Here is a 57,460-nt window from a genome sequence, read left to right on the forward strand (position 1 = left end):
GTATTCGTCCTCGAGGGCGATCTTCTCGAGCTCGAGTGCGATCTCGAGCAGCGGGTTGGTCCCGGTGACCTCGAAGACGTCCTCGGCGGACTTCTTGATGATCTTGGCGCGCGGGTCGTAGTTCTTGTAGACCCGGTGGCCGAAGCCCATCAGGCGCTCGTTGCCGTCCTTCACGCCGTCGATGAAGGCGGGGATGTTCTCCTTCGAGCCGATCCGCCGCAGCATCCGCAGCACGGCCTCGTTGGCCCCACCGTGCAGCGGGCCGAAGAGGGCGCCGACGCCGGCCGAGACGGCCGAGTAGGGGTCGACCTGGGTCGAGCCCACCGAGCGCACCGCGTTGGTCGAGGCGTTCTGCTCGTGGTCGGCGTGCAGGATGAACAGGACGTCGAGGGCCTTGACCAGGCGCTCGTCGGCCTCGAACTTCTTCTCGCTCATCTTGAAGAGCATCGAGAGGAAGTTGGCGGTGTAGCCCAGGTCGTTGTCGGGATAGACGAACGGCTTGCCCTGCGCGTGACGGAACGACCATGCGCCGAGGGTGGGCATCTTGGCGATCATCCGGACGATCTGCATGTGCCGGTTGGCCGGGTCATCGATGTTGCGCGCGTCGGGATAGAACGTCGAGAGCGCGCCCACCGAAGCCATCAGCATGCCCATCGGGTGTGCGTCGTAGCGGAAGCCGTGCATGAACGACTTCACGTTCTCGTGCACGAACGTGTGGTAGGTGATCTCGTGCTCCCAGGCGTCGTATTCCGCCTTGGTGGGCAGGGCGCCGTGGATCAGCAGGTAGGCGACCTCGAGGAAGTTCGACTTCTCGGCGAGCTGCTCGATCGGGTAGCCGCGGTATTCGAGGATTCCCTTGTCACCGTCGATGTAGGTGACTGAGCTGCGGCAGGACGCGGTGTTGACGAATCCGGGGTCGTAGACGGCGAGGCCGGGGGTCTCGTCGTCGGTGCGGATCTTGCCGAGGTCGGCGGCCTTGATGGTGCCGTCGACGATCGGTACGTCGTACTCACTGCCCGTGCGGTTGTCCCTGATCGTGAGGGACTGGTTGTCAGCTGTGACGGCCGGTACGTCGGTCACGTCGGCTCCTGTCGTGAAAGAGTGTCGTGGACTCTCGTATATGTGTCGGTCCCCAACCTATTCGGTTGTGTCTCGGGACACCACGTGGGGTCGTCCATCCCCGCGTTACTGACCAGTACCCGAGACGGACGCGTCGAACACCGCTGCTGGTGGGGCGCACGGCTCGTTTTGACCTCGTCGACGGCCGAACCCTATTCTTGACAGTCGCGTCTCCTGCCGCGCCCGCAAGGGTGCAGACCCGGACGAAGTGGAACCGGGCAGTGTTCGTCAGAAGACGTCAGCACCACCACCCGCCCAGGCATCCCTGGTCGGGCCCAACGAACTGAAGTGGAGCAACTCAAGTTGCGTACTTACAGCCCCAAGCCCGCTGACATCCAGCGCGAATGGCTCGTCATCGATGCCCAGGACGTCGTCCTGGGTCGACTCGCCGTCCAGACCGCGAACCTCCTGCGTGGCAAGCACAAGCCTACCTTTGCTCCGCACATGGACATGGGTGACTTCGTGATCATCGTCAACGCCGAGAAGGTCGCCCTCTCCGGCAACAAGAAGACCACCAAGCTGGCCTACCGCCACTCGGGCTACCCGGGTGGTCTCTCCTCGACCCCCATCGGTGAGCTCCTCGAGAAGGACGCCCGCAAGGCCATCGAGAAGGCCGTCTGGGGCATGCTCCCCAAGAACCGCCTGGGCCGCCAGATGCTGAAGAAGCTCAAGGTCTACTCCGGCCCTGAGCACCCGCACGCGGCCCAGCAGGCCACCCCGTTCGAGATCACGCAGATCTCCCAGTGATTGCAGACAAGGAAATCAACGTGAGCGAGAACGAAAACACCGCCGAGGTCGAAGAGACCTTCGAGACCAACGAAGAGGGCATCGCCTACAGCTCGGAGTCCGCTCCGTCCGCTGACGCGCCCCTCAAGCCGGCCACCATCGCCCCGGCGAACGCCACCGGCCGTCGCAAGGAGGCCGTCGCGCGAGTGCGCCTCGTCCCCGGCACCGGCAACTGGACCGTCAACGGCCGCGAGCTGGACGACTACTTCCCGAACAAGCTGCACCAGCAGGTTGTCAACGAGCCGTTCGCGAACCTCGAGCTCGAGGGTCGCTTCGACGTCATCGCCCGCATCCACGGCGGCGGCATCACCGGCCAGGCCGGTGCGCTGCGCCTCGGTGTGGCCCGTGCCCTCAACGCCATCGACGTCGAGGCCAACCGCCCGTCGCTGAAGAAGGCCGGCCTGCTCACCCGTGACGCCCGCGTCATCGAGCGCAAGAAGGCTGGTCTCAAGAAGGCCCGCAAGGCGCCCCAGTTCTCCAAGCGCTGATCCTGCGCGCCGGGTGACCGGCACCGCTATCGTCGGAAGGCGGCCCGTCCCGGGCCGCCTTCCTTCATTTCCGCCCCTACCTGCCCACGAACCTCATCACGCGACCCAGGAGCGACTACATGGCAAAGAATCTGTTCGGCACCGACGGAGTCCGTGGCCTCGCCAACGGACAACTCACCGCCGAGCTGGCTCTGGACCTGTCCGTTGCTGCAGCGCACGTCCTGGCAGACCGGGGTGAGTTCTCCGGACACCGCCCCGTGGCGGTGGTCGGACGCGACACCCGGATCTCCGGGCAGTTCCTCGAGGCAGCGGTCGTGGCCGGACTGGCCTCGGCAGGGGTCGACGTACTCCTGCTCGGGGTCCTGCCCACGCCGGGCGTCGCCTTCCTGACCGCCTCGCTCGACGCCGACCTCGGCGTGATGCTGAGCGCCTCGCACAACCCGATGCCCGACAACGGCATCAAGTTCCTCGCCCGCGGCGGCGTGAAGCTCGACGACGCGATCGAGATCGCGATCGAGCAGCGCCTGCGCGAGCCGTGGGAACGCCCGACCGGTGGCGACGTCGGCCGGGTCTCCACCTATGCAGCGGCGGTCGACGACTATGCCGCGCACCTGACCAGCACCGTGTCGCGCCCGCTCGAGGGCCTCAAGGTCGTCCTCGACTGCGCCGAGGGAGCGGCCTGGCAGGCCGGCCCGAAGGCGCTGCGCGATGCCGGCGCCGAGGTGATCGCGATCCACGCAGACCCCGACGGACTCAACATCAACGACAACTGCGGGTCCACCCACCTGGGCAACCTGCAGCGCGCGGTGCTCGAGCACGGTGCCGACGCAGGCTTCGGCCTCGACGGCGACTCGGACCGCTGCCTGGCCGTCGACGCGGCTGGCGAGGTGGTCGACGGTGACCAGATCCTGGCCATCCTCGGCCTGTCGCTGCGCGACGCCGGCAAGCTCCCCAACGACGTGGTCGTCGCGACCGTGATGAGCAACCTCGGCTTCGTCCAGGCGCTGAAGGCCAACGGTGTGAAGGTTCGCCAGACGAAGGTCGGCGACCGCTACGTCCTCGAGGCGATGAAGGCCGGCGGCTACGGCCTCGGCGGCGAGCAGTCCGGCCACGTGATCATGTCCGAGCACGCCACCACCGGTGACGGCATCCTCACCGCCCTGCACGTCCTCGAGCGGATGGCCACGACCGGGAAGTCGCTCGGCGACCTGGCGGCCGTGATGACCCGGCTGCCGCAGGTGCTGGTCAACGTCCCCGACGTCGACAAGTCCCGCGCGGACGAGGACCCCGTCCTCGCGGCTGCGGTCGCCGAGGCCGAGGCCGAGCTGGGCGAGGACGGACGCGTGCTCCTGCGTCCCTCCGGCACCGAGGCCCTGGTCCGGGTGATGGTCGAGGCGCCGACGAGCGAGCAGGCCGCTCGGGTCGCCGAGGACCTCGCCTCGGTCGTGCGCGAGCGCCTCGCGCTCGGCTGAACGAGCCGCTCCACCGGTCTCTCCACAGGCACCGCTGAGCTCGGTCGCACCCACCATCCGAGCGTCCTAGGCTCGGTTGCATGAGTCGTGCGCCGATCCCCTCGCTGCGCAGCCTCACCCGGATCCTGGGTGCGGCCAGCGTGGTGCTCGCCCTGACTGCAGCCAGCACCGCAGGCGTAGTGGGATTCCAAGAGACTGCCCCGGTCACGGCCTCGGCCTCCGGGCACGCCGACTGGAAACCTGTGGTGGCGGAGGCGATCGATGCCGGACTGCCCACGACGTACGCCGTGCCCGGCGGCCACGACTGGGTGATCAGCCCGGCGGGAGACGACGTCGCCTTCCCCGGCTCGCACGGACGGCCGAAGGTCACCGGCACCGGCGCGGCGAGGTGGTTCGGCAACGACTGCACCGAGGACGGTACCCCGATCGCCGGCGCCTGGGTGGTCGTCGCAGACCCCGAGCGAGGACGCGCTCGCGAGGTGGCCGTGCGGGAGCTGGAGTCCTGGGCCCGCGGCTATGCCACCAACGACCGGGGACGGATCGCGCCGATGAGCCAGCGCCAGGTCTCCGCGGTCACCCTGGCCGACGGCTCAGCGGCCGTGCAGGCCTCGGTGCGCTTCGACATGTCGGTCTTCGAAGCAGGGTGCGCGGGCAGGACAGCCGAGATGCTGGTGACCTGCCTCGAGCGCGACGGCCGGGTGGTCACCCTGGTCCAGGCCCGCCACCTCGGGGTGCCGCACGCGCTGTCCGAGCGGGCGTGGCGCGGGATCTGGAAGTCGCTGGCGCTGGGCGAGTGAGTCGCTCAGAGCTTGCGGAGCCGCACATAGCGCACGGAGTGGTCCCGGTCCTTGCGCAGCACCAGGTTTGCGCGTGAGCGGGTCGGGAGCACGTTGGCGTTCAGGTTCGGGCCGTTGATGCTGTTCCAGATCCGCTTCGCCTCGACGGTGGCCTCTTCGACGGTGAGGTCGGCATATTTCGAGTGATAGCTCGACGGGTCACGGAACGAGGTCTCGCGCAGCCGCAGGAAGCGCTCGACGTACCAGCGCTCGATGTCGCTGGTCGCGGCGTCGACATAGACCGAGAAGTCGAAGAAGTCGCTGACTGCCAGACCGGTCTTGCCGTCCTCGCGCACCCGGGCCGGCTGCAGGACGTTGAGGCCCTCCACGATCACGATGTCCGGACTCTGCACCACGATCTTGCGGTCGGGCACGACGTCGTAGTCGACGTGGGAGTAGATCGGGGCCTCCACCTCGTCCTTGCCGGACTTGATGTCCACCACGAACCGGAGCAGCGCCTTGCGGTCATAGGACTCCGGGAACCCCTTGCGATCGAGCAGGCCACGCCGCTCGAGCTCGGCGTTCGGGAACAGGAATCCGTCCGTGGTGACCAAGGACACCGAGGGGTGCTCGGGCCAGTGCGCGAGCATCTGCTGCAGCACCCGGGCGGTGGTCGACTTGCCCACCGCGACCGACCCGGCCAGCCCGATCACGAACGGCGTACGCGGGGGAGTGGGGAAGTCCAGGAAGGCCTGCTGGCGGCGGTGCAACCGGCCCGCGGCCTCGACATAGAGGCTCAGCAGGCGCGAGAGCGGGAGATAGACCTGCTGGACCTCGTCCAGGTCGAGCTCGTCGCCGAGCCCGCGGACCCGCTCGATCTCGGTGTTGCTCAACGGCTGGTGCGTGGACTCGGCAAGAGCTGCCCAGGCGTCTCGAGCGAGCTCGATGTAGGGCGAGACCTCACGGCCATGGTCGCGGCTCTCAGAGCCAGCGGGCAAAGACATGATCGGCATTCTTGCAGTTGCCATGAGTGTGGGCTCGGACGGATACACTTCGGCGCATGTGTGGAATCGTCGGCTACGTCGGTAGCAAGCAGGCTCAGGGTGTCGTGATCGAGGGATTGCGACGACTCGAATACCGCGGATACGACTCGGCCGGCATCGCCCTGGTGAACGACGGTTCCATCGCCTCCGACAAGCGCGCCGGCAAGCTGGCCAACCTCGACAAGGCCATCGACGAGCACCCGCTCCCCGCCTCGACCATCGGCATCGGGCACACCCGCTGGGCCACCCACGGTGCCCCCAACGACCGCAACGCGCACCCCCACCTCGGCGGGGAACAGCGCCTTGCCCTGGTGCACAACGGCATCATCGAGAACTTCGCCGAGCTCCGCGCCGAGCTCGAGGCCGAGGGCCACGAGCTGCTCTCCGAGACCGACACCGAGGTCGCCGCCCACCTGCTCGAGCGCGAGCTCGGCAAGGGCGTCGACCTGACCACGGCCATGCAGCGGGCCTGCCAGCAGTTCGAGGGCGCCTTCACCCTGGTCGCCGTCGACGCCCAGGACCCCGACCGGGTGGTGGCCGCGCGCCGCAACAGCCCGCTGGTCGTCGGCATCGGTGAGGGTGAGAACTTCCTCGGCTCGGACGTCTCCGCGTTCATCGAGCACACCCGCGACGCGCTCGAGCTCGGCCAGGACCAGGTCGTCACGATCACCCGCGAGGGCGTCGAGGTCACCGGCTTCGACGGCTCCCCGGCCGAGGGCACCCGCTACCACGTCGACTGGGACCTCTCCGCTGCGGAGAAGGACGGCCACGACTGGTTCATGCGCAAGGAGATCTTCGAGCAGCCCCGCGCCGTCGCGGACTCGCTGCTGGGACGACGTACCGCCGAGGGCCTGCTGCAGCTCGACGAGGTGCGACTGTCCGACGACGAGCTGCGCGACATCGATAAGATCATCATCATCGCCTGCGGCACCTCCTTCTATGCCGGCATGGTCGCGAAATATGCGATCGAGCACTGGTGCCGGATCCCCGTCGAGGTCGAGCTCGCCTCCGAGTTCCGCTACCGCGACCCGATCCTGACCCGCGAGACCCTGGTCGTGGCGATCAGCCAGTCCGGCGAGACCGCGGACACCCTCCAGGCGATCCGGCACGCCCGCGTGCAGAAGTCGAAGGTGCTGGCGATCTGCAACACCAACGGCTCGACCATCCCGCGCGAGTCCGACGCGGTGATCTACACCCACGCCGGTCCCGAGATCGGCGTCGCCTCGACCAAGGGGTTCCTGACCCAGCTGGTCGCCTGCTATCTGCTCGCGCTCTACCTCGCGCAGGTCAAGGGCACCCGCTACGGCGACGAGATCAACGAGTGGATGGACCACCTGGAAGCGATGCCGGCGCACATCGAGAAGGTGCTCGAGAGTGCCGAGGAGATCTACGAGCTGGCCCGCAGCCACAAGGAGACCAAGTCGGTCCTCTTCCTCGGGCGCCACGCCGGCTATCCGGTGGCCCTCGAGGGTGCACTGAAGCTGAAGGAGCTCGCCTACATCCACGCCGAGGGCTTCGCGGCCGGCGAGCTGAAGCACGGCCCGATCGCGCTGATCGCCGAGGGGCTGCCCGTGCTCTGCGTGGTTCCGCCGCGCGGACGCGACCAGCTCCACGAGAAGATGATCTCCGGCATCCAGGAGGTGCGCGCCCGCGGCGCGCACACGATCTGCCTGGCCGAGGAGGGCGACGAGAAGATCCTTCCCTACGCCGACAAGCTGATCACGCTGCCCAAGGTGCCGGTCCTGCTCCAGCCGCTCGTCGCAGCGGTCCCGCTCCAGCTGTTCGCCTGCGAGCTGGCCACTGCCATGGGCAACGACGTCGACCAGCCGCGCAACCTGGCCAAGTCCGTCACCGTGGAGTGAGCGCCAGGTGATCGTCGGGGTGGGGATCGACGTCGTCGACGTTGCGCGCTTCGTCGAGACGATGGAGCGCACGCCCAACCTGCGCGACCGGCTCTTCACCCCTGCCGAGGCCGCCCTGTCGAACCAGTCCCTGGCGGCCAGGTTCGCGGCCAAGGAGGCGATCGCCAAGGCGCTCGGTGCCCCGCCAGGTCTGGGCTGGCACGACGCCGAGGTGGTCAAGGAGGAGTCCGGGCGACCGCGCTTCCAGGTCACCGGCACAGTCCTCGCGGCCTGTGAGGCCGCCGGGTTCAGCTCGATCCACCTCTCGCTCTCGCACGACGGCGGGATAGCCACGGCGTACGTCGTCATCGAGGCGTGATCACCGATGCGCAGCGCTCACAGGGTCGATCAGGTCCGGGCCGCGGAGGTCAGGCTCCTCGCCGCACTCCCTGACGGCGCGCTGATGGCCCGCGCCGCGTCCGGCCTGGCCACGGCGATCATCGACTTCCTGGGTGGTGCCCGGGGGCGCCGGATCGTGCTCCTCGTGGGCTCGGGCGACAACGGTGGCGACGCACTCTTCGCCGGCGCGCTGCTGGCCCGGCGCGGTGCCGGAGTCACAGCCGTGCTCCTCTCACCCGATGCCCATCCGGCCGGTCTCGCGGCGCTGCACCGTGCCGGGGGCACCTCATGCCCCGCGGCAGACTTCTCGGCCCGGGGCACCGTCGACCTGGTCGTGGACGGCATCGTCGGGATCGGTGGGCGTCCCGGCCTGCGGCCCGACGCGGTTGCCCTCCTGGCCGAGCTCGAGGGGGTTCCGGTCGTCGCGGTCGACGTGCCCAGCGGTGTCGGCGTGGACTCAGGTGAGCTGGCGGGAGCGCACGTCACCGCCGACCTGACGGTGACCTTCGGGACGCACAAGCCGTGCCATCTCATCGATCCGGCTGCGGCGCACTGCGGTGTGGTCACCCTGGTCGACATCGGACTCGACCTTCCCACCGCCGATGTCGGCGCCCTCGGGACCACCGACGTGTCGCGGCTGCTGCCCGTGCCGTCGCACCACTCGCACAAGTACACCCGCGGCGTCGTGGGGCTGCGCACCGGTGGCGGCTACCCGGGCGCGGGCCTGCTGTCCACCGCGGGTGCCTCGAGCGGCCTGGCCGGGATGGTTCGCTACGTCGGTCCCGACGGACTCACCGACCAGGTGCGCGCCGCGCACCCGGAGGTGGTCGCCGGTGGAGGGCGGGTGAATGCCTGGGTCGTCGGGTGCGGCTCCGGCGACGAGGCCGGCCGTGAGCTCGACGAGGCGTTGGCCGACGGCGTGCCCGTCGTGGTCGACGCCGATGCGCTGGTGCACGTCCGTCCCGGCATGCCGCGCCTGATCCTGACCCCGCACGCCGGCGAGCTGGCGCGGATGCTGGACGTCGAGCGCGACGAGATCGAGAGTCGGCCACTGCACTGGGTGCGTGAGGCGGCCGCCCACTTCGACGCCGTGGTGCTGCTCAAGGGCAGGCGCACCCTGATCGCCAGGCCCGGCTCGTCGTCGGCGCCCGGTCCTCACGTTTGGGTCAACACCACCGGCACCCCGTGGCTGGCGACAGCGGGCGCAGGGGACGTGCTCGCCGGGCTGATCGGCTCGATCGTGGCAAGCGGCGACCAGGTCGGCCTGGGCCTGCACGATGCGGCCGCCCTGGGCGCTTGGCTGCACGGCGCCGCGGCGACCCTGGCCTCCGGCGGGGGACCGATCACGGCCGGAGACGTCGCCGCCGCGATCGGTGATGCGGTACGCCGAGTCGTCACCGGCTGATCGTGAAGGCCCGACGTACACGCTGATCCGGGTGATCGTGGCACAGGGGGACCCGAACCTGCACGACGTGCCGCGTCGCCGGACCGGAGTCCGGGGATGCAAGAATCGCAGGCATGTCCGCGCGACCCACAAGCCCCGAACAAGGGGCTCGAGCCGAGATCGTGGTCGACCTGGCCGCCATCCGTCACAACGTCCGTCGTCTCCGAGAACTGACCCGCGCCGCCGACCGCTCCGGCCCGAAGATGATGACGGTGGTCAAGGCTGACGGCTACGGCCACGGCATGCACGAGGTGGCCCGGGCTGCCCGCGAGGCAGGCGCTGACTGGATCGGCGTGGCGACCATCGACGAGGCCGTGGCGCTGCGCGACGGCCACGACCGGGGCCGCGTCCTGTGCTGGCTCGGCGTCCCGGGCGAGGACTACGCCTCCGCCATCGAGCGCGACATCGACGTCACCGCCTCCTCGCTCGATCAGCTCCGCGAGATCGCCCGTGCAGCCGAGCAGCAGGGAACCACTGCCCGGGTGCAGCTCAAGATCGACACCGGACTCTCCCGCAGCGGGTGCACCTCGGTCGACTGGCCAGCCTTGACCACGGCCGCACGCGACGCCGAGCAGGCCGGACACGTCCGGGTCACCGGGATCTGGTCCCACCTCGCCTGCGCCGACGAGCCCGAGCATCCGGCCAACGACCGCCAGGAGCAGGTCTTCCGCGATGCGCTGGCCGTCGTCGAGGAGACCGGCCTCACCCCCGAGGTGCGTCACCTCGCCAACAGCGCCGCCAGCGTGCTGCGGCCCAGCGTCCACTTCGACATGGTCCGCTGCGGAATCGCCAGCTATGGCCTCGACCCCGCGCCCGGCGTGACCGAGGACCTGGGACTGGTGCCCGCGATGACCCTGCAGGCACGACTCTCGTTGGTCAAGCGACTCGCGGCCGGCGAATCGGTCTCCTACGGCCATCGCTGGACTGCCGAGCAGGAGACCACGCTCGGACTGGTGCCGGCCGGCTATGGCGAGGGCCTGCCCCGCGCGGCCTCCAACCGCGCCGAAGTCTGGTTCAACGGCAAGCGCCGCCCGATCCGCGGCACCCTGTGCATGGACCAGTTCGTCATCGACCTCGGAGACGACCACGCGACCCCCGGTGAGGTTGTCGAGCTCTTCGGGACCGGCCACGACGGTGCCGTGACCGCGCAGGACTGGGCCGAGGTGGTCGGCACGATCAACTACGAGATCGTCACCCAGATCGGCGGACGCCTGTCCCGGCGCCACGTCGACTCGGAGGCCGGAGCGTCGTGAGCATCGCCAAGAGGATCTTCCAGATCGCCGCGGGCGCCGCAGGTGTGGCCGTGGTCGGTGGAGCCGTCGACGTCGCCCGCCGCCGCGCCGTCATCGCCCGGCGAGGGAGCGGCGAGCACATCGAGCTGGGGTCGCTGCACTCCCCGAGCCACACCGTCGTGGCGGAGGACGGCGTACCGCTGCACGTCGAGATCGACGAAGCCGAGGGTGGTCCCGAGGGCGCCCCCACCCTGGTGTTCGTGCACGGCTATGCGCTGAACCTGGACTGCTGGCACTTCCAGCGCGCCGGCTATCGCGGGCTGATCCGCGCGGTCTACTACGACCAGCGCTCCCACGGCCGTTCGGGCCGATCCCAGGCGGAGAACGCCACCATCGAGCAGCTGGGCGTCGACCTGCGTGAGGTCCTTGCCCAAGTGGTCCCCGAAGGGCCGGTCGTCCTGGTCGGCCACTCGATGGGCGGGATGTCGATCATCGCGCTGGCCGAGGCACACCCCGAGCTCTTCGGCGACCGGATCGTCGGCGTGGCCCTGATGGCCACGACGGCCGGTGGCCTCAAGCCCCACCACGTGCTCCTGCCGATGCTGCCCAAGGGGTTCGGGGGCCAGATGCTCAGCCGCACCATCCTGGGCCTCTCCAAGGGCGCCCGGATGGTCGAGGGCGTACGTCGCCTGAGCAAGGACTTCGCCATCGTGGCGACCGACCGTTTCGCCTTCGGCAGCGACGTCCCCGGCGAATACGTGAAGTTCGTCGACCAGATGCTCGCCAGTACCCCGTTCGACGTGCTCGCCGAGTTCTTCCCCGGCTTCGACTCGCTCGACAAGTTCGCCGTGCTCAACGCGCTCGACCGGATCCCCACCACGATCCTCTGCGGCACCGCCGACCGACTGACCTCGGTGGGACACAGCCGCAAGATGCACTCGCTGCTGCCCCACTCGACTCTCGTGGAGTGCGAGGGCGCGGGTCACATGGTGATCATGGAGCGGCACATCGAGGTCAACAAGGCACTCGACGAGCTGATCGCTGCCGCGGACGAGCACTGGCGGGATCCCGCCGGATGAGCCGCACCACGACTGTCGTCGGGCCCGAGGCAGCAGCCGACGTCCTTGGCGTGATCCAGGCAGCGTTCGGTGCCCGGCCACCGCTGGACCCACCTGCTCCCGCGCTGCTCGAGACGCTCGAGTCCGTCGCCACGGCGCTGGCCACCGACGGTGGCCTGCTGCTCACCGAGGACGGCGTCGCGCTCGGTTCGCTGATCTTCCGTCGCGAGGGCGACACCTTGGTCCTGCGCCGCTTCGGGGTGGTCCCCACGGCACAGGGGTCCGGGGTGGCCGGTGACCTGGTGCGCGCGGCCGAGGAACATGCCCTCTCCCTGGGGATCACCGCGCTCCGTGTGGTGGCTCGTGTCGAGCTGCCCGCCTCCGTCGCGTTCTGGGACCACAACGGCTTCGTCCAAGCCGGTCGCGAGGGCGAGACGCTGCACATGGTGAAGGTCTTCCCGATCAGGCTCGAGCTGCCCACTCCCGAGGCTGCGCACACGTTCGGTCAGCGACTCGCCGCCCTGCTCCGAGCCGGTGACCTGTTGATCCTCACCGGCGACCTCGGTGCCGGCAAGACCACCTTCACCAAGGGCATCGGCGCCGGTCTGCAGGTCCGTGGCGAGGTCACCTCGCCGACCTTCATCATCGCCCGGGTCCACCCCTCGCTGGTGGGTGGCCCGGCGCTGGTGCATGCCGACGCCTACCGGCTCGGGTCCATCGACGAGATCGACGACCTCGACCTGGAGATGACCCTCGCCGAGGCAGTGACGGTCGTGGAGTGGGGCGCCGGCCTGGCCGAGGGGCTGGCCGACGACCGTCTCGAGATCGACATCGTCCGGACCCTGGGCGATGTCAGTTCTGTCGAGGACACCGACGTCCGGCAGGTCGTCGTACGCCCGATCGGGAAACGATGGCTGGACACCCCATGGCACACCCTGACCTGAGCGGGGCGCCGCGACTGACCCGCGGCGTCGCGGCGCTGAGCCCGGGCTACTTCGCGTTCGTGATGGCCTCCGGGATCATCTCCGTCGCGCTGCAGCTGCAGGGCCAGGAACTGCTCTCGCACGCGTTCCTGGCCACCGGCGTGGTGGGTTATGTCGTGCTCGTCGTGCTGACCGGGTGGCGAGCCGTCGCCTTCGGCAGCCTGATGCTGGCGGACTTCCGGGACCCGAAGCGGGCCTTCGGTTTTTTCACCTTCGTCGCCGGCACCAACGTGCTCGGCGCCCGAGCCGGCATGGAGGGGTGGTACGCCGTCACCGCGGTCGCCCTGGCTGTGGGAGGCGTGGTCTGGTTGCTGCTGGGCTACATCGTGCCGTGGAGCGCGGTGATGGGCCGCGAGGAGCGGCCGGTGGTGCTGAGGGCCAACGGCACCTGGTTCATCTGGGTGGTCGCCAGCCAGTCGGTGGCGCTTGTCGCGGCGACCCTGTCCGCCGTCCACGACGCGCACGAGCTCGCGGTCCTGGCGGTGTTGGCCTGGTCGGTGGGCGTGGTCACTTATGCCGCCTCGGCGGTCTTCGTCTCCCTGCGGCTGATGCTCTATCCGCTGGCCCCCGAGGAGTTCGACCCGCCCTACTGGGTCTCCATGGGCGCGATCGCGATCACCGTCGTGGCCGGAGCGAACATCGTGGAGATGGGCTCGACGCCGATGGTCGACGCGATCCGCGGGCTGGTGGCGGGGCTGTCGGTCGTCTTCTGGTGCTTCGCCACCTGGCTGCTGCCGGTGCTCTTCGCCGCCGGCTTCTGGCGGCACGGGCTGCGCCGGGTGCCGCTGCGCTATGAGCCCACCCTGTGGAGCATCATCTTCCCGCTCGGGATGTATGCCGTGGCCAGCATGTCCTTGGGCCGCGCCGACCACCTGCCGTTGGTCGCATCGATCGGTGAGGCCTGGGTGTGGGTCGCGATCGTGGCCTGGATCCTGGTCGCGGCAGGGATGCTGCGACACCTGGTGGTGGGTGGAAGGGCGATCAGCGGGGAGCCAGATGGGCCCCGTTCGGTGCCCGGGCGCTAATCTCTTTCCGTGCTCCTTGCCCTTGACACTGCCTCCCCGCAGGTGACCGTCGCCCTGCTCGACGACGCTGGAACGGTGGTCGCCGAACGCCGCAGCGAGCACCTGATGAAGCACGCCGAGCAGCTGGCGCCGATGATCGCCGGGGTGCTCGCCGACGCGGGCGCCGACCGGATCGACATCACCGCCGTTGCGGTCGGGGTCGGGCCCGGTCCGTTCACCGGCCTGCGGGTCGGCCTCGCCACCGCGCGGACCCTTGCGATGGTCCTGGAGGTCCCGGTGTACGGCGTGTGCTCGCTCGACGCGCTCGCCGTCGAGGCGGTCGTGACCGGCGCCGTCGACGGACCGTTCCTGGTCGCCACTGATGCGCGCCGCAAGGAGGTCTACTGGGCCTCCTATGACGAGGACGGCGCTCGCACCAGCGAACCCTCCGTCGACCGTCCGGCCGACGTGGCAAGTGAACTGCCGGTCGTTGGCGAGGGTGCCCAGCTCTATCCCGACTCGTTCCCGAACGGAGTCGGCCCGACCCGGCCCGGTGCCGGCTGGCTCGGCCGGGCAGTGGTCGAGGAGCGTGCCGAGCTGCTCGATCCGGACCCGCTCTACCTGCGTCGTCCCGACGCCGTGATGCCGTCGCGTCCGAAGGCAGTCTCGTGATCGGGCCCAATTCGATCCGTCCGGCCAAGGCGACCGATCTGGAGACCGTTGCCGAGCTCGACGACGAGCTCTTCGGTGCCGAGGCCTGGGACGAGGAGAGCCTGCTCGACGAGCTGGAGCGCCCGGGGCGGACCTTCGTGGTGCTGGAGGACGACAGCGATGGTGAGCCCGAGGTGGTCGGCTACGCGATCACGATGACCAGTGGCGACATCGCCGACCTGGTGCGGATCGGCGTACACCCGCAGCGGCACCGCGAGGGCATCGCCGGCCTGCTCCTGGAGCACCTCGTCGATGCCGCCAAGGAGGAGTCCGTGGACCGGATGTTGCTGGAGGTCTCCTCCCTCAACCGCGAGGGTCTCGGGTTCTATGCGGCCACCGGGTTCACCCAGATCGACGTCCGAGAGCGCTACTACAAGGACGGCTCCGACGCGATCGTGATGAAGCGCTCGCTCGGTCCGTCGTGCAACTGGAGCAACGCATGAACCAGTCCGCCCACCAGCCACTGGTCCTCGGGATCGAGTCGTCCTGTGACGAGACCGGGGTCGGCATCGTCCGCGGCCACACCCTGCTCGCGGACGCGGTCGCCAGCTCGATGGAGCAGCACGCGCCCTACGGCGGAGTGGTCCCCGAGATCGCCTCGCGCGCGCACCTGGAGTCGATCGTGCCGATGATCGAGCTAGCCTGCGAGCGCGCCTCGGTGAAGCTGCACGACGTGGACGCCATCGCGGTGACCAGCGGACCCGGCCTGGCCGGCGCGCTGATGGTCGGCGTCGGCGCGGCCAAGGCGTTGGCATTCGCCCTGGACAAGCCGATCTACGGCGTCAACCACCTCGCCGGCCACGTCGCGGTCGACCAGCTCGAGCACGGCGCGCTGCCCGAGCCGACGCTCGCGCTGCTGGTCAGCGGCGGACACTCCAACCTGCTCCGGGTCAACGACATCAGCTCCGACATCGTCTCCCTGGGCGCCACCATCGACGACGCGGCAGGGGAGGCCTACGACAAGGTCGCCCGGCTTCTCGGGCTCTCCTATCCCGGCGGCCCGGTGATCGACGCCGCCGCTGCGTCGGGCAACTCGGTCGCGATCGACTTCCCGCGCGGACTCACCTCCCGCAAGGACCTCGAGCGGCACCGCTTCGACTTCTCCTTCTCCGGGCTCAAGACCGCGGTCGCCAGGTGGGTCGAGGCCCGGCAACGAGCCGGGGAGGACGTCCCGATCAACGACGTGGCGGCCAGCTTCCAGGAAGCCGTGGTCGACGTACTCACCCGCAAGGCGATCGACGCCTGCGTGGAGTCCGGCATCGAGCACCTGGTGATCAGTGGGGGCGTCGCGGCCAACTCACGCCTGCGTGTCCTGGCCGAGGAACGGGCCAGCGCCAAGGGCATCGAGCTGCGGGTGCCCAAGCGCAGCCTGTGCACCGACAACGGGGCGATGATCGCCGCGCTCGGCTCCGAGATCGTGGCCCGCGGCCACGGCCCCTCGTCGCTGGACTTCCCGGCGGACTCCTCGCAGCCGGTCGGGACCGTCGTCTCGTCGCCCCTCGGCTGACCTGCCAGCCCACCGCGTGGAAGCTGCGGGTCAGTGGTCAGTCGACGAAGATCCAGGGCGTGGTCATCGTCCCGTTCTGGTAATCCTGCTCGAGGACGCTTTCCACGGTCCCGTCGAGGCCGACCCGGAAGAGGGAGTACGTCGGCACGTCCCCGCCGGCGTGGTTGACCCGCACCAGGAGGTGGCTGTCGTCCTCCCAGTGGGTGTCGAGCAGGTTGATCTCATCCGGCAGTGATTCCTCGGTGTCGATCTCCAGTGCCGTCTCGCCGGTGTTGATGTCGAGCACCTCCAGCTGCGAGGGAAGGGCAGGGTCCTTGCTCTGTCGACGGCCGACGACGTGGTTCCCGTCCGGGGAGAACCCGGCACTGGTCATGTCGAACGCCATCTCGTCGAATCGCACGACCTCGGTGTTCGTCCTCACGTCGAAGACTGCGCTGATGAGCGGGACCGTCGGGTCGGCGTACGACGAGCTGAACGTGCCGGCCAGTCGACCGTCCTTGTCCACGTCGAGGACGCTCTGCAACTCACCTGCCGGGCTGGCCACCTCACCGTTCGAGAAGGCCACCTGGCCCGGTATGTCGCCCTCGCCGTTGGGTTGGAAGTAGACGGCACACCCTTGGCTGTCCTCGGTGTCCCTGCAGTCCCCGGATCCGCTGATCGCGAACGGGATGTGGGCAGGGTGGTCGAGCTCGGCCATCTGTGTGGTGACCCCGTTCCCGCGGGTCTGGATCACCCCGTCGATGTCGATCCAGGCGGCGACCGTGCCGTCGGCTGAGCTCACCGGGCGGCTACCGGAGTTGGAGGTCTCGACGACCTCGCCCTTCTCGTCGAGGATGTCGATCTGGTTGCCCTCCTCGCTCTGGGTGGGCCAAGCAGCGACGTACTCGTCGCCGGCCCGGACGACGTACTCGTAGGCCCGCTCGAGTTCCACCGTCGAACCGTCCGCGCGGTGGAGTGTCTGCGCGTCGACGTAGTCGAGCTTCGGGTCCGCGCCCTGGGGCGCGTCGAGATCGATGACCACTGGGCTGTCGGGTCTCGCCGGTGCCTGCGTGGGTGTCGGGGAGGTCCCGTCCGTCGTGGAGGGGCTGGGCGAGCTCGTGGCCACCGGGGGTTCGGAGTCCGCCGTGTCCAAGGCCCCGGCGGCGAACATGCCGAGGGGAGCGATGATCGCCACCGCCGCCAAGGCGGCCACGCCGGCCGTCACTGCCCGGCGCCGACGAATCGTGCCTGCCCTGGTCTTGACCGCGTCGAGGCTGATAGGTCCCTCGGTGATCCGGTCGGCCCGGTGGTGGAACTCGGTGCCCAAGGACCTGGCCAGTGACCGGGTCACGTCGTCGTCCTGGTTGTTCATCGTTCCTCCTCCCCGAGGTGATCGGTCCGGTTCAATTGATGTGCTGGGGCGTTGGCCCGCAAGGTCGCCAGCGCCCTGCTGGTCTGGGACTTCACGTTGCCGACACTGCAGCCGAGCACGTCGGCGGTCTCGGCCTCACTGAGCTCTTCGTAGTAGCGAAGCACCACGGCCGCGCGCTGCTTGGGCGGGAGCGTCTGGACCAGCTCCCACAGCGCCGACCCGCGCCCCTCGTCGTACACGTCACGGGTCGCGATCCACTCGGGCATCTCGGCGCTGAGGGTCTCGCGCTTCTTGAACGCCCTGCGCCACAACGAGTTGTGCTCGTTGACCAGGATCCGCCGGGCATAGCCGTCGATCGCCTCGCGGGTGTGGACCTTCGTCCAGTTCAGGTAGACCTTCGCCAGGGTGACCTGGACCAGGTCCTCGGCGCCGTGGTGCTCACCGCACAGCAGGTATGCCGTCCGCAGCAGCGCGGGTTGGCGCGCAGACATCCACGCACTGAACTCGGCGTCCTTGGCCGAACCCCGTCCTGCTGCCATCGTCGTCGAGCCCGCCTGAGTCGCCGCCTGCATCTTCCACCGCCCATCCTCGTCCACCCCAAGACGCGTTGACCAGCGTGGAGGTTGCATGCTCGCCCTCACTCGTGACGGGTGGGCCGATAGCCTGATCTCGAAGCCAGCGACGCTGGCAGCCGACGAGCAGGAGGAACCGTGCAGCAGGTCAGAGCAGTGGTCGCCAAGGCAAAGGGCGCTCCGGTCGAAGTGGTGACCATCAACGTCCCCGATCCCGGTCCGGGCGAGGCGGTCGTGAAGATCCAGGCCTGCGGGGTCTGCCACACCGACCTGCACTACCGCGAGGGCGGGATCAACGACGAGTTCCCCTTCCTGCTCGGCCACGAGGCGGCCGGCATCGTGGAGGCCGTCGGGCCGGACGTCACCGGCGTCGCCCCCGGCGACTTCGTCGTCCTGAACTGGCGCGCCGTGTGCGGTGAGTGCCGCGCGTGCAAGCGCGGAGACCTGCACTACTGCTTCAACACGCACAACGCGACGCAGAAGATGACCCTCGAGGACGGGACCGAGCTCTCCCCGGCCCTGGGCATCGGAGCCTTCGCGGAGAAGACCCTGGTCGCCGCGGGCCAGTGCACCAAGGTCGACCCCGAGGCCCGCCCGGCAGCGGTCGGCCTGCTCGGATGCGGCGTGATGGCCGGCATCGGTGCCGCGATCAACACCGGTGCGGTCACCCGCGGCAAGTCCGTTGCCGTGATCGGCTGCGGAGGCGTCGGCGTCGCCGCCATCGCCGGGTCCGCGCTCGCCGGTGCCAGCCCGATCATCGCCGTCGACATCGACGCCAAGAAGCTCGAGGTGGCCAAGAAGATGGGCGCCACCCACACCGTCGACTCCTCCAAGACCGATCCGGTCGAGGAGATCGCCCGGATCGCCGCAGAGACCTACCCCGGCGCCGACGGAGCCGACGTCGTGATCGAGGCGGTCGGTCGTCCGGAGACGTGGAAGCAGGCGTTCTACGCCCGCGACCTGGCCGGCACCGTGGTCCTGGTCGGCGTGCCCACCCCGGACATGAAGCTGCCGGACCTGCCGCTGATCGACGTGTTCGGTCGCGGTGGTGCACTGAAGTCCAGCTGGTACGGCGACTGCCTGCCCAGCCGCGACTTCCCGATGCTCGTCGACCTCTACACCCAGGGCCGGCTCGACCTGGACGCGTTCGTCTCGGAGGAGATCGGCATCGAGGACATCGAGGCCGCCTTCGACAAGATGCACTCGGGTGACGTACTGCGCTCGGTGGTTCTCATGGACGGGGGCAACTGATGACCGCGCGGATCGACCACGCCGTCGTCTCGGGGACCTTCTCCCTCGACGGCGAGACTCACGAGGTGGACAACAACATCTGGGTGATCGGCGACGACACCGAGTGCATCGTCATCGACGCCCCGCACGACGTGGACGCGATCCGTGCCGTGATCGGGGACCGCACGCTGAAGGCGATCCTGTGCACCCACGCCCACGACGACCACGTGCGGGTGGCGCCGGCGCTGCGCAACGCCGTACCCGCCCCGATCCTGCTGCACCCCGACGACAGGCCCCTGTGGGAGCTGACGCACACCGACGAGCTGTGGGACCTCGACCTGGCCGACGGCCAGGAGCTCGAGGTCGGCGGCGCCACCCTGCGCATCCTGCACACGCCGGGCCACGCCCCCGGCGCCGTGTGCGTGTACGTCGAGTCGCTCGGCGCGGTCTTCACCGGCGACACGCTCTTCAACGGCGGTCCGGGTGCCACCGGTCGGTCGTTTTCCGACCGGCCCACGATCGAGGCATCGATCAGGGCGAAGCTGTTCGCGCTGCCCGACGAGACCGTGGTGCACACCGGGCACGGTGACGACACCACCATCGGGGCCGAGAAGGCCAACCTCGGTTGATCCCGCACCCCAGCCGACCCCGCCCGACGTGAAGGAGTCACCCGATGTCCGAGGCCACGACGGATGGCTACTTTCCGCCCGGCTCGCTGCTGCGCCATGTGCAGGAGCAGCGGCAGGTGGGACAGACCTACGGCCAGCGGGCGTTGATCATCGGCGCGACCCATCCGGTTCCCTACGTCGGCACCTCCGACTCCACCCGAGCGAAGGAGAAGCCGTTCCAGCGGCTGTCCAGCACGGCGGCGGCATTCGAGACGATCTTCTTCGGCTCGAGGAAGCAGGCCGACCGGGTGCTGCACGGTGTGCACTCCATGCACACCAGGGTCTCCGGTGAGCTGGCGCGCGACGAGGGGAACTATCCCAAGGGCACACCGTACGACGCGTTCGACCCGGAGCTGATGCTGTGGACGATGGCGATGCTCGCCGATTCGTCGCGGGTCTGCTTCGAGACCCTGGTGCGGCCGCTCGACGCGGACGAGCGCGAGGAGCTCTGGGCCGAGTGGGTGCGGTTCGGTGAGCTGTTCGGGATGCCACGCTCCGTCGCTCCCTCGAGTGCCCGCGAGTTCGACGAGTGGCTGGCCGCCCGGCTCGAGCCCTCGCAGCTCCACCTGACCGAGGAGGCGCGCGTGGTCGGCCTGGCGATCGCCGAGGACATGCCGGTCCCGCGCCACATGCGGGTCGGGATCGTGGGCACCAACCTGGTGGTGAGGGGGACGCTTCCCGCGCAGGTTCGCGAGCTCTACGCGATGAGCTGGACGCCGGCGCACGAGGCCGCGTTCCGGGCCGTGACCGCCGGTGTCCGAGCGACCCGACATGTCGTGCCCCGACGGGTCCGGGTCGGTGACAACTCGGTCCTGTTCGGGATCGTCGCCGCCACCGAGCGCGACATCCTCGCCAAGGGCGGCCACACGATGGATCTTCCGTCGTGAGGCATCCTTGAGCACTGTGTCCTCCTCGTTGCTCCGTCGCAGTGTGGTCGGTGCGCTCGGCCTCGCGCTGGTCGCGACCGGATGCTCGGGCGACCCGAGCCCCACAGAGCCCGCGGACAGCGGGTCCGCCGACTCCAGCGACGTACGCGTCGGTGACACGCCCACCATCGCCCCCGGCCCGGCTGCGAGCCTGAACCCGGGCCCCGAAGCCCGGTCCAAGGCTCGTGCGATGGTGGCGAAGCTCGGCCTGGCCGAGCTCGCCGGGCAGGTGATCGTCGCGCGCTACGGCGGCACCGGGTCGCCCTCCGAGCTCGTCTCCTCGCTGCACCTGGGTGGGGTGATCGTCTTCGACGACAACGTGCAGTCGACTGACCAGATCGCGGCGGTCAACCGGGACCTTCGCACTTCGGTGGACCGTCCGTTGATGATCGGCGTCGACCAGGAGGGCGGCGTGGTCGAGCGGGTGAAGCGTGGCGCCACCCGGTTCCCCGCCTTCATGTCGGCCGGTGCCGCGGATCGACCCGCCCTGACCAGGGCAGCGGCCCGGGGCAGCGCGCGAGAGCTGGCCGGCCTCGGCTTCACGACAGTCTTCGCGCCCTCGGCCGACGTCACCACCGGAGCCGACGACCCGACCATCGGATCGCGCTCGGCGGGCTCGGATCCCCGGCTGGTGGCAACACACGTGATCGCCGCCGCCGACGGGATCAGCTCGGCCGGAGTGATGCCGGTGCTCAAGCACTTCCCCGGACACGGCTCCGTGCCTGCGGACAGCCACGAGGAGCTGCCGGTGCAGGTGCGTTCGCGCGCAGCGTTGACCAACACGGACCTGGTTCCGTTCCAGGACGCGGTCGACATCCGGGTCCCCGCCATCATGGTGGGGCACATCGACGTACGAGCCGTGGACCCCGGGACGCCCTCGAGCCTGTCGAAGAAGGTGATCACCGGGCTGCTTCGTCATCAGATGGGCTTTGACGGGTTGGTGATCACCGACGCCCTCGACATGGCCGCGGTCCAGGAGGAGTACGGCGCCGCCAAGGCAGCGGTCAGGTCATTGCAGGCCGGCGCCGACGTGCTGTTGATGCCCGCTGACGTTCGCGCCGCCCGGGACGGGATCGTGGCAGCGGTGAAGTCCGGGGAGCTCAAGAGGTCACGACTGGAGGAGGCCGCGACGCGTGCGTTGGCCCACCTGATCCACCAGGCAGCCCAGCGGTCGCAGCCGGCCGATGCGGGCAGCCAGGCCAAGTCGTCGCAGGCCCTGTCCGCGGCGGCCGTCACGGTGGTTGCCGGGCCCTGCAGCGGAAACCTCGTGCCGGAAGGGATCCACGTCACCGGATCGCCCGACCGGGTGACGCGCCTGCAGTCCGCCGCCCGCGCGGCCGGTGTCCCGTTGGGCCGTGGCAAGAGAGTCGCCCTGGTCGGGTTCGGCGCAGATGTTCCCGCAGGCGCCGACATCGTGGTCGCCACCGACTCTCCCTATGTCTTGGGCCGTTCCTCGGCGCCGGTGAGAATCGCGACCTATGGGGACACGCCGGGAGCGATGAAGGCGCTGGTCGGCGTGCTCACGGGGAAGGCCACGGCGCCAGGCAAGCTGCCCGTCGCAGTCAGTGGTGTTGCCCGTACTGGCTGCTGACACCTCGCTCGGTCGAGCGGGTAACACGGGCCGTCCGTTGAGCCTTCCGGCGCGGAACCTGGCCTCCCGGTGGTGCGGGGCGCGGATGTTGTGCGCGCCGTAGGGCCCAGCCACCTCGGGTGGAGCTGCGGTGCGGGCCCTGGAGCGGTCGCCGACAAGGCGCCTGCGCATGTCGGGCGCGATGAACGTCAGGCGTCAGGCGGCCTGGTCGAGCGCGTCGTCGTCAGCTGGGTCGAGTGGGGTGGTGCCTTGTCCGGGGGTGACGCGCCATCGCTGTTCGTAGGGGTCGGTCCAGTGGTAGGACCCGTCGGGTTCGCGCCGGTAGGTCCAGCCGGCGAAGGTTTTCATCCGGTGGTGGCTCCTGCACAGGCAGGCGAGGTTGTCGGGGTTGGTCTGCCCGGGTGGACCGTGGGGGTCGTAGGCGTCGATGTGGTCGAGGTCGGTGCGGTTGGCGGTGATGGTGCAGTAGGGGAAGACGCAGTGTTGGTCGCGGAGCTGGACCTGTTCGCGCATTCGGTCGGGTGGGTCGTGCTGGTCGACGGCCCAGGTCTCGGTCAGGTCGATCACGGGTGTGATCCGGGCGTTTGATCCGAGCCGGGACAGCCAGTCCTGGACGAGGCTCAGGAGCTGGGCTCCGAGCCTGCCGGCGTCGACCACTTTCGTGTCGGGGTCGAGGTCGCCGCGCAGGGTGCGGATGATGTCGGCGAGGGTGAAGTGGAGGTGGAGCTTGGCGGTGACGTAGGACCGGGTCGCGGGGAGCGGTGCGCCGGTGGTGGGGTGGATCGGGTCGCCGAATCCGGCCGCCACGGAGGCGGCGCGGGCTGCGGTCGCGGCGTCGAAGGCAGCTTCTGCGGTGGCTTGTGCGTCGGCGAGCACGTCGGCCAGGGTGGGGCCGCTGGTGTCGCCAGTGCCAGCCCCTGCCTCGGCTGCGGCTCGGGCAGCGGCCATCGCGTCCAGGACCGAGTTCTTGGTGTAGTCGGCTGGGCAGTCCTCGGGAGTCGCGGGCCTCGTTCCTCGCCCGGCCGGAGCGTCCAAGTCGTCGCTGCCGGTGAGGTCGAGGGTGTCCTGGCATGTGGCGTGCCGGTCGGCGATGACGCCGAGTGCTTTGGCTTTGCGTTGGGCGTGGGTGTCGGGGTCGCCCAGGCGACCGAGGGTGGTGGCTTCGTCGTTGATCAGCTGGCTGAACTTCTCCAGGTCGAGGCTGTCCCCGATCGCGTCCAGTCGTGAGGTGCCGGGCGCGTAGCCGGCGTCGTGGTTAACCCGTACGTCCCAGTCGTCCTTGCCGGTCTCGGGCTTCTTCATCAGTTCGGGGTGGAAGGTGGCGATGGCTTGTCGGGTGGTCTCGTCGACGGCCTTGGGGCGGTAGCCGCGGTGGTCGAGCTGGTGGTCGATCCAGTTGACGCAGTTGTGGGAGAGCCGGGTGGTGTCGCGGGCGATCTGGGCGGCGGTCCAAGCCGGCAGCTCCAGGGCTACGACTCGGGCCCAGGTGCGTGGCAGGCGGTGCTGTAGGTCGAGGGCGTCGGAGAGGATCTGTGCCGCGGTTCCGGTGGACAGGCCTGCGGTGGCGGCGTAGGCCTCGACGGCGAAGACCGCTACGCCGGGTGTTCCTTCGCCGCCGACCCGGGAGTCGCATCCGGACAGGCCCGGCAGCCTGACGTCACCGAAGGTGGCAGCCTCACCCTCTTCGAGGGGCGGGTGGGTGATGCACCACTGGTGGGCCACCGCGTAGCGCCGTGCCGCGATTGCGAGCGCGTCTCGCGAGAGCCCGGAGACCTCTGAACACAGCGCCGCACCGTCGAGGTCCTCGACCCCGAACGTGGTGGCGGCTGCGGTGTTGTTCATGACTAGAACTCAATCAGGCAGCACTGACAACTAGACCCTCAAAAGCCCCGTATTCACAGGCATCCGGAAAAGTTTCTGAGAAGTTTTCGAAGCCCGGGATTCGTCCCTCGACACTGCGTCGCGTGGAGTAGAAGCGGCGCACAGGGGTAGGAGTCAGTCATGCGCGCACACCTTGCCCTGGCGGCATTCGTCGTGGCGGCCCTGCTGACCGGCTGCTCAGCAGGGCCCTTCGCCGATTCCGGCCGAGACGCCAAGATCGGCGAGATCTTCGTGGCGAACGGCCGCGCCGAGGGTTATCCGGTGTTGGTCAACCTCCCCAAGGACCGGTTCCAGTTCACTGTCAGCGCGCCGAAGGCCGAGGCGAGCGAGTCGCTGCCGCTGGCCAACCAGGACGTCTCCGAGGAGGCAGCGGACGGCACGGCATTCCTGGCGGTGAGCATGGAGCGACAAAAGGTCCCCGGCGACGTGTGGATGCTCGGCGAGGGGTCGGAGGAACCGAGTTTCACGATGGACGTGGACGGTCGCACCTATGAACTGGACCTGACCGAGCAACGGTCCTGGATCCTGGTGATCCCCGAGGATCCCGACGAGGTCAGGCTGGTGGCCGAGGTGGACGGCCGCGAGTTCCAGGTCGACCCCTACGACGAGATCCGGACCGATCACGAGGGCGACGTCTATCGGGGTGAGATCCCGGTCCTGAATGACCTGGAGTGTCCCGAGGCCACGGAGACCAACGTCAACGCGCAGGTGGCGTTCAGCGGCGTCGACTGCCGGGTGTCGGCGCTTGGCCCGGTCCCGTGGGTGGGTCTTCCGGACGCCGGTCCGTGGCCGGCTCCCGGCGATCAGTTCCTGGTGATCCGCACCATCGTCCCGAGCGGCGGCCACTTCCGTGCGAGGGACGATGCCGAGTGGAGCGAATCGACGGTCAAGGAAGGTGAGCCGACCTTCACCATTGATGGCAAGGCGCCGGTGGCTGTGCTCACCTGGCAGGGCGAGCGGTTGACTGCCGAGAATGACGACGGCCCCGGTCGCCGACTCGTCTTCGAGGTGACTGACCGGGATGCAGTCACATTCGTCATGTCACGTCGCTTTGATGCCACCGGCATCGACGGGTCATCGGTCTCCCACCTCTTCAAGCACGAGATGGAGCTCGAGCTGCGCTGAGCTGCTCAGAACGGCTGTACCAACAGGGCAGTGCCTTCGCCCCTCACGCGGGTCATCACCAGCGTGGCCTCCTGCTCGCCGCTGAGTGAGAGCTTCTTGCGCAGCAGCTCCGGCACCACCTCGACGCCGCGCTTCTTGATCGTCAGCTTGCCGATCCCACGCTCGCGCAACGCCGCCCTCAGTGGCTTCTCGCGATAGGGGAGCGTCTCGAGGACGCGATAGCCGCGCGCGAACGGCGTACGGAAGGACGCATCGGCGGTGACGTAGGCGATGTGCTCATCGAGCAGTCCACCGTCGACGCCGGCGGCAACCGCGGTCACCAGACCTGCCCGGATCACCGCGCCGTCGGGCTCGTAGAGGAACTCCCCGAGCTCGCGCACCGGCCGTTCGCGACCGTCGTACGGGTCGTCCTCCTCGGTCAGGGTGGCCAGTCCACCGTCGCCGATGACAGTCGCGCGGCGCCGGGCAGTGGCCAGGTATGACGACCAGAGTGCGGCCTCCTTGACCTCGCCGGCCTCGCTGACCCATTCGGCCTCGACGCCTTCCGGGATGAGGTCGTGCCCGATGCCCGGGGCGACCTTCACGACTGACGGACGGGTGAGGAGCGACTGCACGAAGGACCACGGCGGAGTCCAGTCCTCGATGTCGAAGACCCGCCCACGGGCGCCGCGCCGGGCCGGGTCGGCGAAGACAGCACCGAAGGCCGACAGGTCCAGGGACGTCCCGTCGGCGACCTGCGCTGCACCCGCAAGGCCGAGCACGGCCAGGTTGGCGGCGGCCATCGCCACGCGCACCGGATCGAGATCAACGCCGGCGACGGTCAGCCCGGCGCGGGCGAAGGCGATCAGGTCACCCCCGATGCCGCAGCCGACATCGATGACGCTGGAGGGGGCGGCTGCGGCGAGTCGGCTGGCTCGATGCGTGGCGACGCGGGCGCGGGTGGACTGCTCGAGCGCGTCCGGCGTGAAGTACATCCGCAGCGAGTCCTCGCCGAACTTCGCCACCCCGCGTGCCCGGAGACCAACCTGGGTCAGGGCGGCAGCGGAGCGGTCCGGATCGGGTTCGATCTTGCGCACGGCTGCGGCCGAGCGGACCGGATCGCCGGCGTGATCCACATAGGCGTGGGTGGCGGACTCGAGCAGGCGTTGCCCGGCGTCGGTCAGCAGCCATTCGAACGTCTCGAGCTCCATGCCCCCATCCTCGCCCACGGCCGGTTTGGGACCTCATCCAGGAAGGTAGAAGGACCCCCATGCGCATTCCCGCCCCGTGGCCACTCGTCTCGTGTGCCCTCCTGCTCGCTCTCCTCGTGGCCTGCAGTGGAGAGGAGAGGTTGGAGCCGGGCGTCGTCACCCCGGCCGCCAGGACGGCTGACCTCTCCGGGGTCCGTGCCGAGGTCTGGCTGCCGACCGGCCGGCTGCGCATGGTGATCACCAAAGGGCGGTCCTCGGTGGACGGAGTGCTCACCGACTCCGGCGAGTCCCTCAGAGCGGCCGAGGGTGAAGAGCTGCACGGCGTTGCCTGGCAGCTGGACCGCGGGCTCGGCCAGCCGCGGCCGAGTCTGTTGAGGAACCACCGGGCCGAGTCGGACAAGAAGCCGGTCACCGTGAGCGTGGTCCGCGATGGCGAGCGCACGACGCTCAAGGAGACCGACGACTCCGGCTGGAAGGTCGCGGCATGGGTGCCGGTTGCCGCCGGTGAGACGTTCATGATCGAGGTGGCCTTCGACGGGTTGACCCAGACCGTCGATCCCCGGACCGGGAAGGTCGCGCCGAGTGTCGCCTCCGCCTACAGTCGGGTGCCCGTGGAGACGCGCGATGCGACCTGCCACGACCTCAACGACGACCTGATGAGCGACAACTACATGCACTGCTTCGTCGACTTCGAGTCAGGGTTGCCCCATGTCCCCGGCATCGGGTGGGCCGCACCGGGCAACGAGTTCGTCGTGGTCGAGGTGCGCACGGACGCAGCCATGCTGCGCGATGAGCGCGCACTGACTGACGAGCCGGGGGCAACGACCCTCGACAAGGAGTCTCCCGTGGCCGTCCTGGAGGACCAGCCCGACACCGAGGGCGACAGGGGCGCGCGAAGTCGCCTGCTTGTCTTCGAGGTCCCGGATGCCGCCGAGCACGAGCTCGCCGTCGAGGTCACCTTCACCGCCGAGCGCGGCAGCCCGCCGTTGAGCTTCACCGGCAAGGGCACCGCGACCCTCATCGAGAAGGCAAGCCTGTGAGGCGCCGGACGATCGTGATCGGCGCGGTGGTGATCGCGGTCCTGGTGGGGGTGGCGCTCTGGTTCGTCACCGCAGCCAACGCTGCGCGACCGGGGGAGCTCTTCGAGGCGTCGACCCCGGCATCCGGGCGCAATGCTCAAGTGCTGCTGCCGGGCGGCCGCGCGGTGGACATCATCGTCGGTGAGCCCACCCGCAGCATCGACGGCAGCGAGCAGAGCGGCTATCCGGTGGACGACGAGCGAGCGGGGTGGGGCAACAGGTTCGTGCCGGTCTCGTGGGTCGTCACTGCCCGCAACTTCTCCGGCTCCGTCCTTCCCCGGTTCACCCTGGTGTCCGACGACCACCGCTATGTGCTGCCGATGGCCGACGCTGACGGGCAACTGCTCGCTGGGCGCCGCGACTTCTTCGTTGCGGTGCAGGGCAAGGCCGACGACCTCACTGTCGAGGTGGAGTACGACGGTGTCGTGCAGGTCGTCGACGTCGAGGAGGGCGACGTCGATCCGGGGGTCGCGGCTCCGCTCTACGAGAGTCCGGGCCGAACCGCCCAGCTCGAGCAACGGGTCTGTGCGTTCACCTCGGCGAAGGGGGCTCGGCGCCCTGACGAGTTCTCCTGCACGATCGAGTCGTCACAGGCGACGCCCTACCTCCCCGAACTCGGTTGGGTCGAGGACGAGGGCGACACCTGGTTGGAGCTGACGGTGCTGGACCGGTTCCCGACCGCGCTCGACACGCAGGGTGAGGACGGGGACTGGGGCCACTACGAGCTTTCGGCGAAACGGTCGATCACCTTGGCTGGCGAGCAGCCGGTGGCGGTGCTCCGGCCCGACGAGGCCAATTTTTTTGCCCGGGGCACGTATGTCTTCGTCCTCGGTCCCGATCCCGCGGAGCTGGTGCTCACCCGGACCTATCTTGGCACCTTGATCAGTGGTGAGGGATCGCCCGCGAAGGTCAGGGTCAGCGGCTCCCTGAAGACCATGACACCGGGTCGATCCTGATCCCGACTCTGGCACTCACTTCAGGTGAGTGCTAACGTCTGTTCTGGCACTCGCACCATGAGGGTGCCAGCGCTTGCACCGAGCACGACCCCCGCGACGGCGTGCTCACCTGCAGGCTCAAACTTCCCGGAGGGCCCCGTTGAGAGGGTTCCTCCTGTCCCCTGAATCACCAAGTGGAGAAAGTGGAGGTCGACACGTGTCGGTCAACATCAAGCCTCTCGAGGACCGCATCATCGTCAAGCAGGTCGAGGCGGAGCAGACCACGGCATCTGGCCTGGTCATCCCCGACACCGCCAAGGAGAAGCCCCAGGAGGGCGAGGTCGTGGCTGTTGGCCCCGGCCGCTTCAACGAGGACGGCGACGAGCGCGTTCCCATGGACATCGCCGTGGGTGACAAGGTCATCTACAGCAAGTACGGCGGCACCGAGGTCAAGTACGGCGGCGACGAGTACCTGATCCTGAACGCCCGCGACGTCCTCGCCATCGTCGTTTCCTGATTTCCCACGGGTCGAGTGCTCGCGTGGATGCCCCGGCACCCCGCTGAGCACTCGACCCGAACTCTTTTGAGGAGAAACACATGCCGAAGATTCTTGAGTTCGATGAGAACGCGCGCCGCGCGTTGGAGCGGGGCGTCGACGCCCTGGCCAACGCGGTCAAGGTGACGCTGGGCCCCAAGGGCCGCTACGTCGTGCTGGACAAGAAGTGGGGCGCGCCCACCATCACCAACGATGGTGTGACCGTGGCCCGCGAGGTCGAGCTCGACGACCCGTTCGAGAACCTGGGTGCGCAGCTGACCAAGGAAGTTGCCACCAAGACCAACGACATCGCCGGTGACGGCACCACCACCGCCACCGTGCTCGCCCAGGCGATGGTCCACGAGGGTCTGCGCGCGGTTGCTGCCGGCGTGAACCCGATGGGCCTCAAGCGGGGCATGGACGCCGCGGCCGCTGCCGTCGGCGAGGCGCTCCTCGAGGCCGCCCGCGAGGTCGAGTCGGTCGAGGACATGGCGTCGGTGGCCACCATCTCGAGCCGCGACAGCCACATCGGTGACCTGCTTGCGCAGGCCTTCGACAAGGTCGGCAAGGACGGTGTCATCACCGTCGAGGAGTCCAACACCATGGGCACCGAGCTCGACTTCACCGAGGGCATGCAGTTCGACAAGGGCTACCTGTCGCAGTACTTCGTGACCGACGCGGAGCGCATGGAAGCCGTCCTGGACGACCCCTACATCCTGCTGCACCAGGGCAAGATCTCGGCGATCGCCGAGATGCTCCCGCTGCTGGAGAAGGTCATCGCGACCGGCAAGCCCCTCTTCATCCTCGCTGAGGACGTCGAGGGCGAGGCGCTGTCGACGCTGGTCGTCAACAAGATCAAGGGCACCTTCAACGCGGTTGCCGTCAAGGCGCCTGCCTTCGGTGACCGTCGCAAGGCCATGCTCCAGGACATCGCCACCCTCACCGGTGGCCAGGTGATCGCACCGGAGATCGGTCTCAAGCTGGACCAGGTCGGCCTCGAGGTGCTCGGGCAGGCCCGTCGCGTCGTGGTCACCAAGGACAACACGACCATCGTCGACGGTGCGGGCGACGCATCCGAGGTCGAGGGTCGGGTCAGCCAGATCAAGGCCGAGATCGAGAACAGCGACTCCGACTGGGACCGCGAGAAGCTCCAGGAGCGCCTCGCGAAGCTGGCCGGCGGCGTCTGCGTGATCAAGGTCGGCGCGGCCACCGAGGTGGAGCTCAAGGAGAAGAAGCACCGCATCGAGGACGCTGTCTCCGCGACCCGCGCCGCGATCGAAGAGGGCATCGTCCCCGGCGGTGGCTCGGCACTGATCCACGCCGTCTCCGTGCTGGACAACGACCTCGACCTCGTCGGTGACGAGGCAGTGGGTGTTCGCGTGGTCCGCAAGGCCGCCGACGAGCCGCTGCGCTGGATCGCCGAGAACGGTGGCGAGAACGGCTACGTCGTGACCTCCAAGGTCCGCGAGCTGGGCGTCGGCAACGGCTACAACGCCGCCACCGGCGAGTACGGCGACCTGGTTGCCCAGGGCGTCCTCGACCCGGTCAAGGTGACCCGCTCCGCGCTGGTCAACGCGACCTCGATCGCAGCGATGCTGCTGACGACCGAGACGCTGATCGTCGAGAAGCCTGTGGAAGACGACGACGCATCCGCGGCCGGTCACGGCCACGGGCACGGTCACTGATCCACGGCTGAAGCACTGAACGGCCCGCAACGCGAGAGCGTTGCGGGCCGTTCTGCACATGTGCAGCGGGTCTCGAGCGCTTCAGCGACGCGACCAGTAGCGCCAGTTCGTGCCGCACTCGAACTCGAGGGCCGGTCGTTCCACGTCGCGCCGCAGATAGATCGGCTCGTCGTGGCAGCCCACACCACGCTGCTCGTAGAAGATCTCCAGTGCGGCGTTGAAGTCGTGCAGCCCTTCGGTGCTCCAGTGGTCGCGATCGACCCACTCGACGAACCAGGTCGGCCGGTCGTCACTGCGCAGCAGTGCCACCATCTCGGCCCGGTCCGGGTCCAGGGTGCGCATCGGCAGGCTCCACAGATAGGTGTAGGGCGACGTCAGCCCGGACGCCATCACGATGTCGGAACGTCCACCGTGGATGACGATCGTGTCGCTCGGTCTCGAGGAGGCACCGATCGCCTCGCCGGTGAGCTCGGCCTCCGGTGAGGTGCCGGCGAACTGGTTCTGGGTGCACCAGACGACCAGGGCCACGGCGGCCGAGGCGACGGCGTACGCCGTGAGTCGTCGGGTCCAGGCCAGCGTGCGGCCCCCGCTGCCCGCCAGCAGCGCCGTGGCCAGGACGACGCCGGGGGTGAGCAGGTGCAGGTAGGGACGCCAGAAGCTGCCGCCGAGGATCATGCTGGTCAGGTCGATGACGATGATGGCCAGCGTCGCCACGGTCACCGACGGGTGGCGCTGCCAGGCCGAGCGAGCGTTGATCGCCAACCAGGCCACGATCAGGGCCATGCCGGTGAGCAGGAAGTAGAGCCCGAGGATCAGGGCTCGCCACTTCGACCGGCCCAGCACCTGGTCCGAGATCACGCCGATGGCATCGGAGCGGAAGCCATAGACCGAGTACCAGAGCACGTCGAGCTCGACCCCCACCGCGAGGCACCAGCCGATCACCACCGCGAAGGGGATGGCGGCGCCCAGCAGGGCGGCGCTCGCCAAGCGTCCGAACGAGGGCCAGGTGATCTCGCGGCGGATCGCTGAGGTGAGCAGCAGGAATCCGCCGAAGGCCAGCCCGGTGACCATGTTCTGCTTCAGGCCCATGGCCATCGCGCCGAGCATCCCCGCGACGAAGGCGAGCGCGGTCGCGGACCACCGCGAGCGCTCAAGCACGCGCAGGGCTTCCATGGCCAGCCAGATGCTCGCCATCACGAACGGGATGCCGAGCACCTCACCCTTCGCTGAGACCGGGTCGATCAGGGTCGTGCTGGTCAGTGCCGTCGCGGTGACGGCAGCCCACCTGGCGGCACGGGCCCCGCCGAGCAGGTGTCCGCACCGAGCGGCCATCGCGACCAGTGCGGCACAACCCACGGCCGCGACGATCCGCAGGAAGTAGGGACCACCGACCAGGTCGGACAACCGGTAGATCAGGATCAGCGGTGGAGGACGGTCCACCCAGTAGGGCCCGTACAGGCTCTCCGGCTCCGGGTCCCAGTGCCGTCCGACCAGGGTGAACCCGGCCTCGTCGGGCCGCAGCGGCCAGAGCAGGCCGGGGAAGTGCAGCAGCACCGCGGCGACGGCACAGACGAGCACGAACCGGGTGGTTCCCATCGCCGCGATCCGGGCACGCACGCGTTGGACCCGTCCTGTCATGGCAGACACCTTCTCACTCCAGATGTTTCACGTTGGAAACGTGCCCGCAGCACCGGGGCAACCTGCCCGGGTCATGCTCGACAAGGAGCACGACGACGGTGCGCTGCAAGGCGGCGTACGACCAAGTGGAAAGTGGGATCACCATGTTGTGGCGAGTGCGGATGACGTTGTCCGACCGGCCGGGTTCGCTGGCCGTCCTGGCCCGGAACTGTGGCGACGCGGGGGTGAACATCCTCGGCCTGCAGATCTTCCCCGGCATCGAGTCGGTCACCGACGAGCTCGTGCTGCGCTGCCCCGATGGCTGGGGGATGGCCGAGATCGCGGAGATCGTCGAGAGCTCCGGTGGTCGATCGGTCAGCGGGGCGCGGTGCACCGAGGCCGCGCTGGCCGACCAGCCGTCCCGCTATGTCCAGGCCGCGCGCACGATCCTGGCCCAGCCGGCCTCGTTCCCCGAGGTGGCCGCGCGTCTCTTCGACGCCGAGGCCGAGCCGGTGCCGGGCGCGTTGGCCCAGGTGCAGGACGTGATGGAGATGAAGGTCGGCGACGTCCACGTGCAGGTGCGTCGTACCGCGCCCTTCACCGCCACCGAGCACGCCCGTGGCTCCGCCCTGGCCGACCTGGTCACCGACGTGTTGGACCGGGCCCGGGCACAGCCCGCCGTCCTGGCGGCCGGGCCGAGCCGGCGACTGGGCCACGGCGCCCTACCGGACTACGTGGTGAACGAGGACTTCGTCACCGCCGTGGTCGCGGACATCGTGGTCGGGGTCGCAAAGCTCGGCCCTGCGGACGGGATGGACGAGGCAGCACCAGTGATCCTGCGGGTCGACCCTGCATGGCGCCGTCGAGGGATCGGCACCAAGCTCCTGGTCGAGATCGGTCGCGTGGCCAACGCGAAGGGGACCGGCGAGATCCTGCTCAGCACCGAGGTGAACAACCAGGCGGTGCTGCCGATGGTGCTCGCGGCGGGACTCAAGACGCGGATCCGGATGTCGTCCGACGTGCTCACCGTCCGGATCCCGGTTGGTGACCTCAAGCCCGCTCCGGCCCCGATGTGAGTGCCTCGTTAGGATGGGGGAGTGGAGCTCCCTGACAAGTTCGCTGCCCTTGGTCTGACCTACGACGACGTGCTGTTGCTGCCGGGTCATTCGGACCTCGCGCCCTCTGACATCGACACCACGTCGCGGCTGACTCGCGAGATCTCGCTGAAGACGCCGCTGATCTCCGCGGCCATGGACACCGTCACCGAGTCACGGATGGCGATCGCGATGGCACGCGAGGGCGGCATCGGCGTGCTGCACCGCAACCTGTCGCTCGAGGACCAGGCCTACCAGGTCGACCTCGTCAAGCGGACCCAGACCGGGATCATCTCCAACCCGGTCACGATCGGACCCGACGCGACGCTCGAGGAGCTCGACCGGATCTGCGGTGACTACCGGGTCTCCGGCCTGCCCGTGGTCGACCCCAGCAACGTCCTGCTCGGCGTCATCACCAACCGCGACCTGCGCTTCACCCCGGTCGCGGAGTGGGCCACCACCAAGGTCTCCGAAGTGATGACCACGCACCCGCTGTTCACCGGCCCGGTCGGGATCTCCCGCGAGGACGCCACCGCCCTGCTGCGCCAGAACAAGCGTGAGCGGCTCCCGCTCGTCGACGAGGACGGCCGCCTCGGTGGCCTGATCACGGTCAAGGACTTCGTGAAGTCCGAGCAGTTCCCCAATGCGTCCAACGACGCCGACGGTCGACTGATGGTCGGCGCTGCGATCGGCTACTTCGGCGACGCCTGGGAGCGGGCCACCACGCTGATCGAGGCAGGGGTCGACGTGCTCGTCGCCGACACCGCCCACGGTCACGTCACGATGCTGCTCGACATGGTCCGACGCCTCAAGTCGGACCCGGCCACCAAGCACGTCCAGGTGATCGGCGGCAACGTCGCCACCCGGGCCGGCGCACAGGCGTTCGTGGACGCCGGCGCCGACGCGGTCAAAGTCGGCTTCGGTCCCGGCTCGATCTGTACGACGCGCGTGGTCACCGGCGCCGGCGTACCCCAGGTCACGGCCGTCTACGAGGCCTCGCTGGCCTGCAAGCCGGCCGGCGTGCCCGTCATCGCCGATGGTGGTCTCCAGCAGTCCGGTGACATCGCCAAGGCGCTGGTCGCCGGCGCCGACACGGTCATGCTGGGCTCGCTGCTGGCCGGGTGCGAGGAGTCGCCGGGTGAGCTGGTCTTCCTCAACGGCAAGCAGTACAAGGCCTATCGCGGGATGGGCTCGCTCGGTGCGATGTCCAGCCGGGGCAAGAAGTCCTACTCCAAGGACCGCTACTTCCAGGCCGAGGTCACCAGCGACGACAGGATCGTCCCCGAGGGTGTCGAGGGCCAGGTCGCCTACCGCGGTCCGCTGGCGGCCGTCGCGCACCAGCTGATCGGTGGGCTGAGCCAGTCGATGTTCTACATCGGCGCCCGCACGGTGCCCGAGCTCCAGGAGAAGGGCCAATTCGTGCGGATCACCTCGGCCTCCCTCAAGGAGAGCCACCCGCACGACATCCAGATGACGGTCGAGGCGCCGAACTACAACCGCTGACCCGGCGCCCTGCGCGCCGACTGACTCACTGAGGTGCGGTCGCGGGGCACAGTGCGCTCAGGATGACGATCAGGTTGTCGCGGTCGATCCCGCGACCGCTGGCCCGGTCGAACCAGAACACCGCCTCCCCGGAGCGGACCACGATGTCGGCGATCTGGGCCGGCGGGTGCAGTGGTGCGACGGTGCCGGCGGTGGCCTCCTCCTCGATCGCGGCGGTGAACCACGCGATCAGCCGGTCGTGCACGGGCCCTGCGGTCATCACCCGCATCGCCAGGGCAGGTTCCCGGTCGACGAACGCGCGCTCGGGGGAACCGTGCCCGGCTGCCGCGAAGAAGCCCAGGATGACCTGGGTGAGTCGGTCCGCGCCGGTGCTGCCTGCGCGTCGTACCCGTGCGTCCAGCCGGTCCAGTCCGCGTTTCATCCGCTCCCAGAGCAGCTCGGCGAGCAGGTCCTCACGGTTGCCGACCCAGCGATAGAGGGTGACCCGGTTGACCTCGAGCGAGTCGGCCAACGGTCCCATCTCGACCCGTTCGCCGCGGGCGAAGGTCTCCCGGGCACGGGCGAGCGCGGCGGTGGCGGAGGACATGGTGCGAGTCTAGTCGCCCATGCAACATCCTGAGATTTGTTGCAGGCGGCCCGAAAAGCCCCTACTGTCTTGTTCGTGCCCGGCCCGCTCCCACAGATCCCCGACGAGGTCCAGTCCCGTCCGGTGACCCGGGACGACTTCCGGAGCTCCCTGGGCCACACCCGGGCCAGTGCCGATCCGGTCGCCGGAATCTTCGGACCCGGATCGATGATCTGGAAGGTGAACGCCTCCACGCTCGTCTATGGGCTCGGCATCACCCAGGCCGCCTTCATGGACGTGGCACACCCGGTGATCGCCAACGGCATCGCGGACCACTCGACGATCTTCGCGGACCCGCACGCCCGCGCCCACCAGACCTATTCGATGCTGACCAACCTGGTCTTCGGCGACCGCGACCTGGTCGTCCGTACGTCGCGTGCACTCTTCACCATCCACGAGCGGATCCGCGGCGCGGCCCGGGCCGACGAAGGGCGCTACGCCTCGGGCGAGGAGTACGTCGCCAACGAGGGCAACGTGCTGCTCTGGGTGCACGCCACGATGTGGTGGGTGCGGTTGCAGACCTACCAGGTCCTGGTCGGCGAGCTCACCGACCAGGAGCGCGAGCAGTACTACCGCGAGACCTGCGAGCTCGCGGGGTGCTTCGCGATCCCGGCCGACCTGCTTCCCGTCGATCACGATGCCTGGGACGCCTATGTGCGCAACGGGCCGCCGGACGCGCTCGCCGCCTCGGACGACTCGCGCCGGATCATGGCCCACCTGCGCGCGCAGGTCCCGGCCCCGGCCCGGGCGCACCTGTTCGCCTTCAACAGCGTGCTGCTGCCCGGCCGGGTCCGCACCGTCCTGGGCCTGCCCGAGCTCACCCCGCGCACCCTGCGGCGGCATCGTCAGCTGGCATTCGTGTTGCGGTGGGCGATCCGCCTGCTGCCCGGCCCGCTCGGCGAGCTCCCGCCCCGTCGCGCCGCGTTCGCCCGGATCGCCGGCCACCCGCAGGACCCGATCAGCCGGGCCATCGGCCGGGTGCTGGCCGGCCCTGCATCCAAGAAACCCGGCACCAAGAAACTTGCCATCAAGAAGCCCACCCGTACGCCGTTGAGGAGAACCCGATGAGCACCACTTCCACACGCTGGATCCACAGGGGGGTTTCAGCACTGCTCGGACTGGTGCTCGTCGCTGCCCCGGTGATGTCACCCGCCCAGGCGGAACCGACCAACGACGGCTCGGATCGAGCCGCCACCGAGCAGGCCGCCACGGATCAGGCCGACCTGCCGGTGGTCTGGAACACCGGCACCCTGCTGTTCGGGGGACTGGCCCGCACCTTGGTCCCCGGATGGGTGCCCGCCGGCGCAAACGACCCCGACTGCAAGCTGACCGAGGAGCGCCCGCGTCCGGTCATCCTGGTCAACTTCACCACCGGCTCCGGCTGGGAGTGGGTCGCCGGCTCGCCCTACCTGACCAACCAAGGCTTCTGCGTGCGCAGCTTCAACTACGGCAACATCACCGGGGTGGACCAGTTCCCGATCCAGGCGATCGGTGACATCGAGAAGTCCGCCGAGGAACTCGCGGCGTACGTCGACGAGGTCCGCGCCGAGTACGGCGTGGACAAGGTCGACCTGATCGGCTGGTCCCAGGGCGGCGGGATGACCCCGCACTACTACCTCAACTTCCTCGGTGGCGCCGAGAAGGTTGACCGCTTCGTCGCGATCGCGCCCGGCAACCACGGCACCGACGGCAGCGGCCTGCTCCGCGCGGACACCCTCGGGCCGCTCGCCCAGCCGATCCTGCGCGCGCTCCTGCCCGCCTTCGGGCAGCAGGTTGCCGGATCCGAGCTCGCCGAGCGGGTCTATGCAGACGGTGACACCCGACCCGGTCCGCACTACACGACCATCGTGTCGAAGCACGACGAGATCGCCACTCCCTATGCGAACCAGTTCCTCGAGGGCGACAACGTCACCAACATCCTGCTCCAGGACGGATGCGCCCAGGACCAGTCCGAGCACATCTCGATCGGGTTCAGCTCGCGGACCTGGCACTTCGTGTCCAACGCGCTGGCGCCAGCCGAGTCCACGCCGGTCCCGTGCATCCGGGTCTACCCCTTCATCGGCTCGCTGCGCTGATCCGCGGCGCGGCCGATAGGCTGTCGGGGTGACTGAGATCGAGATCGGCAAGGCCAAGCGCGCCAGGCGCGCATACTCCTTCGACGACATCGCCATCGTGCCCTCCCGGCGTACCCGCGACCCCGAAGAGGTGAGCGTGGCCTGGCAGATCGATGCCTACCGCTTCGATCTCCCGGTGCTTGCCGCGCCGATGGACTCGGTGATGTCGCCGGAGACCGCCATCGCCCTGGGCAAGTTCGGTGGACTCGGGGTGATCGATCTCGAAGGCCTCTGGACCCGGTACGACGACCCCTCGCCGCTGCTGGACGAGGTCGCCGCCCTGCGCGGCATCGAGGCGACCCGTCGGATGCAGGAGATCTATGCGGAGCCGGTCAAGGCCGAGCTGATCACCGAGCGGCTCAAGCAGATGCGTGAGGCCGGGGTGACCGTTGCCGGTTCGCTCTCGCCCCAGCGCACCAAGGAGTTCGCCAAGACGGTGGTCGACGCCGGTGTCGACATGTTCGTGATCCGCGGGACCACGGTCTCGGCCGAGCACGTCTCCAGCCAGGCCGAGCCGCTGAACCTCAAGGAGTTCATCTACGAGCTCGACGTCCCGGTGATCGTCGGCGGTTGCGCGACCTACCAGGCGGCCCTGCACCTGATGCGCACCGGTGCTGCCGGCGTACTGGTCGGGTTCGGTGGGGGAGCCGCACACACCACCCGCACCGTGCTCGGAGTTGCGGTGCCGATGGCCTCCGCTGTCGCCGACGTCGCCGCCGCCCGCCGCGACTACCTCGACGAGTCGGGTGGTCGCTACGTCCACGTGATCGCCGACGGTTCGATCGGTCGCTCCGGAGACGTCTCGAAGGCGATCGCCTGCGGCGCCGACGCAGTGATGGTCGGCTCGCCGTTCGCCCGTGCCGACGAGGCGCCGGGCCGTGGCTTCCACTGGGGCGCCGAGGCCTGGCACCCCCTGCTGCCGCGCGGTGAACGCGTCGAGTTCGGCAAGATCGGTTCGCTCGAGGAGATCCTCTTCGGCCCGTCCCGAGTCGCCGACGGCACGATGAACCTGATCGGCGCGCTCAAGCGCTCGATGGCCACCACCGGCTACACCGAGCTCAAGGAGTTCCAGCGAGTCGAGATCGTCGTCGGCTGATGACGGCGGTCCGCGTGGCGGCTGCGCAGGCAGCCTCGGTCGAGGGTGACCTGGCCGCCAACGTGGCCCGGGCCGCCGAGCTGGTCGCTGAGGCGGCACGCTCCGGAGCGCGCGTGGTCGTGCTGCCGGAGGCCTTCCTCACCGGCTACTCGGAGGCCGCCTTCGCGGGACCCGTCCCGCACGAGGACGACCTGGACGGAGCATGGCTGGAGTCGCTGCGCACGGCGTCGAGCAGCGGCGACATCGTCGTGGTGGTCTGCACCCCGCTGCAGCGCCGGTCCGCCAGGACCCTGTCCTCGTTGGTGATCCGACCCGGGGGTGAGGTAGGCGCGCCCTACGACAAGCAGCACCTCTCCGGCTACGAGAACGACCACTTCACTGCCGGCGACCACGGCGCCTCGATCGTCGTCGACGGCCTCGAGCTCGGGTTGAGCATCTGCTATGACGGGTGCTTCCCCGAGCACGCCAGGGCTGCCGCGCTCGACGGCGCGGTCGGCTATCTCAACAGCGCCGCCTACTTCCCCGGCGGGGAGCACCGGCGCGACCTCTACTACCCGGCGCGTGCCCTCGACAACGGGATGTATGTCGTCCTGTCCGCGCTGACCGGGACGTGCGGGCCGGTCGACTTCATCGGTGGGTCGGCGATCCATGATCCCGAGGGCCACACCCTGACCAGCCTGGGCACCGAGGAAGGCGTGGTCGTGGCCGATCTCGATCCCGACCTGGTCGCCGCGACGCGCGAGGCCCACCCGATGCTGGCGGATCGGCGTACCTCGCTGGGCCAGCGCGTCCGCGCCTGAACCAGCCGCCGCTCAGGCGGGCCTGACACACTGGCCGCATGAGCCAGCCGAGCGCCCTCAGCCCACAGTTCCGCGCCGATTCCCTGCGCGCCCTGGTCGCCACCACGGATCACGGCGGTGAGCTCGATGTCCTGGTCGTCGGCGGTGGCGTGGTAGGTGCCGGAACCGCGCTGGACTCGGTGACCCGCGGACTCTCCACCGGGCTGATCGAGCAACGTGACTTCGCCTCGGGGACCTCGAGCCGCAGCAGCAAGCTGATCCACGGTGGGCTGCGCTACCTGGAGATGTTCGACTTCGGGCTGGTCAAGGAGGCCCTCGAGGAGCGTGGCCTGCTGCTCACCCGGCTGGCGCCGCACCTGGTCCGACCGGTGCCCTTCCTCTATCCGCTGACCCGGACGATCGACCGCCCCTATGTCGGAGCCGGCCTGGTCCTCTATGACGCGATGGCGATGGCTGGGAAATATGAGATGGGCGTGCCCAAGCACAAGCACCTCTTCCGTCGTCAGGTCGCCCGGATCGCCCCGGACCTGAAGACCGAGGCGCTGACCGGCGCGATCCGCTACTACGACTGCCAGGTCGACGATGCCCGGCTGGTGATGAACATTGCCCGCACGGCGGCCACGCACGGCGCCCACGTCGCGACCCGGACCAAGGTGATCGGCTTCCTCCGCGAGGGCGAGCGGGTCGTCGGCGTGCGGGCGCGCGACCTGGAGACCGAGCGTGAGTTCGAGGTCCGCGCCCGGGTGGTGGTGAACGCGGCGGGTGTCTGGACCGACGAGATCCAGGAGATGGTCGGCGGTCGCGGGTCGCTGCATGTCCAGGCCAGCAAGGGGATCCACCTCGTCGTGCCTCGCGACCGGATCCGCTCCGAAGCGGGGTTCATCACCAAGACCGAGAAGTCCGTGCTGTTCGTGATCCCGTGGGGGCGGCACTGGGTCATCGGCACCACCGACACGGCTTGGGACCTGGACAAGGCGCACCCGGCCGCGAGCCGGGCCGACATCGACTACCTGCTCGGCCAGGTGAACACGATCCTGCGCGAGCCGCTCGACCACGAGGACGTCGAGGGCGTGTACGCCGGACTGCGCCCGCTGCTCAAGGGGGAGTCGGAGCCGACCTCGCGGATCTCCCGCGAGCACACCGTCGTCACACCGGTGCCGGGCCTGGTGATGATCGCCGGCGGCAAGCTCACGACGTACAGAGTGATGGCGCGCGACGCGATCGAGGCGGCGGCGCACTCGCTGAGGACCACCGCCAACCAGACCGTGCGCGAGTCGATCACCGACCGGGTGCCGCTGGTCGGCGCCGACGGGTTCGAGACCCGCTCCAACCAACGCGTGCTGCTCGCTCGGCGCTCGGGCCTGCACGTGGCGCGCATCGATCATCTGCTCGGTCGCTACGGCGGTCTCGTCGACGACCTGCTGGGCCTGGTCGAGCAGCGCCCGGAGCTGGGTGAGCCTCTGGCCGGCGCCGAGGACTACCTGGCGGCCGAGGTCGTCTATGCGGTGAGCCACGAGGGCGCCCAGCACCTCGACGACGTGCTCACCCGGCGTACCCGGATCTCCATCGAGTTCTTCGACCGGGGTGCGGAGGCTGCGGGCGCCACCGCGGACCTGATGGCAGCGGAGCTGGGCTGGGACGCTGCGCGGCGTGACGAGGAGGTCGATCACTACCTGCGCAGGGTGGAGGCCGAACGGCAGAGCCAGCTCAAGCTCACCGACCAGGAGGCGGACGAGGCGAGGGTGCAGGTCAAGGACATCGTTTGATCGGCCCGTTTGATCGACATTGTGTGACTGGCCCGTCTGATTGGCACCTTCGGATCGGGCGTTTACAACACAAGACTGTGTGTAAAGCGTCTCAATCGTTACTGAGGGGTAGGAAAAGGAGACGGGGGTCACCTAGGCTCGCCACATGAGCCACCAGACGCCGCAGCCGGACCCCCTCACCAGCGGACCGCACGACCCCGAGCACGACCCGAGCGCCTCCTATGCGCTCGAGCCTGACTACGTCGCGGCGCTGACCGACCGGATCGTCTCCACCTCGGGCGAGACGAAGCTCTCGGTGTCGCCGATCAACAACCAGCCGCTCGCCCACATCCCGCAGTCCAGCGAGGCCGACGTGGTCGAGGCGTTCGCCCGGGCACGCCGGGCCCAGCAGGCATGGGCACGTACGTCGCTCGACCACCGCGCGGAGGTCATGCTGCGCCTGCACGACCTGGTCCTCGACCGCGAGCAGGAGATCGTCGACCTGGCCGTCTGGGAGTCGGGCAAGGCCCGCAAGGACGCCTACCTCGAGGTCTACCACGTGGCGCTGACCGCTCGTTACTACGCGCGCACCGCCCACAAGCACCTCGACCCCAAGCGCCTCGCCGGGATCATCCCGGGCGCCACGCGGGTCGACCTGAACCGGGTGCCGAAGGGTGTCGTCGGCATCATCGCGCCGTGGAACTACCCCTTCACGATGGCCCTGTGCGACGGCCTGCCGGCCCTGGCCGCCGGCAACGCGGTCGTCATCAAGCCCGACAGTCAGACCGTGCTCACCGCCCTGATCGGCGCCCAGATCCTGGAGGAGGCCGGCTTCCCGAAGGACCTGTGGGGCGTCGTGTCCGGCCCCGGGTCCCGGGTCGGCACCAGCGTGATCAACAAGGCCGACTACATCTGCTTCACCGGCTCCACCGCAACCGGCAAGAAGGTCGCTGCCGGCTGCGCCGAGCGGCTGATCGGTTGCTCGCTCGAGCTCGGCGGCAAGAACCCGATCCTGATCCTCCGCGACGCCGCCATCGAGAAGGCCGCCGAGGGGGCCACCAGGGCTGCGTTCTCCAACGCCGGCCAGCTCTGCGTCTCCACCGAGCGGATGCTGGTCGCCGACCAGATCTATGACCGGTTCGTCGAGCGGTTCGTGGCCCGCACCGAGGCGCTCGTCCTCGGGCCCGGCCACGAGTGGACCACCGACGTCGGCTCGCTGATCTCCCAGGACCAGCTCGACACCGTCACCGCCCACGTCGAGGACGCCGTGGCCAAGGGCGCGAAGGTCCTCGCCGGCGGCAAGGCGCGCCCCGACCTCGGTCCCTACTTCTACGAGCCGACCATCCTCGAGGGCGTCACCGAGGAGATGACCTGCTTCGGGAACGAGACCTTCGGTCCGGTGATCTCGGTCTACCGCTTCCACGACGAGACCCAGGCCATCGCCAAGGCGAACGAGGGCCCCTACGGCCTGAACGCCTCGATCTATAGCCAGGACGGCACCCGGGCACGTGCGATCGCCCGTGAGATCAAGTGCGGCACGGTCAACATCAACGAGGGCTTCGGCGCGACGTTCGCCAGCGTGGACGCACCGATGGGCGGCATGCTCGAGTCCGGCATGGGCCGGCGCCAGGGGGCCGAGGGCATCCACCGCTACACCGAAGCGCAGGCCGTCGGCACCCAGCGGGTCTGGGGCTTCCGACCGCCGGTGGGCGTGTCGAACGAGCGGTTCGCGAACGTGCTCACGCTCAGCGCGCGGGTGATGAAGAAGCTGGGACGGGCATGAGCGCAGGCAAGCATGCTGGCAACCACGCCGGGCACTACGACGTACTCGTCATCGGCTCCGGCTTCGGAGGCTCGGTCTCCGCGCTGCGGCTGACCGAGAAGGGCTACAAGGTGGCCGTGCTGGAGGCCGGAGCCCGGTTCGAGGACAAGGACCTGCCCAACACGTCCTTCGACCTCAAGAAGTACATCTACGCGCCGGCTGCCGGGATGTACGGCATCCAGCGCATCGACATGGTCAAGGACTGCCTGATCCTGGCCGGTGCCGGGGTGGGTGGCGGCTCGCTGGTCTATGCGAACACGCTCTACGAGCCGCTGGACGCGTTCTACCGAGACAAGTCCTGGGCGCACATCACCGACTGGAAGGCCGAGCTGGCGCCCTACTACGACCAGGCCAAGCGGATGCTGGGCGTGGTCGAGAACCCGCTGCGTACGCCCTCGGACGAGGTCATGCAGAAGGTTGCCGAGCAGATGGGCCGGGGCGACACCTTCCACCCGACCCCGGTGGGCGTCTTCTTCGGTGGGCCCGGCCAGGACCCGTCGCAGAAGGTCGAGGACCCCTACTTCGGTGGGCAGGGCCCGGACCGGAACCCGTGCCGCAACTGTGGTGAGTGCATGACCGGGTGCCGGCACAACGCCAAGAACACCCTGGTCAAGAACTACCTCTACTTGGCCGAGGAGGCGGGCGCCGAGGTGCACCCGCTGACCACCGTCACCGACGTCCGTCCCCGCGTAGAGGGCGGCTATGAGATCACGGCCCGCTGGACCAAGGCGAAGCTGTCGCGGCGTACGGCGGTCAAGACCTTCACCGCCGACCAGGTGATCTTCGCGGCCGCGGCGCTGGGCACCCAAAAGCTGCTGCACAAGCTCAAGGGCGAGGGCAGCCTGCCGAAGGTCTCCGACCGCCTCGGCGTGCTCACCCGGACCAATTCCGAGGCGATCCTGGGCGCGCTGGCCCCCGACACCTCGACCGACTTCACCGAGGGCGTGGCGATCACCTCCTCGTGGCACCCCGACGAGCACACCCACATCGAGCCCGTGCGCTACGGCAAGGGCAGCAACGCGATGGCGCTGATGCAGACGGTGCTGGCCGACGACACCGGCACCGAGCCGCGGTGGCGGACCTGGCTCAAGGAGCTGTGGACCCAGCGCAAGAACGCGCTGGACCTCTACGACATGAAGCACTGGTCGGAGCGGACCGTGATCGCGCTGGTCATGCAGACCCTGGACAACTCGATCACGACCATCGGCAAGAAGACGCCCTTCGGGTGGGTGATGAGCTCGGAGCAGGGTCACGGTGAGCCCAACCCGACCTACATCCCGGTCGCCTACGACGCCGTACGCCGGATGGCCGAGGTCATGGGCGGCACTCCCGGTGGCAACGTGGGGGAGCCGTTCAACGCGCCGCTCACCGCGCACTTCATCGGTGGCTGCACGATCGGCGACTCGCCCGAGACCGGGGTGGTCGACGCCTACCAGCGGATCTACAACTATCCCGGCCTGCACATCGCCGACGGCTCGGCGATCTCGGCGAACCTGGGTGTGAACCCGTCGCTGACGATCACCGCGCAGGCGGAGCGGGCGATGTCCTTCTGGCCGAACAAGGGCGAGGCCGACGCCCGCCCCGAGCTGGGCAGCGACTATGTCCGGATCGAGCCCGTTCAGCCGACCTCGCCGGTGGTCCCCGAATCGGCGCCGGGAGCGTTGCGGCTGCCGATCGTGGGCGTGACCCATGGCGCCTGAGGGATCGGTCGAAAATTAAAGGGAAATAGGCCGTTTCGGCCCATAACCCGCCTCTCGGGGACTCGTTGTGGTGAGTGGGCCCGACAGTCTTGCTCCCTCCCACGTCGGGCCCCATGTCCAAGCACTGTCCAGCAGTTGCATGGACGATCAGGGCCCGACCACCCTCCCTCCCCGGTCGGGCCCTGATGCGTTTCCAGACGCTGAACGCGGGAGGCGGCCGGCTCACGTCTAGACTTCTCACACGCCGTCGTACCCGCCCGAAAGGCTCTTTCGTGACCCTGCCCAAGACCGATCACGACCTGGTCCTCGTCGTCGACTTCGGAGCGCAATACGCCCAGCTCATCGCCCGACGGGTGCGTGAGGCGCGGGTCTACTCCGAGCTGGTGCCGCACACGATGCCGATCGAGGAGATGCTGGCCCGGAACCCGAAGGCGATCATCCTGTCCGGTGGCCCGTCCTCGGTCTATGCCGACGGTGCTCCGGGCATCTCTGACGAGGTCTTCACGGCCGGCGTCCCGGTCTTCGGCATGTGCTACGGCTTCCAGCTGATGGCCAAGGGCCTGGGCGGGGAGGTCTCCCCGACGGGTGCACGCGAATACGGCCGTACGCCGGTCCGGGTCAGCGCCCCGGGCACGCTCCTGTCCGACATCCCTGCCGAGCACCGGGTGTGGATGTCCCACGGTGACTCGGTGACCGCCGCGCCTGCTGGCTTCGACGTGCTGGCCTCCACCGACGTCACCCCGGTTGCCGCCTTCGAGGACCTCGAGCGCAAGCTCGCCGGCGTCCAGTGGCACCCCGAGGTCATGCACTCCGAGCACGGCCAGGCCACCCTCGAGCACTTCCTGCACGACATCGCCGGCTGCCGCCAGACCTGGACCATGGTCAACGTGGTCGACGAGCAGGTCGAGCGGATCAAGGAGCAGGTCGGTGACGGCCGCGCCATCTGTGCCCTCTCCGGCGGTGTCGACTCCGCCGTTGCTGCTGCGCTGGTGCAGCGGGCGATCGGGGACCGTCTGACCTGCGTCTATGTCGATCACGGGATGATGCGCAAGGGCGAGACCGCGCAGGTACGTCGTGACTTCGAGGAGGTATTCGACGCGCTGGACGTGGTCGACGCCGAGGACCAGTTCCTCACCGCCCTGGCGGGAGTCTCCGAGCCCGAGCAGAAGCGCAAGATCATCGGTCACGAGTTCATCCGCACCTTCGAGGCAGCAGAGGTCCGCGTCTTCGGGTCGCTGAGCCCCGAGGAGCGCGGCGACACGGCATACCTCGTCCAGGGCACGCTCTATCCGGACGTAGTGGAGTCCGGGGGCGGCGCCGGCACCTCGACGATCAAGTCGCACCACAACGTCGGCGGGCTGCCCGATGACCTCAACTTCGAGCTCGTCGAGCCGTTGCGCACCCTGTTCAAGGACGAGGTCCGTGCCGTCGGCGAACAGCTCGGCCTGCCCTCGACGATGGTCTGGCGCCAGCCGTTCCCGGGCCCCGGTCTGGGCATCCGGATCATCGGTGAGGTGACCAAGGAGCGTCTGGACATCCTGCGCGAGGCCGACTTCATCGCCCGCGAGGAGCTGACCCGCGCCGGCCTGGACCGCGAGGTCTGGCAGATGCCGGTCGTGCTGCTCGCCGACGTCCGCTCCGTCGGCGTCCAGGGCGACGGCCGCACCTATGGCCACCCGATCGTGCTTCGTCCGGTGACCTCCGAGGACGCGATGACCGCGGACTGGGCGCGACTGCCGTTCGAGGTGCTCGAGAAGATCTCGACACGGATCACCAACGAGGTGTCCGAGGTCAACCGGGTCACGCTGGACGTGACCTCGAAGCCGCCGGGCACCATCGAGTGGGAGTGACGCCTCGACGGGGCCGTTGAGTCCCGGTGAGCACCGTCGAGAGTCAGAGAGACGCTCGACGGTACCGTGGTCGGGCGTCTGGCTCAGGCGACCACGTGAGCGGCTGCGGACGCCAGGGGTGTGGTTCCTTGACCGGGCGCCACTCGCCATCGTTGACCGTTGAGTCTGAAGGTGCGATCCCGGCGTGTGTGGTTGCGGGGGAGCGTGCCGACCTGTTGCGCAGACTACGCTCCGAGCGATTGGTCTTTGCACCAATCGGCTGAATTTCCGCGTGCGATCAGGGACCCTGTAACTCTGTGGTCGACAAGTGGGAAGGCATGGGTAGCGGTAGTCGTGGAGACCGATCCCGGGGGTTTGCCCGACGGAGCCCGTACGCCCGTCGACGGTCTGGTTGCCTCGCTGCAGGAGTGGCGGGCGGCCGCCGGGAATCCGGCGTACGCCGAGGTGGCCGCCCGCGTGGCTCGGGCTCGGGTCGCTCGTGGGATCCCGGAGTTCGAGGCTCGGGTCGCCCGAACCACCATCTATGACCTGTTCCGGCTCGGTCGCCGCCGGATCGACACCGATCTGCTGCTCGAGGTGGTCCAGGCCCTCGGGGTGGACGCCGCCGGGATCGAGCGGTGGCAGCGTGCTGTCGAGAAGCTTCATCGGGGAGGCTCCGACCTGTCGGTTCCGCTCGTTGAGCCGCGCCCGGAGTCGTCGGGTGAGGCTGCGGGGCAACTGACCCGCGATGCTGCGGAGGCTTCTGGCGGCGAGCCCGTGCCCGGACCAGCCGGACCGACCGGCCCTCGACTGTTCCTGCCCGGCTCGCAGTTGCTCTCGCCGATCGTCGGAATGAGCGCGGTGGCACTGATGGTGCTCTGCCTGGTGATCAACCAGACCGGCAACCTGCTCACCCAGCTCCTGCCGTTCGTGCTCTATCTCGACATGATCGGCACCGCCATCGCCGCCGTGCTCCTTGGGCCCTGGCACGGTGCGCTGGTGGGTCTGGCGACCAGCTTCACCGTCATCCCGCAGACTGGCCATGAAGCGGCGTACTTCGCGGTGGTCAACGTCGCCGGTGCCCTGCTCTGGGGATATGGGGTCCGATCCGGCCGGGTACGCACCATCGCGCGGTATCTCCTGCTGTGTTGCCTGGTGGGGTTCGTCTGCACCGTGTTGGCAACGATCGTGATCCTGATTGTCTTCGAGGGTGGTCGCTCCGGCCACGGTTCTGACAACCTCGTCGTTGCATTGCGGGATCGTGGCTCTTCGCTGGTCGTCGCGGTCTTCTCCACCAACCTCTTGGCCTCGCTGGTGGACAAGATCCTCAGCGGACTGCTCGCCCTGGTGGCCGTGGATGTCCTGGCCACCCGCCAGCGCAAGCGGTTGGACCAGTCTTCGGCCCAGGGTTCAGACCAGCACTAGCTTGAACGTTGCCGACGTACCTCTTCAAAACCACCGCCGACCCGGCACTTGTTGACGCCCTGACGAGGTCAGAACGTCAACAAGCGACGGGTCGGCGGAGGGGTGAAGCGGGAACGGCGTGTCAGCGGGAGGCCCGCAGCATGTCCTCGCGCTCGACGACCTTGATCCGGGTGCGGCCCTCGGCCTCGCCGAGGGCGATCTCGTGGCGGTCGAGGTTCTCCCAGTGGGCGAACTCGACGACGTCCACGCCACGCTCGGCGAAGTAGTCGCTGACCGCCTGCGGCTCCCGCTCCAGGGCGGTCTCGGCGGTCTCGGCGAGCAGGTGCTCGACGGTCTGCGCGGCGTCGCTCTTGGTGTGCCCGATCAGGCCCACCGGCCCGCGCTTGATCCAGCCGGTCACGTAGGTGCCGGCGATCGGGGTGCCGTCGAGGTCCAGCACGCGACCCTCGTCGTTCGGGATCACGGCAGCGCGCTCGTCGAAGGGGAAGTCGGGCAGCTCGGTGCTGCGATATCCGACGGCGCGATAGACCGCCTGGACGTCCCAATCGGTGATCTCGCCGGTGCCCTCGACCGAGCCGTCGCCGACCAGGCGGGTCCGCTCGGTGCGGAAGCCTTCGACCCGGTCGCCACCGGTGATCGCCACGGGCTGCTCGAGGAAGTGCAGGTGGATCCGGTGCGGCTTTCCGGCCGGCTCACGACCCACCCAGTTGGACAGGGTGTTGAGCACCATCTTGGCCTGCTTGTTCTTCTCGATGTGCTCCATGCTGTGCTCGTCCACCTCGAAGCCCTCGGGGTGCACGATCACGTCGACGTTCGGGGAGTGTGCCAGCTCGCGGAGTTCAAGGGGCGAGAACTTCGCGTACGCCGGTCCGCGGCGGGCGAAGACGTGCACGTCCGTCGTGGTCTTGGCGACCAGACCCTCGTAGACGTTGGCCGGAACATCGGTGGGGAGCATCTCCTCGCCCTTCTTGGCCAGCACCCGGGCGACGTCCAGGGCGACGTTGCCGACGCCGACGACGGCGACCGACGCGGCGTCCAGCGGCCAGGTGCGGGGAACGTCGGGGTGGCCGTCGTACCAGCTCACGAAGTCGGCTGCGCCCCATGACCCGGGCAGCTCCTCGCCGGGGATGCCGAGGTCGCGGTCGGCCATCGCGCCGGTCGCCACGATGACGGCGTCATAGAAGGAGCGCAGGTCGTCGAGCTTCACGTCGACACCGAACTCCACGTTGCCCAGGAAGCGGACCTCGGAGCGAGCGAGCACCCGCTGCAGCGCCTTGACGATCTCCTTGATCCGCGGGTGGTCCGGGGCCACGCCATAGCGGACCAGGCCGAACGGCGCGGGCAGGCGCTCGAGGATGTCGATCGATACGTCGGCATCGGACTTGGCGAGGATGTCGGCGGCGTAGATGCCGGCGGGGCCGCCACCCACGATGGCTACACGGAGGGTCATGCTGCAAGCGTCCCGTGTTCGCACAGGATGCGGAACGACAACGTTGTTGTGTGGCCACAAGATAAGGTTGTGGGGTGTTGAGCACCCATGTCCCCGATCTGCGTGGCCTCGAGCTGCTGGTCCTGGTCGCGCGGACCGGCAGCCTCAGCAGCGCGGCGGCCGAGCTCGGCATCAGCCAGCAGGCCGCCTCCTCCCGGGTCCGCACGATGGAATCCCTGATCGGCTCACCTCTGCTCACCCGGACGACCAAGGGTTCGGTGCTCACCCAGCACGGCGACCTGGTCGTGCAGTGGGCACGGGCGGTGATGGATGCCGCCGAGCAGCTCGACGCCGGCCTGGCCGCACTCAAGCAGGACCGGCTGGCGCACCTCTCGATCGCGGCGAGCCTGACAATCGCCGAATATCTCCTGCCGTCCTGGCTGGTGGCTGTGCGCTCTCGCCAGGTTGACGTGGGTCAGCCGCCGACGGACTTCACGATGACCGCGACGAACAGCGAGCGGGTGGCGGGATTGGTCCGTGGCGGGCTCGTGGACCTGGGGTTCGTCGAGGGGCCAGAGCCGCCCGAGGGTCTGCGCCACCGGTTGATCGCGGTCGACTCGCTCGTCGTGGTGGTCGGTCGCGACCACCCGTGGGCGCAGCGGTCACCGCGCCGGGTCACTGCCTCGGCCCTGGCCGCCACGCCGCTCGTCATCCGCGAGGAGGGTTCAGGCACCCGGACGGTGCTGGAGCGCGCCCTTGCCAGCCGGTCGATGGCTCCGCCGGTCCTCGAGCTCTCGAGCACCGCAGCGGTGATCGCCGCGGTGGCAGCGGGGGCAGGGCCCGCGGCGCTGAGCTCGTACGCCGTGCGCAACGACGTCGCCAGTGGGCGCCTCGTGCGGGTCGCTGTCAGCGGCCTCGACCTGTCCCGCCGCCTGCACGCGGTCTGGACGGGGGGAGCACAGCCACCCCGAGGCCCGGCACGCGAGCTGGTCGACTGGGCGGCTCGTAGGGAATCGTGACAGAAGGTCATTTCGTTGACGGGGGGGAGGCGGAAGGATTCTGATTCAGAGCCTCAAAAACCTCGGAAGCGGTTCTGAATCATGCTTCATGAACGACCAGCCTTGGGGGACCAATGATTCGCACGCGCCGCGCACACCTGGCACCGATCCTCACTTTGATGGTTGTGGGTGGATTGGCCGGGGCTGCCGTCGCGACATCTTCGTCCGGTGGTGACGAACCCGTGACGGCTACGGACCACTACACGCCGGGGATGACGCTCGAGGAGGTCGGGAGAGCCAGCGTCGGTCAGCCGGGAGAGGTCGCACCGCCGTGTCCTGACGCCGACACCGTGACGAAGCTGAAGGACGCGGACATTCAGGTCGGGCCGTGTGATCCTCTGCTGGAGGCGGGCCAGGCCCAGATCGTCCCAGACGACAACATCGAACCGCCGGAGCCGACAGGCGCTGCCGTTTGCGCAGTGGTCAACGTGCGTTCCGAGGTCGGGATCACCGGCACTCTGTGCGGCACCGGAGCGAAGATCCTTCGCGCGACCGCATTGCAGCAAGACCAAGGCTGGTGCGTGAAGGCCACCTACGTTCTCGACGGGGACGCCCAACCAGTCACCGATGTCGTCTGTGAAGGCGGTCCATCGAACCCGGACGGCCTCCGGGTTGATGTCACAGGTGCGAAGTAGACGTCGGTGCGAGCAGCTGAATCGACTGGGCGAACCCACAGGCTGACCCGACAGGGCACGACGTATCCCGTGGCATGCTGGAAGGCATGACTCTCGACATCACGAACAACGAGGAAGAGCACCGCTTCGAGGCCACCGTGGACGGCGAGGCTGCCGGCTATGCGGAGTATGAGCGCGAGCCCGGCCTGATCACCTTCACCCATACAGTCGTCGACCTCGAGGGGCAGGGCGTCGGCTCGGCGCTGGCCCGGTTCGGTCTCGACGCCGTGCGCGCCGAGGGAGGGACCAAGGTGGTGCCGCAGTGCCCGTTCATCAAGGGCTGGATCGACAAGCACCCCGACTATCAGGACCTCGTCTCCTGAACCCACGCCGACCCGGCAGTTGTTGACCCAGAAACACCTCGACCCGGCAGTTGTTGACGCGCAAGGGCGTCAACAACTGCCGGGTCGGCGTCTGAAGGCGTCAACAACTGCCGGGTCGCGCTCAGGCGGACTCGGCGTTCTCCTTGTCCCGCTTGTTCGAGACATAGAGGCTGGCGGCGGCGGTGATGGCCAGGGTGCCGACGATGACCGTCAGGGACAGCCAGATCGGGATCTCCGGGGCCCACTTGATGTGCTCGCCGCCGTTGATGAACGGCAGCTCGTTCTCGTGCATGGCGTGCAGGATCAGCTTGACGCCGATGAAGGCGAGCAGGAAAGCGATGCCGTAGGCCAGGTAGATGAGCCGCTGCAGCAGCCCACCGATCAGGAAGTAGAGCTGACGCAGACCCATCAGCGCGAACAGGTTCGCGGTGAAGACCAGGTAGGGGTCCTTCGTGATGCCGTAGATCGCCGGGATCGAGTCGAGCGCGAAGAGCAGGTCGGTCGTGCCCAGCGCCAGGATCACCAGGAACATCGGCGTGATCAGGCGCTTGCCGTTCTCCTTGATCGTCAGCTTGGTGCCGTGCCACTCCGTGGTCGAGGGCAGGTGGGTGCGGGCGAACTTCGCGAGCTTGTTCTCCTCCGGCGCCTCGTCGTCGTCGTTGTGGTCCCGCGCCTGCTTCCACGCCGTCCAGAGCAGGAACGCACCGAAGATGTAGAAGACCCAGCTGAACTGGTTGATCGCGGCAGCGCCGAGGAAGATGAAGATCGCGCGCATGATCAGCGCCAGCACGATGCCGATCATCAGTGCCTTCTGCTGGAACTCGCGGGGCACGTTGAAGCTGGCCATGATGATGATGAAGATGAACAGGTTGTCGATCGACAACGCATATTCGGTCAGCCAGCCGGCGAAGAACTCCGGACCGGGGCTCTTGGAGAGCTCGTGCGGCTCGGCGAAGGCCCACAGGGCGAGGCCGAAGACGACCGCCGACCCGACGAAGAACGCGAGGTGGGTGCTGACCTCCTTCATGGAGGGCTCGTGCGGTCGACGGCCGATGATGGCCAGGTCGACGGTGAAGACGGCGATGGCCACGATGACGGTGATGCCCCAGATCAGCGGGCTGGCGACGGAATCGCCCAAGATTGCACCCAAGAAACTTCTCTCCTCCGGAGTGGCGTGACGTTGGCGCACAATGGGAAGTGCGACAACCGGACTGTACTCCGGAGGTCTCTTCCGCCCGGGCGATCACACCGTCGGCGTGGTCATCCCGGACCAACAGCGCCGGGTGGACCCCGAGGGATCTGCCGTATTGACGACACTGCTGCGGGGGAATACTCCCCTCCTGAACTCCGCCATTCTTCCAGCCCGAGCCTGACCTGGCCAATTCGAGCCCGTACGCCGTGCCGACGGCGTGGCCCGTCCGGTGAGCCGCTCGGCTGCACTGACCGGGGCTAACGTGGGCGCATGTCACGCGCCGTGCACCACCTCGACCTGTGGGTCTCCAATCTGGCTGTTGCCGAAGCCGAGTGGGGGTGGCTGCTGGGCGAACTCGGCTGGGAGGCCGACCTCGCCACGGAGAGCGGTTGCTCCTGGGTGCATCCGGACGGCACCTACCTCTTCCTGGAGCACTCGCCGGACCAGTCCGACGTACGCCACGACCGGATGCGGCCGGGACTGAACCACCTCGCCCTGCTCACCAGCGACCGCGCCCTGCTGGGCCGCATCCGCGCGGAGTCGTCGGCCCATGGCTGGCACGAGATGTATGCCGACCGCTATCCCCATGCCGGCGGCGACGAGCACGTGGCGCTCTACCTGGAGAACTCGGAGGACTTCGAGGTCGAGGTCGTCCTCGAGCCCTGAGCGGCGGCGACCGCTCAGCGACCGCGGCGGTCCACCCCCGCTGGGGTCAGCGCGGGGCGGGGGAGCCGTAGAGCGTGGTCCGCTCCCGCACCGGGCGGCCGATGCCCTCACCCATCTCGACGAGCTCCTCGACCGTCTTGGCCGAGCCGTGCTCCGAGCCGGCCATCCGGGAGATGGTCTCCTCCATCAGCGTGCCGCCGAGGTCGTTGGCGCCCGAGTTGAGCATCGTCTGGGTGCCCTCGACGCCGAGCTTGACCCAAGAGGTCTGGATGTTGTCGATGCGGCCGTGCAGCATGATCCGGGCCATCGCGTGGACCGCACGGTTGTCGCGCAGGGTCGGACCGGGGCGGGCCACGCCGGCGAGATAGATCGGCGAGGACGTGTGCACGAACGGCAGCGGTACGAACTCCGTGAAGCCGGCGTGCCCCTGCTCGAGGTTCTGCTCCTGGATCCGGGAAAGGACCCGCAGGTGCTGCACCCAGTGCCGCGGGTTGTCGACGTGGCCGTACATCATCGTCGAGCTGGACCGGACGCCCACGCGGTGCGCGGTGGAGACGATGTCGATCCAGGTGGCGGTGGGTAGCTTGCCCTTGGTCAGGATCCAGCGGACCTCGTCGTCGAGGATCTCCGCTGCCGTTCCGGGGATCGTGTCCAGGCCGGACTCGCGCGCCTTGATCAGGAAGTCCTCGAAGGAGAGTCCGGTGCGAGAGGAGCCGTTGACGATCTCCATCGGGCTGAAGGCGTGCACGTGCATCTCGGGCACGCGCTTCTTCACCGCGGCAGCGATGTCGAAGTAGGCGGTGCCAGGGAGCTCCGGGTCGATCCCGCCCTGCATGCAGACCTCGGAGGCGCCGAGGCGCCACGCCTCCTCGGCGCGGTCGGCGACCTCCTCGAGGGAGAGCGAATAGGCGTCCGCGTCGGTCTTGCGCTGCGCGAACGCGCAGAACCGGCAGCCGACGTAGCAGACGTTGGTGAAGTTGATGTTCCGGTTGACCACGTAGGTCACCTCGTCGCCGACCACCTCCTTGCGCAGGTTGTCGGCAAGGGCGCAGACCGCATCGAGCAGGTCGCCCTCGGCGGTCATCAGGGTCAGCGCATGCTCGTCGGAGAGGTTGCCGGGGTCCTTCTCGGCCGCCTTGAGCGCGGCGCGTCCGTCGGAGTCCGCACGTCCCACGCTGCCACCGGTGGCGACAGCGTCCTCGGCGACCGCGTCCCAGTCGCCATAGACGGTGTTGAAGTCGTCGCGCCGGTCGTTGGTCCGGCCCTCGGTGTCGATGCTGGCGTGCAGGTCGGTACGACCGGTGCCCTCACCGACGGTCGCGAAGCCGCCGTCGGGTTCCTGCCACGGCAGCCCGACCGGGTGTACGCCGGGGCGCGCGAGGCCGTCGTCCTTTGCCAGCGCCGCGACGTGGCCGGAGATCCGCGGGTCGAGCCACGGGATGCCCTGGCGGACATATTCGGGGTGCACGGTGAGCCGGGCCTGCAGGTCGAAGCCGCAGGACTTCGTGATCTCGCGCAGCCGCTCCAGCGAGGGCCAGGGGCGCTCGGGGTTCACGTGGTCGGGGGTGAGTGGTGAGACGCCGCCCCAGTCGTCGACGCCGACGCCGAGCAACGCCGTACATTCGGCGAGGTCGACCAGGTTCGGCGGTGCCTGGATGCGCATCTTGGGACCGAGCACGATCCGGCTGACGGCGATGGCAGCGCGATATTCGTCGAGGTCGAGGTCGTCGGTGTGCCGCATCGCGGTGTCCGGCTTGGCGCGGAAGTTCTGGACGATGACCTCCTGCAGGGCGCCATAGCGGCGCGCGTTGGCACGCAGCGCGAAGATCGTGTTGGCGCGCTCCTCGAGCGTCTCTCCGATGCCGACCAGCAGGCCCGAGGTGAACGGGATCGACAGTCGGCCGGCGTCCTCGAGCACCTGCAGGCGCACGGCCGGGTCCTTGTCGGGGGAGCCGTAGTGGGCCTGACCCTTGGTCTCGAACAGGCGGCGCGAGGTGGTCTCCAGCATCATCCCCATCGAGGGGGAGACCGGCTTGAGCCGGTTCAGCTCCTCCCACGACATGACGCCGGGGTTGAGGTGCGGCAGCAGCCCGGTCTCCTCGAGGACCCGGACCGCCATCGCCCGGATGTAGGCGATGGTCGAGTCGTAGCCGCGGGAGTCGAGCCATTCGCGGGCCTCGGGCCAGCGGTCCTCGGGGCGGTCACCGAGGGTGAAGAGCGCCTCCAGGCAGCCCATCTCGGCGCCCTTGGCCGCGATCTCGAGGATCTCGTCGGGTGAGAGGAAGGGCTCCTTGCCCTCACGGGCCAGCTTGCCGGGGACGGTGACGAAGGTGCAGTAGTGACAGGTGTCGCGGCAGAGGTGGGTGACCGGGATGAACACCTTGGGCGAGTAGGTCACCACGCCCTCGCGCCCGGCCGTCACCAGGCCGGCATCACGGACCCGGGCGGCGACCGCGCAGAGCGCGTCGAGCTGCTCGCCGCTTGCCGCGAGCAGGGCGGTGGCCTCGGATTCGTCGAGCGCGGCACCGCGCTCGGCGCGGGCCAGGGCTCGGCGGATCTCTTGCGGTGTCACGGTGGTCACGCCATGCAGATTACTTCGCCTGTCCCGATCGCGGGCAGGCGGCCCGAAGGGTGGTGATCGGGGACCGGATGTGACTACGATGACAGTAATGCTGAGACAGTAGAACTGACATCGGGAGGCCGTGATGACGCCCGCACAACCCACAGCCGAGAACGCCGGGGACATCGGCGCGCACGTGCACGGTGTCCTGGCCCTCTACGGCGGAGCCGCCAACGTGGTCCTCCAGTTCACCCGCCCGGGCGTGGCCTGGGGCGTCATCGAGTCACCCGTCGAGAGCGGCGCGGTGACCAAGCACCCGTTCAAGCGGGGCCGGACCACGCTCACCTACATCGCGGTCGCCCTGATCGGCACCGATCAGGACCGGGCCGACTACAGGCGGTACGTCGACGAGGTGCACCGACAGGTCCGCTCGCGACCGAGCAGCCCGGTGAAGTACAACGCCTTCGACCGTGACCTCCAGCTCTGGGTCGCGGCCTGTCTCCACTACGGCTACGTCGACACCTACACCCGCACCCAAGGTGGTCTCGACGACGCGACCAGGGCGCTGATCCACAGCCACTCGGCACGGTTCGGGACCACGCTGCAGGTCCCCGCAGACCGGTGGCCCACCGACCCCGACGCGTTCGACGACTACATCGAGACCTGCCTCGACGCCGAGTTCGACCCCGAGGTCCGGGACTACCTCGTCGACCTGATGAAGTTCCGGCAGATGCCCGCCTGGTTCTGGCCGGCCGGCCGGTTCCTCGAGTTCATGAACACCGGCTACCTGCCCGCGCCGCTGCGCGCACAGCTCGGCCTGACGTGGTCCCCGCGCAGGGAGCGCATCTTCACCCAGGTGAACCGTACGACGGGGCGCATTGTCTCCGCACTGCCCAGGGCGGCTCGCCAGTTCCCGTTCAACTACTACCTGTGGTTCATGCGCCGCCGGATCAGGCGAGGCAAGAGCCCCCTCTGAGCCTGGGTGCAGAAACTGCGATCTGGTGGATCAACGGCCCCTGCCGAGCGAACTGGAGGGTCGTTTCAGCGGAAGCGCAGTCGCTTGAGCACCATCAATTGCTTGTTGGTCAGGTTCACGAACTTCTCCACACCCAACGACGGCGGCGGACCGAGTGGCACCAGACGCTGCGTCGCGCGGGTCTGGGACTCGGTGTACTTGCGGATCCCCTCGGCTCCGTGACGTCGACCCAGGCCGCTGTCACCCATCCCGCCCATGCCGGCCTCGATGGAGCCGGCAGCAGCAGCTGCCCCGTCATTGATGTTCACCGAGCCGGCACGCACCTTGCCGGCCAACCGGAACGCCTTGGCGGTGTCCTTCGACCAGATGCTGGCCGACAGGCCGTAGGTGCCCTCGTTGGCCTTGGCGATCGCCTCGTCATCCGAGGAGACCTTGTAGAGCGAGACGACCGGGCCGAAGGTCTCCTCGAGGCAGACCTCCATCGACTCGTCGACGCCCTCGAGCACGGTCGGCTCGTAGACGAACGGGCCGAGGTCCGGGCGAGCGGTGCCGCCGGTCAGGACCGTTGCGCCCTTGGCGAC

At 68.9% G+C, this 57,460-nt stretch carries 51 protein-coding genes (2 of these 51 running past the window's edge); 39 read left to right on the forward strand and 12 right to left on the reverse strand.

Going from position 1 to position 57,460, the window contains the following annotated elements:
• Positions 1–1,080 carry the 5' portion of a citrate synthase gene (locus tag BJ980_RS15290; RefSeq protein ID WP_179503081.1) on the reverse strand. It extends 237 nt beyond the left edge of the window, so the window shows 1,080 of its 1,317 coding nt (coding positions 1–1,080); the start codon lies at positions 1,078–1,080; its stop codon lies off the left edge, out of view.
• A gap of 342 nt (positions 1,081–1,422) precedes the next feature.
• Here BJ980_RS15290 and rplM point away from each other — a divergent pair, with 342 nt between their 5' ends.
• The 4 genes from rplM (at position 1,423) to BJ980_RS15310 (ending at position 4,662) form a co-directional block, all read left to right on the forward strand.
• Positions 1,423–1,866, forward strand: coding sequence for a 50S ribosomal protein L13 (gene rplM, locus BJ980_RS15295; RefSeq protein WP_179503946.1), 444 nt, complete (start codon positions 1,423–1,425; stop codon positions 1,864–1,866).
• 14 nt (positions 1,867–1,880) lie between these two features.
• Entirely contained in the window at positions 1,881–2,393 is a 513-nt protein-coding gene (rpsI, locus tag BJ980_RS15300; protein WP_179503947.1) for a 30S ribosomal protein S9, read from the forward strand.
• A gap of 119 nt (positions 2,394–2,512) precedes the next feature.
• Positions 2,513–3,865, forward strand: coding sequence for a phosphoglucosamine mutase (gene glmM / locus BJ980_RS15305; protein WP_179503082.1), 1,353 nt, complete (start codon positions 2,513–2,515; stop codon positions 3,863–3,865).
• An 80-nt stretch (positions 3,866–3,945) separates the two neighbouring features.
• The gene (locus BJ980_RS15310) at positions 3,946–4,662 is read left to right on the forward strand and encodes a DUF8017 domain-containing protein (protein WP_179503083.1); all 717 of its coding nucleotides are present in this window, start codon (positions 3,946–3,948) and stop codon (positions 4,660–4,662) included.
• Between the two features lie 5 nt (positions 4,663–4,667).
• Here the strand turns inward: BJ980_RS15310 and coaA are convergent, their stop codons facing one another.
• A complete protein-coding gene (gene coaA / locus BJ980_RS15315) occupies positions 4,668–5,645 on the reverse strand; it encodes a type I pantothenate kinase (RefSeq protein ID WP_179503084.1) in 978 nt (325 codons plus the stop codon).
• 56 nt (positions 5,646–5,701) lie between these two features.
• Between coaA and glmS the strand changes: the two genes are divergently transcribed.
• The 10 genes from glmS (at position 5,702) to tsaD (ending at position 15,863) form a co-directional block, all read left to right on the forward strand.
• Positions 5,702–7,546: a glutamine--fructose-6-phosphate transaminase (isomerizing) gene (glmS, locus tag BJ980_RS15320; RefSeq protein WP_179503085.1), complete on the forward strand. Its 1,845-nt coding sequence runs from the start codon at positions 5,702–5,704 to the stop codon at positions 7,544–7,546.
• Between the two features lie 7 nt (positions 7,547–7,553).
• Positions 7,554–7,904 carry a holo-ACP synthase gene (locus tag BJ980_RS15325; RefSeq protein WP_179503086.1) on the forward strand — a complete coding sequence of 117 codons (351 nt, stop codon included), beginning with the start codon at positions 7,554–7,556 and terminating at the stop codon, positions 7,902–7,904.
• Positions 7,905–7,910: 6 nt separating this feature from the next.
• Positions 7,911–9,329: an NAD(P)H-hydrate epimerase gene (locus tag BJ980_RS15330; RefSeq protein ID WP_179503087.1), complete on the forward strand. Its 1,419-nt coding sequence runs from the start codon at positions 7,911–7,913 to the stop codon at positions 9,327–9,329.
• A 113-nt stretch (positions 9,330–9,442) separates the two neighbouring features.
• Positions 9,443–10,621 (forward strand): alanine racemase, encoded by a 1,179-nt coding sequence (gene alr / locus BJ980_RS15335; protein WP_179503088.1) that lies wholly within the window; start codon positions 9,443–9,445, stop codon positions 10,619–10,621.
• Positions 10,618–11,679: an alpha/beta fold hydrolase gene (locus BJ980_RS15340; protein WP_179503089.1), complete on the forward strand. Its 1,062-nt coding sequence runs from the start codon at positions 10,618–10,620 to the stop codon at positions 11,677–11,679. The genes alr and BJ980_RS15340 overlap by 4 nt, the downstream gene beginning before the upstream one ends.
• The gene (gene tsaE / locus BJ980_RS15345) at positions 11,676–12,602 is read left to right on the forward strand and encodes a tRNA (adenosine(37)-N6)-threonylcarbamoyltransferase complex ATPase subunit type 1 TsaE (protein ID WP_179503090.1); all 927 of its coding nucleotides are present in this window, start codon (positions 11,676–11,678) and stop codon (positions 12,600–12,602) included. The genes BJ980_RS15340 and tsaE overlap by 4 nt, the downstream gene beginning before the upstream one ends.
• A complete protein-coding gene (locus BJ980_RS15350; protein ID WP_179503091.1) occupies positions 12,584–13,666 on the forward strand; it encodes a tellurite resistance/C4-dicarboxylate transporter family protein in 1,083 nt (360 codons plus the stop codon). Before tsaE ends, BJ980_RS15350 begins: the two co-directional genes overlap by 19 nt.
• A gap of 9 nt (positions 13,667–13,675) precedes the next feature.
• On the forward strand, positions 13,676–14,317 hold the full coding sequence (gene tsaB, locus BJ980_RS15355) for a tRNA (adenosine(37)-N6)-threonylcarbamoyltransferase complex dimerization subunit type 1 TsaB (protein WP_179503092.1): 642 nt from the start codon (positions 13,676–13,678) through the stop codon (positions 14,315–14,317).
• Positions 14,314–14,799: a ribosomal protein S18-alanine N-acetyltransferase gene (gene rimI / locus BJ980_RS15360; protein WP_179503093.1), complete on the forward strand. Its 486-nt coding sequence runs from the start codon at positions 14,314–14,316 to the stop codon at positions 14,797–14,799. Before tsaB ends, rimI begins: the two co-directional genes overlap by 4 nt.
• Positions 14,796–15,863, forward strand: a complete 1,068-nt coding sequence (gene tsaD / locus BJ980_RS15365; protein ID WP_179503094.1) for a tRNA (adenosine(37)-N6)-threonylcarbamoyltransferase complex transferase subunit TsaD — start codon at positions 14,796–14,798, stop codon at positions 15,861–15,863. The genes rimI and tsaD overlap by 4 nt, the downstream gene beginning before the upstream one ends.
• Positions 15,864–15,900: 37 nt before the next feature.
• On the opposite strand, the gene BJ980_RS15370 is transcribed toward tsaD, so the two are convergent.
• Positions 15,901–17,214 carry a hypothetical protein gene (locus BJ980_RS15370; protein WP_179503095.1) on the reverse strand — a complete coding sequence of 438 codons (1,314 nt, stop codon included), beginning with the start codon at positions 17,212–17,214 and terminating at the stop codon, positions 15,901–15,903.
• Entirely contained in the window at positions 17,211–17,786 is a 576-nt protein-coding gene (locus BJ980_RS15375) for a SigE family RNA polymerase sigma factor (protein ID WP_246279985.1), read from the reverse strand. Before BJ980_RS15375 ends, BJ980_RS15370 begins: the two co-directional genes overlap by 4 nt.
• A gap of 138 nt (positions 17,787–17,924) precedes the next feature.
• Here BJ980_RS15375 and BJ980_RS15380 point away from each other — a divergent pair, with 138 nt between their 5' ends.
• Genes BJ980_RS15380 through BJ980_RS15395 form a run of 4 tightly spaced genes read left to right on the forward strand, consistent with a single transcriptional unit; the run spans position 17,925 to position 22,201 of the window.
• On the forward strand, positions 17,925–19,037 hold the full coding sequence (locus BJ980_RS15380) for an S-(hydroxymethyl)mycothiol dehydrogenase (RefSeq protein WP_179503096.1): 1,113 nt from the start codon (positions 17,925–17,927) through the stop codon (positions 19,035–19,037).
• Positions 19,037–19,645 carry an MBL fold metallo-hydrolase gene (locus tag BJ980_RS15385; protein ID WP_179503097.1) on the forward strand — a complete coding sequence of 203 codons (609 nt, stop codon included), beginning with the start codon at positions 19,037–19,039 and terminating at the stop codon, positions 19,643–19,645. Before BJ980_RS15380 ends, BJ980_RS15385 begins: the two co-directional genes overlap by 1 nt.
• Positions 19,646–19,689: 44 nt before the next feature.
• Positions 19,690–20,571, forward strand: coding sequence for an oxygenase MpaB family protein (locus BJ980_RS15390; protein WP_179503098.1), 882 nt, complete (start codon positions 19,690–19,692; stop codon positions 20,569–20,571).
• Positions 20,572–20,587: 16 nt separating this feature from the next.
• On the forward strand, positions 20,588–22,201 hold the full coding sequence (locus tag BJ980_RS15395) for a glycoside hydrolase family 3 protein (protein ID WP_343047923.1): 1,614 nt from the start codon (positions 20,588–20,590) through the stop codon (positions 22,199–22,201).
• 195 nt (positions 22,202–22,396) lie between these two features.
• Here BJ980_RS15395 and BJ980_RS15400 read toward each other — a convergent pair whose 3' ends face one another.
• Positions 22,397–24,043: an HNH endonuclease signature motif containing protein gene (locus BJ980_RS15400; protein ID WP_179503099.1), complete on the reverse strand. Its 1,647-nt coding sequence runs from the start codon at positions 24,041–24,043 to the stop codon at positions 22,397–22,399.
• A 159-nt stretch (positions 24,044–24,202) separates the two neighbouring features.
• Between BJ980_RS15400 and BJ980_RS15405 the strand changes: the two genes are divergently transcribed.
• Complete coding sequence (locus BJ980_RS15405) at positions 24,203–25,207, forward strand: hypothetical protein (RefSeq protein ID WP_179503100.1); 1,005 nt, start codon at positions 24,203–24,205, stop codon at positions 25,205–25,207.
• Positions 25,208–25,212: 5 nt separating this feature from the next.
• On the opposite strand, the gene BJ980_RS15410 is transcribed toward BJ980_RS15405, so the two are convergent.
• Positions 25,213–26,397 (reverse strand): class I SAM-dependent methyltransferase, encoded by a 1,185-nt coding sequence (locus BJ980_RS15410; RefSeq protein ID WP_179503101.1) that lies wholly within the window; start codon positions 26,395–26,397, stop codon positions 25,213–25,215.
• Positions 26,398–26,456: 59 nt separating this feature from the next.
• Between BJ980_RS15410 and BJ980_RS15415 the strand changes: the two genes are divergently transcribed.
• The 4 genes from BJ980_RS15415 (at position 26,457) to groL (ending at position 30,631) form a co-directional block, all read left to right on the forward strand.
• The gene (locus tag BJ980_RS15415; protein ID WP_179503102.1) at positions 26,457–27,437 is read left to right on the forward strand and encodes a hypothetical protein; all 981 of its coding nucleotides are present in this window, start codon (positions 26,457–26,459) and stop codon (positions 27,435–27,437) included.
• On the forward strand, positions 27,434–28,432 hold the full coding sequence (locus BJ980_RS15420) for a hypothetical protein (RefSeq protein WP_179503103.1): 999 nt from the start codon (positions 27,434–27,436) through the stop codon (positions 28,430–28,432). The genes BJ980_RS15415 and BJ980_RS15420 overlap by 4 nt, the downstream gene beginning before the upstream one ends.
• A 196-nt stretch (positions 28,433–28,628) precedes the next feature.
• Positions 28,629–28,928: a co-chaperone GroES gene (gene groES, locus BJ980_RS15425; protein WP_179503104.1), complete on the forward strand. Its 300-nt coding sequence runs from the start codon at positions 28,629–28,631 to the stop codon at positions 28,926–28,928.
• Positions 28,929–29,008: 80 nt separating this feature from the next.
• Complete coding sequence (gene groL / locus BJ980_RS15430; protein WP_179503105.1) at positions 29,009–30,631, forward strand: chaperonin GroEL; 1,623 nt, start codon at positions 29,009–29,011, stop codon at positions 30,629–30,631.
• Positions 30,632–30,712: 81 nt separating this feature from the next.
• Here groL and BJ980_RS15435 read toward each other — a convergent pair whose 3' ends face one another.
• Complete coding sequence (locus BJ980_RS15435) at positions 30,713–32,269, reverse strand: hypothetical protein (protein ID WP_179503106.1); 1,557 nt, start codon at positions 32,267–32,269, stop codon at positions 30,713–30,715.
• Positions 32,270–32,430: 161 nt separating this feature from the next.
• Between BJ980_RS15435 and BJ980_RS15440 the strand changes: the two genes are divergently transcribed.
• Both BJ980_RS15440 and guaB read left to right on the forward strand, forming a co-directional pair.
• Complete coding sequence (locus BJ980_RS15440; protein ID WP_246279986.1) at positions 32,431–33,324, forward strand: GNAT family N-acetyltransferase; 894 nt, start codon at positions 32,431–32,433, stop codon at positions 33,322–33,324.
• Between the two features lie 21 nt (positions 33,325–33,345).
• Positions 33,346–34,845, forward strand: coding sequence for an IMP dehydrogenase (gene guaB, locus BJ980_RS15445; RefSeq protein ID WP_179503108.1), 1,500 nt, complete (start codon positions 33,346–33,348; stop codon positions 34,843–34,845).
• A 25-nt stretch (positions 34,846–34,870) separates the two neighbouring features.
• On the opposite strand, the gene BJ980_RS15450 is transcribed toward guaB, so the two are convergent.
• Entirely contained in the window at positions 34,871–35,431 is a 561-nt protein-coding gene (locus BJ980_RS15450) for a QsdR family transcriptional regulator (protein WP_179503109.1), read from the reverse strand.
• 75 nt (positions 35,432–35,506) lie between these two features.
• Between BJ980_RS15450 and BJ980_RS15455 the strand changes: the two genes are divergently transcribed.
• The 9 genes from BJ980_RS15455 (at position 35,507) to BJ980_RS15495 (ending at position 48,001) form a co-directional block, all read left to right on the forward strand.
• Positions 35,507–36,538 (forward strand): oxygenase MpaB family protein, encoded by a 1,032-nt coding sequence (locus BJ980_RS15455; RefSeq protein WP_179503110.1) that lies wholly within the window; start codon positions 35,507–35,509, stop codon positions 36,536–36,538.
• Positions 36,535–37,545 carry an esterase/lipase family protein gene (locus BJ980_RS15460; protein WP_179503111.1) on the forward strand — a complete coding sequence of 337 codons (1,011 nt, stop codon included), beginning with the start codon at positions 36,535–36,537 and terminating at the stop codon, positions 37,543–37,545. The genes BJ980_RS15455 and BJ980_RS15460 overlap by 4 nt, the downstream gene beginning before the upstream one ends.
• Before the next feature lie 28 nt (positions 37,546–37,573).
• Positions 37,574–38,680 (forward strand): GuaB3 family IMP dehydrogenase-related protein, encoded by a 1,107-nt coding sequence (locus BJ980_RS15465; protein ID WP_179503112.1) that lies wholly within the window; start codon positions 37,574–37,576, stop codon positions 38,678–38,680.
• Positions 38,680–39,480, forward strand: coding sequence for a carbon-nitrogen hydrolase family protein (locus BJ980_RS15470; RefSeq protein ID WP_179503113.1), 801 nt, complete (start codon positions 38,680–38,682; stop codon positions 39,478–39,480). The genes BJ980_RS15465 and BJ980_RS15470 overlap by 1 nt, the downstream gene beginning before the upstream one ends.
• Positions 39,481–39,518: 38 nt before the next feature.
• On the forward strand, positions 39,519–41,246 hold the full coding sequence (gene glpD, locus BJ980_RS15475) for a glycerol-3-phosphate dehydrogenase (protein ID WP_179503114.1): 1,728 nt from the start codon (positions 39,519–39,521) through the stop codon (positions 41,244–41,246).
• A gap of 145 nt (positions 41,247–41,391) precedes the next feature.
• The gene (locus BJ980_RS15480) at positions 41,392–43,008 is read left to right on the forward strand and encodes a succinic semialdehyde dehydrogenase (RefSeq protein ID WP_179503115.1); all 1,617 of its coding nucleotides are present in this window, start codon (positions 41,392–41,394) and stop codon (positions 43,006–43,008) included.
• Positions 43,005–44,747: a GMC oxidoreductase gene (locus BJ980_RS15485; RefSeq protein WP_179503116.1), complete on the forward strand. Its 1,743-nt coding sequence runs from the start codon at positions 43,005–43,007 to the stop codon at positions 44,745–44,747. Before BJ980_RS15480 ends, BJ980_RS15485 begins: the two co-directional genes overlap by 4 nt.
• Before the next feature lie 278 nt (positions 44,748–45,025).
• Positions 45,026–46,597: a glutamine-hydrolyzing GMP synthase gene (guaA, locus tag BJ980_RS15490; protein WP_246280396.1), complete on the forward strand. Its 1,572-nt coding sequence runs from the start codon at positions 45,026–45,028 to the stop codon at positions 46,595–46,597.
• A 333-nt stretch (positions 46,598–46,930) separates the two neighbouring features.
• A complete protein-coding gene (locus BJ980_RS15495) occupies positions 46,931–48,001 on the forward strand; it encodes an ECF transporter S component (RefSeq protein WP_179503118.1) in 1,071 nt (356 codons plus the stop codon).
• 121 nt (positions 48,002–48,122) lie between these two features.
• Here the strand turns inward: BJ980_RS15495 and BJ980_RS15500 are convergent, their stop codons facing one another.
• The gene (locus BJ980_RS15500; RefSeq protein WP_179503119.1) at positions 48,123–49,451 is read right to left on the reverse strand and encodes an FAD-dependent oxidoreductase; all 1,329 of its coding nucleotides are present in this window, start codon (positions 49,449–49,451) and stop codon (positions 48,123–48,125) included.
• Between the two features lie 77 nt (positions 49,452–49,528).
• Here BJ980_RS15500 and BJ980_RS15505 point away from each other — a divergent pair, with 77 nt between their 5' ends.
• The 3 genes from BJ980_RS15505 to BJ980_RS15515 all read left to right on the forward strand — a co-directional run bounded on the left by BJ980_RS15505 (position 49,529) and on the right by BJ980_RS15515 (position 51,485).
• Positions 49,529–50,449, forward strand: a complete 921-nt coding sequence (locus tag BJ980_RS15505) for a LysR family transcriptional regulator (RefSeq protein ID WP_218855538.1) — start codon at positions 49,529–49,531, stop codon at positions 50,447–50,449.
• Positions 50,450–50,562: 113 nt separating this feature from the next.
• Positions 50,563–51,123 carry a hypothetical protein gene (locus BJ980_RS15510; protein ID WP_179503121.1) on the forward strand — a complete coding sequence of 187 codons (561 nt, stop codon included), beginning with the start codon at positions 50,563–50,565 and terminating at the stop codon, positions 51,121–51,123.
• Positions 51,124–51,209: 86 nt separating this feature from the next.
• Positions 51,210–51,485, forward strand: a complete 276-nt coding sequence (locus tag BJ980_RS15515) for a GNAT family N-acetyltransferase (RefSeq protein ID WP_179503122.1) — start codon at positions 51,210–51,212, stop codon at positions 51,483–51,485.
• A gap of 121 nt (positions 51,486–51,606) precedes the next feature.
• Here the strand turns inward: BJ980_RS15515 and BJ980_RS15520 are convergent, their stop codons facing one another.
• Positions 51,607–52,623, reverse strand: a complete 1,017-nt coding sequence (locus BJ980_RS15520) for a TerC family protein (RefSeq protein ID WP_246279987.1) — start codon at positions 52,621–52,623, stop codon at positions 51,607–51,609.
• 324 nt (positions 52,624–52,947) lie between these two features.
• On the opposite strand from BJ980_RS15520, the gene BJ980_RS15525 reads away from it, so the two are divergent.
• Entirely contained in the window at positions 52,948–53,343 is a 396-nt protein-coding gene (locus BJ980_RS15525; RefSeq protein ID WP_179503123.1) for a VOC family protein, read from the forward strand.
• A 46-nt stretch (positions 53,344–53,389) separates the two neighbouring features.
• On the opposite strand, the gene BJ980_RS15530 is transcribed toward BJ980_RS15525, so the two are convergent.
• Positions 53,390–55,924 (reverse strand): bifunctional FO biosynthesis protein CofGH, encoded by a 2,535-nt coding sequence (locus BJ980_RS15530; RefSeq protein ID WP_343047834.1) that lies wholly within the window; start codon positions 55,922–55,924, stop codon positions 53,390–53,392.
• 124 nt (positions 55,925–56,048) lie between these two features.
• Between BJ980_RS15530 and BJ980_RS15535 the strand changes: the two genes are divergently transcribed.
• Complete coding sequence (locus BJ980_RS15535) at positions 56,049–56,879, forward strand: oxygenase MpaB family protein (protein WP_179503124.1); 831 nt, start codon at positions 56,049–56,051, stop codon at positions 56,877–56,879.
• 65 nt (positions 56,880–56,944) lie between these two features.
• On the opposite strand, the gene BJ980_RS15540 is transcribed toward BJ980_RS15535, so the two are convergent.
• Positions 56,945–57,460, reverse strand: the 3' end of a protein-coding gene (locus BJ980_RS15540) for a succinic semialdehyde dehydrogenase (RefSeq protein WP_179503125.1). The gene runs 1,086 nt beyond the window's last position; 516 of the gene's 1,602 nt are visible here — the last part of the coding sequence; its start codon lies beyond the right edge, outside the window; it ends in the stop codon at positions 56,945–56,947.

Origin of the sequence: Nocardioides daedukensis (assembly GCF_013408415.1) — a bacterium.
Taxonomy (GTDB): Bacteria; Actinomycetota; Actinomycetes; order Propionibacteriales; family Nocardioidaceae; genus Nocardioides; species Nocardioides daedukensis.

Coding starts and splice junctions, on each gene's coding strand:
- alr (WP_179503088.1), top strand. CDS start 9,443: ATGTCCGCGCGACCCACAAGCCCCGAACAAGGGGCTCGAGCCGAGATC.
- BJ980_RS15400 (WP_179503099.1), bottom strand. CDS start 24,043: ATGAACAACACCGCAGCCGCCACCACGTTCGGGGTCGAGGACCTCGAC.
- glmM (WP_179503082.1), top strand. CDS start 2,513: ATGGCAAAGAATCTGTTCGGCACCGACGGAGTCCGTGGCCTCGCCAAC.
- BJ980_RS15330 (WP_179503087.1), top strand. CDS start 7,911: ATGCGCAGCGCTCACAGGGTCGATCAGGTCCGGGCCGCGGAGGTCAGG.
- BJ980_RS15405 (WP_179503100.1), top strand. CDS start 24,203: ATGCGCGCACACCTTGCCCTGGCGGCATTCGTCGTGGCGGCCCTGCTG.
- BJ980_RS15350 (WP_179503091.1), top strand. CDS start 12,584: ATGGCACACCCTGACCTGAGCGGGGCGCCGCGACTGACCCGCGGCGTC.
- tsaD (WP_179503094.1), top strand. CDS start 14,796: ATGAACCAGTCCGCCCACCAGCCACTGGTCCTCGGGATCGAGTCGTCC.
- BJ980_RS15470 (WP_179503113.1), top strand. CDS start 38,680: ATGACGGCGGTCCGCGTGGCGGCTGCGCAGGCAGCCTCGGTCGAGGGT.
- BJ980_RS15510 (WP_179503121.1), top strand. CDS start 50,563: ATGATTCGCACGCGCCGCGCACACCTGGCACCGATCCTCACTTTGATG.
- BJ980_RS15415 (WP_179503102.1), top strand. CDS start 26,457: ATGCGCATTCCCGCCCCGTGGCCACTCGTCTCGTGTGCCCTCCTGCTC.
- BJ980_RS15435 (WP_179503106.1), bottom strand. CDS start 32,269: ATGACAGGACGGGTCCAACGCGTGCGTGCCCGGATCGCGGCGATGGGA.
- glmS (WP_179503085.1), top strand. CDS start 5,702: ATGTGTGGAATCGTCGGCTACGTCGGTAGCAAGCAGGCTCAGGGTGTC.
- BJ980_RS15385 (WP_179503097.1), top strand. CDS start 19,037: ATGACCGCGCGGATCGACCACGCCGTCGTCTCGGGGACCTTCTCCCTC.
- BJ980_RS15440 (WP_246279986.1), top strand. CDS start 32,431: ATGACGTTGTCCGACCGGCCGGGTTCGCTGGCCGTCCTGGCCCGGAAC.
- BJ980_RS15515 (WP_179503122.1), top strand. CDS start 51,210: ATGACTCTCGACATCACGAACAACGAGGAAGAGCACCGCTTCGAGGCC.
- BJ980_RS15370 (WP_179503095.1), bottom strand. CDS start 17,214: ATGAACAACCAGGACGACGACGTGACCCGGTCACTGGCCAGGTCCTTG.
- BJ980_RS15310 (WP_179503083.1), top strand. CDS start 3,946: ATGAGTCGTGCGCCGATCCCCTCGCTGCGCAGCCTCACCCGGATCCTG.
- BJ980_RS15500 (WP_179503119.1), bottom strand. CDS start 49,451: ATGACCCTCCGTGTAGCCATCGTGGGTGGCGGCCCCGCCGGCATCTAC.
- BJ980_RS15535 (WP_179503124.1), top strand. CDS start 56,049: ATGACGCCCGCACAACCCACAGCCGAGAACGCCGGGGACATCGGCGCG.
- BJ980_RS15525 (WP_179503123.1), top strand. CDS start 52,948: ATGTCACGCGCCGTGCACCACCTCGACCTGTGGGTCTCCAATCTGGCT.
- tsaE (WP_179503090.1), top strand. CDS start 11,676: ATGAGCCGCACCACGACTGTCGTCGGGCCCGAGGCAGCAGCCGACGTC.
- BJ980_RS15450 (WP_179503109.1), bottom strand. CDS start 35,431: ATGTCCTCCGCCACCGCCGCGCTCGCCCGTGCCCGGGAGACCTTCGCC.
- BJ980_RS15375 (WP_246279985.1), bottom strand. CDS start 17,786: ATGCAGGCGGCGACTCAGGCGGGCTCGACGACGATGGCAGCAGGACGG.
- BJ980_RS15460 (WP_179503111.1), top strand. CDS start 36,535: ATGAGCACCACTTCCACACGCTGGATCCACAGGGGGGTTTCAGCACTG.
- coaA (WP_179503084.1), bottom strand. CDS start 5,645: ATGTCTTTGCCCGCTGGCTCTGAGAGCCGCGACCATGGCCGTGAGGTC.
- BJ980_RS15485 (WP_179503116.1), top strand. CDS start 43,005: ATGAGCGCAGGCAAGCATGCTGGCAACCACGCCGGGCACTACGACGTA.
- BJ980_RS15410 (WP_179503101.1), bottom strand. CDS start 26,397: ATGGAGCTCGAGACGTTCGAATGGCTGCTGACCGACGCCGGGCAACGC.
- groL (WP_179503105.1), top strand. CDS start 29,009: ATGCCGAAGATTCTTGAGTTCGATGAGAACGCGCGCCGCGCGTTGGAG.
- glpD (WP_179503114.1), top strand. CDS start 39,519: ATGAGCCAGCCGAGCGCCCTCAGCCCACAGTTCCGCGCCGATTCCCTG.
- BJ980_RS15480 (WP_179503115.1), top strand. CDS start 41,392: ATGAGCCACCAGACGCCGCAGCCGGACCCCCTCACCAGCGGACCGCAC.
- BJ980_RS15390 (WP_179503098.1), top strand. CDS start 19,690: ATGTCCGAGGCCACGACGGATGGCTACTTTCCGCCCGGCTCGCTGCTG.